This is a genomic window from Haloarcula pelagica, from assembly GCF_030127105.1.
GTDB lineage: Archaea > Halobacteriota > Halobacteria > Halobacteriales > Haloarculaceae > Haloarcula > Haloarcula pelagica.
In genome coordinates this window covers 57,672-112,490 of the sequence record NZ_CP126162.1, presented here as the reverse complement: position 1 = coordinate 112,490, position 54,819 = coordinate 57,672, and the positions used below count along the sequence as shown (strand labels likewise).

Genomic DNA, 54,819 nt, shown 5'->3' with positions numbered 1-54,819 from the left:
ATCGCCCCGTTCGGCGAGTGTCTCGCGGTCGACCTCGCCGAACGTGGTGACGGTGCCGTCGGCGAGGACCACCTCACAGGCCTCGATGTAGGCGTCGGTCTTGCCGTACTGCAGTGAGTGTGCGCCAGTCGAGTTGTTGCCGATGGCGCCCCCTAGGACGCTCTTGTCTCCCCAGGCGGGATCGGGCGCGAACTTCAGGCCGTGGGGTGCTAGCTCGGCGTTCAGGTCGCCCAACGCGATGCCCGGCTGGGCGCGGGCCTCGCGGCCCTCGGGGTCGACGCCGACGAGGCCGTCCATGTGCCGTGTGGTGTCGAGGACGACGGCCTCGTTGACCGCCTGACCGGCCAGGCTCGTCCCGCCGCCCCGCGGGAGGACCGGCACGCCCCGGTCGGCGCAGTACTCCATCACCGCGGCCACGTCGGCGGTCGACCGCGGGAACACCACGCCGACCGGCGTCACCTCGTAGATGCTCGCGTCCGTCGCGTACAGTTGCCTGGTGTACTCGTCGAAGCGAACGTCGCCCTCGACGAGCGATTCGAGGTCGGCGACCAGCCCGGGCCGCTCGACGGTGTCGCCGCGGTAGTCGTAGTTCGATGCGTCGTCGGCCGATGGATCGCGTCCGTCTCCGGGTCCAGTTGCCATCGTGTGTGTTCTCCGTGTGCCCGGTGGGACCGCGGCCCGCTGGCCGGGGTACCGGCACCGTTCGTGGTTCCGTGTAATTAGACGAGAATCAAAACTGTTGCGCCGAATCCACGTTGATTCGGTTCGGATAGACACGAGATACTATGAAACCAACTCTCGGGTCCTAAAAAAGTCATTTCCGATGGCGCTGCCAGTGAATCCACACCACCGATACATTTACTGGTGTACACTCGTGTGTACCTAGCGTATGAGAACCACACACGTGGACGAGGTCACGGCGGCGGCGCGCGTTCGACGCCGCGGTGACACGGTCCACCGTCGCGGTGCTCGAAGCCCGCCGACCCACCCCGTTGAGGTGGTCGCGACGGCCTGAGGGATTGGCTGTGGCTCGCAGGCTGAGCGTGGTCGCCGGTTTCGAGACGCATCCGTCCCGAGCGTCTCCTGCCGCGAGCCAGCGTCGGTTCGGCTCGTACCGACTGCCTCCCAGTGGACTGCACAGCGGGTGACGGAAGCGGATCTCGTGGTGCTCTTACGGGAGCCAACTGGATCGTAGCGGTGCACAAAATATTCAATACTACGCGCTGTGATCGCTCGGCTACCAGCCAACGAGCTGAGGGAAACCGTCAAACTTCTCGTCAGTTTGGAACGGTCTCCGACGAGCGTCTAGTCGATCCCACTCATCGAGAGATCGGCCGAGAACGGGTGGAAACGCCGATTGTCTGGGATTATCGGACAGCGGCGGCGTCAGAGCGCTTGCGTTTCACAGCCGACTCACGCCGGAACACCGCCGTCGGAACGGTTCGACGCCCACTGCAAAACTGTCCGCAGCGACAAACTTCCGTGCCGTTTTTATTGTGCAAGTTAAACAATACTACTGGAACGCCAGCGGTGGTTCGGCTCCGCTGTCGGGACCGCTCAGAAGCGATCATCTCCCACCTTCCACAGGACGAGTTCGGCGCGGTCGTCCCTGCCAGCAATCACAACAGTTAGGTTCGGACGCGCCGGATACCTCGGTGATGCAGTTCGTCAGGTATACCACTGGTGGTACCCCGGAGTGGGGCGTCCGCCGTGACGAGGAGATCGTCCCGCTGTCGGGGCTCAGAGAGGACGTGACGTACCAACAGCTCACCGATCCTGGATTCCTCCGGGTCGTCGAGGACGCTGTCGACGCGATGGCCGACCACGCCGTCCCCGTCGCGGACGCGAAACTGCTCGCGCCGGTTCCCCGGCCGGGCAAGATCATCTGTGTCGGGCTGAACTACCACGACCACGCCGAAGAACAGGACGAAGAGATCCCAGAGCGGCCGCTATTGTTCGGCAAGTCCAGCACTGCGGTCACCAATCCCGGCGATCCGATCGTCCACCCCGAAGAACTCGACGAAGTGGACTTCGAGGTCGAACTCGGCGTGGTTATCGGTCGCACCGCGAAGGATGTCTCGACCGAGGAGGCGCGCGAGTACGTCGCGGGGTACACGGCGGTCAACGACGTGAGCGGGCGTGACGCGCAGTTCGACGACGGGCAGTTCTTCCGGGGCAAGAGCTACGACACGTTTGCGCCGATGGGACCGACGCTTGTCCCGGACGACCGACTCGACCCGGGGAATCTGGACGTGGCCTGCCGCGTCAACGGGGAGACGATGCAGGCTTCGAACACCGAGGAGTTCATCTTCGGCGTCGAAGAGGTCGTCTCCTACATCAGCGGTATCACGACGCTGCGGCCCGGGGATGTCATCTCGACGGGCACACCCGGTGGAGTCGGCATCTTCCGTGACCCCCCGGAACTGCTCGAACCCGGCGACACCGTCGACGTAGAGATCGACGGCATCGGGACGCTGACCAACCCCGTCGTCGCCAGAGACTGACCACTGCGTTCTGCAGGTCGTCCGTCAGACCGTCCCGTTCGGCGACGCCGGCCACCCGAGGGGAAGAGCCAAACAGCGCGGGACCGTGTCGTCCGTATGGCCCGAGACCGTGCCTGGGTTGCGCTGGCGGTCGCCATCTGCTGTCTGGCTCTCGGCGGGTGTCTCGGCGTGTTCGGTGCGAGCGGGCCACCGGGGGAACGGACCGTGACGCCAGCACCCGTCCCCGCGACGGCGACGCCGACACCTGTGCCCCCGACCGGGACTCCGACCCCGCAGCCGAACGGCCGCGCACTCGGCGGTGTGTGGCGGGGACAGTGGAGCGAGGTCGAGCCCGAGCGGTCGGCGGCCGCGTACCGGGACCTGGGGCCGACCTGTGAACGCCCGCCGGCGCTGGTCGTTCGACTGCAGATCGGGGCGCTTCTCACGGACACCGACCGCGGGATCGAGACGACGTGGCGGTTCCTCGCGCCCGCCGCTCATCGCCGGTTCGGCTCCGTCGAGACCTACGCCGAGACGTTCCGTACGCGGTACCGACCGCTGGTCGCCGCGGAGTCGGTGACACGCAAGCCCGTACAGCGAAACGGGAGCGTCGCCGTCCAGTCGATCCGGGCCCACGGCGACGGATCGACGACGACGTACCGCTGGCGTCTCGAACGCCGACTGACGCCGTCCGAGGGGCGGTGCTGGCTGACGACGGGGATCACCGAACTACCGGCCGTGGACGAGTGACTTCCGGGGCTGGAACGCTGTCGGTTCCGGCGGCTCGGATACCGTTAAGTCGCTGGCTGTAAACTGCTAGCTATGCTCGCAGAGCGACACACGGACCGGACGGTCCTCGTCACCGGCGCGGCGAGTGGTATCGGACGCGGCATCGCACGGCGGTTCGGTACCGAAGGCGCGAACGTGGTGGTGGCGGATGTCCAGCGGGAGCCAAAACAGGGCGCCCGGTACGACAGCGACGTGACAACGCCGACGGACACCGCCATCGCCGAGGAGACCCCCGGCAGTGCCACATACGTCGAGACGGATGTCGGCGACCCCGACAGCGTCGCCGCGATGGTCGAGACGGCGGTCGAGACGTACGGCGGGATCGATGTCCTCGTCAACAACGCCGGCATCCAGATCGTCGGTGATTCTCAGTCGACGACGATCGAGGAGTGGCAGCGCTCTATCGACATCGACCTGAGCGGAGCCTTCTACTGCGCTAAGTTCGCGGTGCCACACCTCGTCGAGCGTCAGGGCCAGATCATCAACATCGGCTCCGTGCGGGGCTTCGAAGGCGGCGGCGGCCCGCCGTACGCGGCGGCGAAAGGCGGCGTCGTCAACATGACGCGTGACCTCGCGATCGAACTGGGTGAGGACGGCGTCCGGGTCAACTGCATCAACCCCGGATACATCGAGACGCCGCTCCAGGACATCAACACCGACGAGGATGTCGCCAAGGCCGAGGAACACACCCTCCTACCCCGGTTCGGGACCCCCGAGGACATCGGCGACGCGGCCGTGTTCCTCGCCAGCGACGAGGCGTCGTTCATCACCGGCGCGAACCTCGCGGTCGACGGCGGCTGGCTCGCACACAGCGGCCTGTAGCCCCAAACAGTTATTCTCCGTCCGACGCCAGTAGGTCTATGCAGTTCGACTGGATGGTCCAGTGCTACGCGGGCGCTGGGGTTCACCGTGACACACCGATGCTCGATAGCCTCGACCGAGAGACGGTCCTCCGGGGCGCGGACGCGGCCGTCGACACCGGCCTGGAGGGACTGTGGGTGCCCGACCACTTCATGCTCGGCCCGAAGGCCGAGGAGTTCGAGGTCTGGACGCTCCTGAGTGCGCTCGCCGAGCGGACCGAGGCTGTCGACCTCGGGCCGCTGGTGGGGTCGATCACGTACCGGAACCCGGCTCTGCTGGCGAAGATGGCGACGACGGTCGACGTGCTCTCGGCGGGGCGGCTCCGACTCGGGCTCGGGGCCGGCTGGCACGAAGAGGAACACCGCGCCTACGGCTTCGACTTCCCCGATGTCGGGACCCGCATCGAGATGCTCGACGAGGGACTCCAGGTCGTGAAGGCGATGTTCACCGAGGCGGAGCCGACGTTCAAGGGGGACCACTACACCATCGACGGCGCGCTGAACGAGCCGAAACCGGTAAGCCAGCCCCACCCCCCGATCGTCGTCGGCGGCGCGGGGCCGAAGATGCTCCGGCTCGCCGCCCGCCACGCCGACGAGTGGAACGTCGAGATCAGCGGCCGGGCCCGCGGCCGCTCGATCGAGTTCAAGGCCCGGAAGTTCGACGAGTACCTCGAAGACGAGGGACGGGACCCCGACGATGTCGAGCGGTCGTGGCTGGCCCACGTGCTCGTTCGCGAGGACGAGGCCGCTGTCGAGGAAGCCGTCGAGGACATCTTCCCGCTCCCGTGGGGCGAGGAGTCGGACATGGACGACCAGCTCACCACCGCCGCGGAGGCCCGCGAGAAAGGCGACATGCTCATCGGGACGCCCGCACAGGTCGCCGAGCAGATCGAGGGGATCCGCGAGCTCGGCTTCGAGAAGCTCCAACTGCTGTTTCTGGACTTCCCCGACCACCGCGGGATGGAGCTGTTCGGCGACGAGGTCGCGCCGGAGTTCCGGTGAGGGGCCGGACGAACGAGTCGCCGGGAGGGAAAACAGTTTGACGCTGCCGTTCGAAGCACGGGTGCAATGAACTATCGACGGCTCGGCAGTACGGGAACCCGTGTCTCGGACCTCTGTCTCGGGACGTGGCGCTTCGGCAAGGAGACAAACGGCGTGGTCGAGACGGGCCGCGAGGAGGCCCACGAACTGCTGGACGCGGCCTGGGATCGCGGGATCAACTTCATCGACACCGCGAACGTCTACGGCTCGCCACACGGCACCAGCGAGGAGTACATCGGGGAGTGGCTCGACGACCACGACCGGACGGACTTCGTCATCGCCTCGAAAGTGTACTTCCCGTTCGACGGCTGGGGCGAGCCGGGTCCGAACGACTCCGGGCTGGGTCGCAAGCACATCCGCGCACAGGTCGAAGGGACCCTGGACCGCCTCGGGACCGACTACCTGGATCTGTACTACATCCACCGCTGGGACGAGGAGAGCGACATCGAGGAGACGCTGCGGACGCTGAACGACCTCGTGCGCGAGGGGAAAGTCAACTACCTCGGAGCCTCGACGATGGCCGCCTGGCAGCTCACGAAGGCCCTCTGGAAGTCAGATGTCGAAGGGCTCGAACGGTTCGACGTGACACAGCCGCTCCACCACGCCGGCTACTACGAGGACGTGCGCGAGTACCTCGACGTGTGCGCCGACCAGGACATCGCTGTCTGTCCGTACTCGCCGCTGGCCGGCGGGTTCCTCACCGGGAAGTACGAGCGGGCCGACCCCGACGATCCCGAAGCCGTCGAGGCACCCGACGGCGCCCGCGGGAGCTTCGACGACTTCTTCGACGACTACTACCTCTCCGAGCGGGGCTGGCACGTCCTCGACGAGATTCGGACCGTCGCCGACGAGGTCGACGCGACACCCGCACAGGTGTCGCTGCGCTGGCTGATGGAGTGGGACGAGTTCACCTGTGTCCCCATCGTCGGCGCCCGCACGGTCGACCAGCTCGACGAGAACGTCGCCGCGACCGAGGTCTCCATCTCGGACGCACAGTGGGACCGCATCATGGACGCCCGCTACGACCCCGACGGGAACCTCTGGGGGCACTGAGGCCGAGGTCGCAACCGCCGGAGCTCACTCGCCCTCGGGGTCGAACCGCCAGACCCGCTCCATGAACGGGATGCCCGCCTCCGGATCGGCGTCGGCGTCGACGCCGGACTCCTTGAACTGCCCCGTGTAGCGCTCCCACTCGGCGACGGTCTCGTCGCCGTCGACGGCGTCGAGGTAGGCGTCCAGGTCATCACACTCCAGGATGCAGACCGCCACGTCGTCGCGGACGTACAACTCGAACTCCTCGACGCCGCCCCGCTCCATCGCGTCGGTCACGCCCTCGGGCACGTCGTCGTGGGCCGCGACGTACTCCTCGCGCTGGTCGGGGTCGAGTCGCTGGACGTAGACGGCACGCTCTGTGTCTGCCATACCAGTACTCACTCGGGGCGAGCAAATCAGCGTTGGGGCTGGTGGCGGTGGGTATTAGTGGTCCCCTCCCGACTCGACTGGTATGGTTTCGCCCGCACTGGTACTGCCGCACGAACCGGACGACCGCTGGCACCTCGCTCGACAGATGGGCGTCGACGACGCCGTGATCCACCCGCTTGAGATCGGCGACGGTCGCACGCAGTGGAGCTACGACGACCTGCAGGGGCTCTCGAACTGGCTGGCCGAGGTCGGCCTGAACTTCTCGGTCCTGGAGGGTGCAGTCCCCATCTCGGACCGGATCCGCCTCGGTCGTGAGGGCCGTGACGAGGACATCGAGGTGTTCAAGGAGTTCCTCCGGAATTGTGGGGAGGTCGGTATCCCCGTCGTCTGTTACGACTGGATGGCGGGCGTCCGCTGGGCACGAACCGCCGCCCACGTGGAGGCCCGCGGTGGCTCCTACGTCACCGAGTTCGATATCGAGAAGACCCGAGGCGGGCCCGAGACGCTCCCGGACGCGACCCACGAGGACCTCTGGGACGGCATCGAGTACTTCCTGCAGGAGGTCACACCTGTCGCGGAGGAAGCCGGCGTGAAACTCGGTCTCCACCCCGACGATCCGCCCCGCGAGTCACTTCGTGATATCCCCCGCATCGCGACCAGCGTGGAGAACTACGACCGCGTGCTGGCGGCGTACGACAGCGAGTACAACGGCGTGACGTTCTGCCAGGGGAACTTCGCCGCGATGGGCGCGGACATCCCCGCGGCCATCGAACAGTTCGGCGAGAAGATCAACTTCGTCCACTTCCGCGACATCGAGGGGGACGAAGACGCGTTCGTCGAAACCTGGCACGACGACGGCCCGACCGACATGCTCGCCGCGATGCGGGCCTACGAGCGCCACGTCGACGACGATGTCCCGATGCGACCCGACCACGTCCCCACGATGGCCGGCGAGGACAACTCCAACCCCGGCTACCACACGAAGGGGCGCCTGTTCGCCATCGGCTACATGCGCGGCCTGCGCGAGCAGGTCCAGGCCGACGACTGACCGTCCTCAGCGTCCGATCGCCGACCGGAACTCCGGCCGACCGGTCACGCCGAGACCGACCCGGTAGAGGCTGCCCGCGTCCGCGCCTTCGGTTTCGCGGGTCTCGACGCAGGCCGTCGTCACGTATGCCGTGTCGTACTCGTCGCCGGCGAACGTCACTGACGACACTTTTCGCGGATCGAATTCGACACTGCGCTCGTGGCTCCCGTCGGGCCCGAACCGGTGGAGCGCGCCCCCGTCCCAGAACGCCGACCAGACGTGGCCCTCGCTGTCGACGGTCAGCCCGTCGGGGTAGCCATCGATGTCGCTCGCGTCGACGAACACTTCGGGGTCGGTGAGCTCCCCGCTCGCGCGGTCGTAGTCGTAGCGGTAGATGTAGCCCGGTTCGGCCGGGTCGACCTCGCAGGTGTCGGTGAAGTACAGCCGATCGAGATCGGGAGTGAACCCCATCCCGTTCGGCAGCACACAGGACTCCCGGACGAGCGTAAACGTCCCGTCGGTGTCGAGCCGGTAGAGCTGTCCCGGTAGGTTCCGGTCGGTGTCGGGCATCACGCCAGCGAACACCCGTCCCTCCGGGTCGGCGATCACGTCGTTGAACCGCTCGTGGAAGCGGTCGGGGTCCGGCGCGACGACGGTCTCGGTGGTCCAGTCCGCACGCGAGAGCCGCCGGACGGCCCCGGCCTCCTGGAACAGCAAGAGTGAGCCGTCCTGCTGGATCGTGAACCCGCCGATACGCTCGTCGTCGTCGCTGTAGACGCGTTCGTAGTCGTCGGCCACCGGGTCGTACCGATAGAGGTGACCCCTCGGGATGTCACACCAGTAGAGCTGTTCGTCCGCCGGGTGCCACAGCGGCCCCTCGCCGGTCTCACATTCGATGTCGACGACTCGTTTGGGCGTGTCCATACCGCTCTATCGATCCCCGAGAGTGAAAAACCGGGGGGTCAGCGCGATGGGGTTCGGGGGTCGCGCTCGGCGCGGTCTCTCCCACCGAACTAACGGCTGTCCCGCCCCGTTCGCAACAACGAGGAGCCTCCCTGCGGTCGGCTCCTCGCTAGTCGTCCAGCCGCCCGCTCGCCAACGTCCCGGTCGTCATCAGTTCGTTCAGCTCCTCCAAGTCCGTCTCGGCGGGCTGTTTGATGTCGACGAGCTGTCCCTGGAAGAGGACGCCGATGCGGTCGGCGTGTTTCAACACCGACTCGATGTTGTGGCTGACGATCACGATAGTGATTCCCTGATCGGCCAGCGTGTCGATGGTGTCCTGAACGAGCCGGGTCGCGTCGACCGACAGCGCGCTCGTGGGCTCGTCGAGGATGATGACATCCGGGTCGAACGCGAGCGCGCGGCCGATAGCGACCAGTTGCCGCTGGCCGCCCGAGAGGAACTCCACCTCCGTCCTGATGTCCACGTCCCGGCCCAGTTGGTCCATCATGATCTCTTCGGCCCGTTCGTAGGTCTCGTCCCAGTCGATGATCCGGAAAGGGCCAAAGCCGTTGCGCGGGAACTGGCCGATGAAGATGTTCGTCGCGATGTCGAGGTCGTCCATCAGCGCGAGGTCCTGATACACCGTCTCGATGCCGGTGGCCCGCGCGTCGGATGGGTTGTCGAAGTTCACCGGCTGGCCGTCCTTGTAGATCTGCCCTTTCGTGGGCTCGTGGACGCCGCTGAGCATGTTCATCAGTGTCGACTTGCCGGCGCCGTTGTCGCCGACGAGTGCGAACACCTCCGACGGCTGGATCTCCAGCGAGACATCCTCGACGGCGACGATCCGACCGAACTGCTTGGTGAGGTTCTCCGCGTGGAGCTTCGGGGTTCCGGCCGACTCAGTGTCGCCGCTTTCGGCGTGGCGCTGTTCGGTCGCGGTCCCGTCGTCGACGCTCATACCGCACCACTCGCGAGGATGCGAGCGCGGAGTTTGGTCTGAGTACTGTACAGCAGGATCGCCGCCAACAGGACGATACCGTTTATCATCTGAATCTGTGTCGCACCGACGACCGGACTGTTGTTCAGTGCCGACTGGATGACCTGGATGAGGATGACGCCACCGAGCGCGCCGGTGATCTTCCCCCGGCCGCCAAAGAGGCTGATGCCGCCGATAACCGCACCGGCGAACGCCTGGAACACGAGTCCCTCACCGATCAGCGGCGGGACGACACCGACGAATCCGGTGAGCATCAGTCCCGCGATGGCCGACAGCACGCCGCTGATGGTGTAAATGAGGATGATGAGTCGTTCGGTGTCGATCCCCACTTCGCGGGCGGAGTGTTCCGAACTCCCGAGCGCGTACACCGCCTGTCCGAAGGAGGTGTACCGCAACACCAGTCCGGCGATCAGGAACGCGACCAGCATCAAGCCGATAGCGAACCGGGGCGTCGCGCCGACCCGCGTGTACAGCGCCGGAAGGCCAGTCACGGGCTGAGTCTGCATGGCCGTCTTGGCGCCCTCGAAGATGATGAGGAACGCCAGCGTCTGCAGGAACGGATTCAGCCCGACCTTCGCGATCATCACACCGTTGACCAGGCCGATGAGCGACCCGACCAGCAGGATCACGGCGAAGCCGATCCACGGGCTGGTCGTCACCGACCAGCAACTCGGGCAGGTCCCGAGGAGCATCCCCGTGAACATCGCCGAGAACCCGGCGATAGAACCGATCGAGAGGTCGAAGTGTCCCGACAGGAGACAGAGGCTCTCCGCCAGGACGAGCAGTCCGATCGGGACTGCTCCCCACAGGATCAGCTGGGCCGACCTGAACGTCTGGGGGACGAACACCAGGACCCCCAGTAGGACGATGGCCAGGATCGGCCAGATCATGTTGTCTAACAGTGTCAGCAGCACGTCGTCCCGGTCCCCGAAGGTCCGGCCGATGAATCCTTGTTCCGTTGCCATCGGTAGCGTTAGCCCCAGACGTTACCCCAGAGGAACGGCTGGTCGTAGTTCTCTTGGGTGATGACGACGCTGTTTGTCCGGAACCACGGGTGACCGTTCTGTTCACGCATGACCCCGGGTTCCCAGATCGGTTCCGACCACATCTCCACACCTTTGTGCTGGCCGGGTTCGATGTTCAACTGGTCGGAGCTGACTTCCGACCCAACCTCCGGGATGACGCTCTCGTCCATCCCGCTCTCGACGTACTCGCGCATGTAGTACATCGCGATGGGGTTGTAGAAGTAGTTGGGCTGGTCGACCGCCGCGTCGATCATCCCTTCGCCGACCAGTGGGTTCACCTCGGGGCTGCCGTCCATCTGGGTCAGGCAGACGTGGCCGTCCTCACCCTGCGGGACCAGCATGTCGAGGTTGCGAAGCGCCCCAACAACACCTAGTCCCATCGAGAGGTTCCCGGAGTAGATCCCGTCGACCCGGCCGTTGGCCTGGATGAACTCCTGGACGGTCGACTGGGCAACGTCGCGGGCGAACTCGCCGTTGAGCGTCTGTGCGACTTCGACGTTGTCCTGTTCGTTCATCACGTCGATGAAGCCCTGTGAGCGCTGGTTGGCCGACTGGTTCCCCTGTGGACCCCGGACGTTCAGGACGCGGTAGGTGTCCTTGTCGGGGTACTGTTCTTCCAGTGCCGAGACCATCTCCTCGCCCGAACTCGCGCCGCCGTCGTAGTTGCTGAACCCGACGTACAGCGGAATCTCCGAACTGGAGGTGTCGGCGTTCGTCGCGAACACCGGCGTCCCGCCCTGGATTGCCTGGTTGATCGCCCCCTCGGCCGCGCCGGTCTGCCAGACACCGACGAGGATCGCGTCGTGGTCGCTGTTGGCGAACTCGCGGATATCCGAAACCTGCTTCTGGGCGCTTTGCTGGTTCGGCCGAACATCGAGTTCGATCCCCTGGTCCTCCGCGTAGAACCGGGCCGCCTCGATGTAGGCTGTGATCCAGGAGCCGCCACGGACGTACGCGGTCATCCCGACCTTGTCGAGCGAGTTTCCGCTACCACCGCCGCCGTCACCGGTGGACCCGCCATCGCCACCGCTTCCGCCGTCACCGCTGCCACCGTCGCCGCCGTCACCGCCTCCACCGCTGCCGCCGTCTCCGCCGTTGCCCCCACACCCCGCGAGTGAGATGGTTGTGATTGCTGCCCCGGTCGCTTTCAGGAACTTTCGCCTGTCACTACCTCGCATAGAACACTAATATTGCCCGTTGGTATATAAAGGTTGTCGATAATAAAAGGTGCAATACAGGTGTCACAGCCGGGCGTTCGGCGCTATCTGTCCGATATCGGGTTTGTTGTGAACGGCCCTGATCGAAAATCAATGCGCGGCATCGAGGCTATCTCGGCCGCTGCCGCCGCGATACCGCCGCGATAGGATGCAGCGACGGACGTTCGGTGTGGCGCCTCGGACCACGGTTGTCACGCCCTGTGTGTATTCTCGCCGGACTCGTGAACGGATCGGCAACCGGACAGACGAGGGCCAGACGGGCGTCCAGGCAGTAGTTTCATCGGCTTCGGGGGCGAACACTGTCGCGTGAATCTCTACATCGACACGGCGTCGCCGGAGCAGATCCGGGCCGCCGACCGACTCTGCGGGATAGACGGCGTGACGACGAACCCCTCTCTCGTCGCCGGAACGGACCGCCAGTACAGGGAAGTCGTCGAAACCGCCGCCGGGATCACCGACGGACCGGTGTTCGCGCAGGTGCTCGCCGAGGACGCCGACGGGATGGTCCGCGAGGCGCGGGGCTACCAGGAGTGGGCGGACCACGTCGTCGCGAAGATCCCGGCCACACGTTCGGGGTTCGAGGCGCTGGGACGACTTCGTGCGGACGGAGTACCAGCCGGGACGACGGTGGTGTTCACCGTCGAACAGGCAGTGCTGGCCGCGAAGAACGACGCGACCTTCGTCGCGCCGTACGTCGGCCGGATCGACGACTCGGGCGCCGACGGACTCGCGACGACCCGTCGCATCCAGTCGGCCTTCGACGCGCAGGGGTTCGAAACCGAGGTACTGGCGGCGAGTATCCGAAACACCACCCAGGCGACCGCGCTGTACGAGGCCGGGGTCGACGCGATCACGATGTCGCCGTCAGTCCTCGATGCACACGTCGACTGTCCGGAGACCGACGAGAGCGTCGCCGGGTTCGCGGCCGCCTGGGGCGACCGGGACCCCCCGCTGTCGGAGTGACCCCCGCGGGCCGGACGAATCTCTAAATACCGGTGGGTGCTATCGAGCCGTATGCCGACGGATCCGACAGTCCTTGTCGCCGGCGACGCGCTCGTGGATTTCGTCCCGCGCAACCCCGGGCCACCGGGCGACGCCGGCGGGTACGAACCGACCTTCGGGGGGTCCGGTGCGAACGCCGCGATGGCGCTCGCCCGATTCGGCGTCCCGCCGCTGTTCTGGACGCGGCTGGCGACCGACGACCTCGGTGTGTTCCTCCAGGCGCACTTGGAGGACTCCGACATCCCAGCCGATCTGCTCGTGACGGACGAGGGTGCGCGAACGACGATCGCGCTGGTCACGCACGACGCCGAACGGGGGCCGGCGTTCGCCTTCTATCGGGAGCGCGGTGCGGACACCAGACTGCAACAGGGGACGGTTCCCGACGAGACGCTGGAGGCGGTGTCCTGGGTTCACACCACCGGGGTGACGATGAGCGTCGAACCGAGCCGCTCCGCGACGCTCGACCTCCAGTCCCGGGCCAGCGACCACTGTACGGTGTCGCTCGACCCCAACTGGCGCCCCGAGATGTGGCACAGCCACCACGAGTTCCGTGCCGTCGTCCGCGGCGCCCTTTCAGATGTCGATGTCGTCACGGCGACGCCGGAGGAACTCTCGGTCGCGGGGTTCGAGGCGGACGAGCCGGCGGAGCTGGCCCGTGCCGTGGCCGACGAGGGACCACACACTGTGGTCCTGACCCTCGGAGGCGCGGGCGCGTTCTGTTACGGGACCGACGAGAGCCCGGTGACCGGAGAGGCCCGGCACACAGGGTACGACGTGGACCCCGTCGACACGACGGGAGCCGGTGACGCCTTCCTCGCGGCGCTCATCGCCTCGCTGACACACGGCGTCCGGGACCCGAACCGTGCGCTGGCGCTCGCGAACGCTGCCGGCGCCGTCGCGACGACACAGGCCGGAGCTGTGACGGCACTGACCGGCTCCGACGCGCTCCAGCGGTTCCACGACGACATCCCCTGGTCGGCGTAGCGCCTGCCCGGACAGCTGTTCCGCTCTAGTGAACAGAGCTATGTGGCTGGCGGCCACTCTCCACAGTATGGCACCGGAAGAAAACACCATCACCGCGACCCGGACCTCGTTGCGGATCGTCGAGGCCCTGAAGCGGTTGGACGGGGCGGGGCTGACGACGGTGGCCAACGACCTCGGCATCGCGAAGAGCACGGTCCACAACCACCTACAGACGCTCGTGGACGAGGGGTACATCACGAACGAGGGGGGCGTCTACCGCGTCGGGCTGCGGTTCCTCGAACTGGGGGAGTACAAGCGCAACCGGATGGACATCTACGAGACGGCCCGGCCCGAAGTCGCCTCGCTGGCCGAGAAGACGGGCGAGATGGCCAACGCGGCCGTCGAGGAACACGGTCAGGGTGTCTACATCACTCGCGCCGAAGGGACCGAAGCCGTCACGGTCGACACGTACGCGGGCAAGCGGGTGAAACTCCACTGCACCGCGCTCGGGAAGACGATCCTCGCAGAACTGCCCGAGGAACGCGTCGACGAGATCCTCGACACGCACGGCCTGCCGGCCCGGACGGAAAACACCATCACGGACCGGGCGGAGCTGAAAGCGGAACTCGACGATGTCCGGGAGCGCGGCTACGCCTACGACCGTGAGGAGCGGCTCCCGGGTCTGCGCTGCGTGGCTGCGCCAGTCGTCCCCGAGGGCGGGGACATCGTCGCGGCGCTCAGCGTCTCCGGGCCGACGACTCGTATCGAGGGGGACCTCTTCCACGAGGAGATCCCCGAGTTGCTCCGGTCGGCTGCCAACGTCGTCGAGATCAATCTGGTGTATTCCTGACCACTCGGAAGTGTGTTCGCTCTGAGTGTAACTACGGTCAGTTCTACTGAACAGCCCTGGTAACACCTCTCACGACCCGAATACACGGGAGACATAACAAGAGTACACCAGTTACGATACCGCCGTCCGGCGTTCTCTCTGACCGGTAGGGTGTTCAGCTATGCTGGACACGAGTTCGCTTGCCAGTCTCACGCGATGCTCGCGGCCGTAGACGCCCCGTCGGGACCGTCCGCCCAGCAGCGGCGACAATCCTTTTGTCACCCGCGGTGAACAACCGGTATGGAACTCGATGCACTCACGACCGACTTCACTCGTCGGGACTGGCAGACAGTCACCGAGACGGACGATCCGGTCCGGATCGCGATGGTCGGTGTCGGGTGGTGGACACGGGAACAGGCGATGCCAGCCGTAGCGGCCGCCGAACTCTGTGAGACGACGGTCCTCGTGAGCGGCGACGCCGAGAAAGCAAGGGCGGTCGGCGCGGACTCGGCGACCGTCGAACGCGGGATCACCTACGATGAGTTCCACGACGGGGTCGCGAGCGACGCCTACGACGCTGTCTACGTCGTCACGCCCAACGCCGAACACCTCCCCTTCGTCGAGACGGCCGCGGAACTCGGAAAGGCGGTCCTCTGTGAGAAGCCGATGGAGGCGACCGTCGACCGAGCCCGGCGGCTGGTCGAGACCTGCGATACCCACGACGTTCCGCTGATGATCGCCTATCGAATGCACACCGAACCGGCTGTCCGCCGGGCGAGAGACCTCGTCCGAGAAGGGTACGTCGGCGAGCCGGTGTTCGTCCACGGGAACATGACCGAACCGATCCTCGAACTCGTCCCGGACCCCGACCAGTGGCGACTGGACTGGGAGCTCTCCGGTGGCTGTGCGGCCATGGACATCGGGATCTACCCGCTGAACACCGCACGATTCCTGCTCGACGCGGACCCGACAGCGGTGTACGGCACCGCCCACTCGGTCGCGCCGGAGTTTTCGGACGTTCCGGACGAACACGCCGCCTTCCAGGTCGCCTTCCCGGACCACGTCACCGGGATGTGTACCGCGAGCCAGAACGCACACCTGGCGAGTCACATCCGTGTCACGGGTACGGCCGGCGAGATCAGAGTCGAACCGGCCTTTTACCCGTGGGACGAGCGTCGCCTCCACGTCTCGCACGGTGACAGCGACCTGACGATCGACTTCGAGGGGATCGACCAGATGGAAGAGGAGTTCGAGTACTTCGCGCACTGCCTGCTGACCGACACCGAACCGAACGCGAACGGCGAACACGGGCTGGTCGACATCGAGACGCTGAAGGCCGTCTACGAGGCCAGCGAAGCCGGCCGGGCGATCGAACTCTGAGTCGGCACGGTCGACAACCACACGGCCCGCGGCTCCCGGAACCTTCGGGGCTGTCGACAGTACGTCGGTGCCGACCATGGCCCGTCGGGTCGCGACTCAGCCGAAGTACTGATCGAGGTAGTCGCTGGCGTTGTCCTGCGTTACCTCCAGTCCCTCGATGACGATGGTGTCCTCGACGGTTTCGCCGGCGAGGTGCGCCGTGGCCCGGTCGATGGCCGTGGTGACCATCTCCTCCGGCAGTTGGGCGAGCGTGCCGTACGTGTCGTTGTCGGCGAACAGTTCGACCCACGCCTCCGTCCCGTCGATCCCGGTGACCGGGACAGACATATCGGCGTTCTGGAGCGCCTGGTGGACGCCGAGGGCCATCAGGTCGTTCTGACAGAACACGCCGTCGATGTCGTCGCCGTACTGCGTGATGAAGTCCTCCATCACGCCCAGCGCGGTCTGGGTCGAGAACTCTCCCGTCTGGCTGGCGAGCCGGCTGAGACTGTCGTTGTTCTCGACGGCGTTGCTGAACCCCTGTCCGCGGTCGTTGGTCACGCTGGCACCTGGGGTCCCCTCCAACTGGAGGATGTTGTAGGTCTCCTGGTCGCCGGTGCTCTCCATGAACCCGAGGCACAGTTCCGTCGAGCGGCGGCCGAGCTGGACGTTGTCGGACGCGACGTAGGTGACCGTGTCGCCCTCGGCGACGTTCCGGTCGATAGCGACGACCGGGATGCCGGCCTCGTTGGCCTGTCGGATCGCGTTGATGACGCCCTCGGCTGTGATCGCCGAGATCATGAGGAAGTCGACTTCGTTCGAGATCGCCGTCTCAACGTCGGAGACCTGCTGGCCCTGGTTGTTGCCGGCGTCGTAGAACGAGGAGTCGCTCGCGATCAGGCCCTCACTCCGCGCCTGGGTGAACGCGTTCTGCATCCGGGCGAAGAACGTGAACTCAAGCGACGGGACCGAAAGCGCTGCCGACGGCGGGCCACTGCTCGTCGTCTCCATCTCGGTCGTCTCTCCGTCGCCGCCGTCTCCGCCGTTGCCGCCGTCGCCACTACCGCCATCGCCACCGTCGCCACTGCCACCGTCTCCGCCGTCCCCGCCGTTGCCGCCACAGCCAGCGAGGAGCGCTGTTCCAGCGAGTGCACTGCTTCTGATGAACCGGCGTCTGCGGATCGGTCGTGTCATACGTTCACTAGTGACTATTGCCCGAGTGAAAGAACTATCGGTGAGTGAGAACGTCGTATCGGCCAACCAGTGTGGGGCCCCGGTGTCTATCAGTCCCGGCCCAGGACGTTCGCGAGGACCGCGAGCATCAGGACGATACCCTGTGCGACGAGTTGTCCGGCCGGATCGACGCCGAGAAGGTTCAACCCGTTTCCGAGAACCCCGAGGATGAGCACGCCGATGAGGGTCCCGACCATGTTCCCGGAGCCACCGAAGAGGTCCGCGCCGCCGAGGATGACCGCGGCGATGGGGGGCAAGAGCAGTCCGGCTCCCATCGTCGGCACCGCGCTCCCGAGTCGTCCGAGAGTCACCAGACCGGCGATGGCCGCGAAGGCGGCCGAGATCACGAGCGTCCCCATCCGGACGGCCGTGACGTTGATCCCCATCCGCTCGGCGGCCGTCCGGTCACCGCCGATAGCGTAGATGTAGAGGCCAAACCGGGTGTACGAGAGCAACAGCTGTGAGAGGACCAACAACAGCAGGAACACGAGGACGATGCTCGGGAAGCCGAACACACGCGCGCCACCGATGGCGGTCAACGAGGCCGGAAGGCCGATTATCGGACGGTTACCGGAGACGATGAGCCCGAGTCCGTCAGCGAGGAACAGGACGGCCAGTGTGGTCATAAACGACGGGACTCCGAACCGGGCAGTGACGTACCCCGAGAGCCCACCGAACGCCGACGCGAGGGCGATCCCGGCGAGGATCGCGACGACGACCGGGACGGCGAACCCCTCGAAGAGCCGCGCACCGACGGCGAGTGTCGCCATCGTCAGCCCCGCGATCTCCATCACCTGTGCGATGCTCAGATCGATCTCCGCACAGAGGATCGGGAAGGTCACCCCGATAGCCATGATGCCGATGATAGACACCTGCTGGAGGACGTTGACCTGGTTCTGTACCGTGAGGAACCGTTCGTTCAGGAGCGAGAACGCGACGTACAGCCCGACGAGGCCGAGCATCGGGCCGTACCGACTCAGATCCCGGAGTGTCACCCGGCTCCCGACGCCGCTCTCCCCGACGACCGATTGCAGCATACGCGGAACATATCCGCCGAGTGATGTTATACTTTTGGTAACGGCACACACAGTTGTGACAGTGTCACGTGCGAACGCTTATGTCGAAAGATGACAACAGACCACGCATGAGCGAGTCCGGAGACGACTACATCGTCGAGATGGAAGGTATCACGAAGCGGTTCGGCGAGGTAGTTGCCCTCGACGGGGTGACACTCCGGTTGCGGCGGGGCGAAGTGCTGGCGCTCGCGGGCGACAACGGAGCGGGCAAGTCGACGCTCATCAAGTGTCTGGCGGGAGCACACCGGCCGGACAGCGGCACCATCCGTATCGACGGCGAGACCGTCGATATCGACTCGCCACGGCGAGCGAAGGACCTCGGGATCGAGACGACGTTTCAGGACCTGGCAATCGCCGACAACCTCACCGTCACGCAGAACATCTTCCTCGGCCGGGAGGAGGTCGGTGGGTCCGGTGGCCTCCTCGGCGTCCTCAGCAAGGGCAAGATGCGCAAGCGCGCCCAGGAGCTACTCGACGAACTGGAGATCGGGGTCGATGTCGACGAGACGGTGTCGAACCTCTCGGGCGGCGAGCGCCAACTGGTCAGTATCTCCCGGACGATGCTCTCGGACCCCGAGATCATCATCATGGACGAACCGACCAGCGCCCTCTCGGTCGAGGGTGCAGAACGGGTGCTCGAACTCATCGACCGGATGCAGCGTCAGGGGATCTCCATTCTCCTCATCTCGCACAACCTCGACTACGTCCGGCGGGCCGCCGACCGCATCCACATTCTCCATCAGGGGACCGACGCCGGGGTCCTCGACGGCGAGACGGCGACACAGGACGACATCGTCAAGCGGATGGTCGCCGGGATGCCCGACAGCGAGCGAAGCGAGCAAGCGGCGGACGGATAGCTACTCCCGCTTGACGTACAACACCGGCACGGGCGAGTTCAGGAGGACCCGCTGCGCGTGGTCGCCGAACATCGCCTTCCCGGCCGGCGACCGCTTCGTACCGCCGACGATCGCTACGTCGGCGCCGACCTGTTCGACCGTCCGCACGATCTGGTCGGCCGGGTTCCCGCCGGAGACGCCCCGGATCTCGTAGTCGATGTCCAGCGAGGCCAGGCGGTCGGCCGGTTCGCGGACGCTCTCGTGACGCTGTGCGACCTCGTCGGGCGTGAGACCGCTGGTCGCCGTGTCGATGTCCATCTGTTCCATCACCGTCTCGTAGTCGTCCCGCGGGAAGACGTACAGCAGGTAGACGGTCGCGCCCGCGGGTTCCGCCATGTCGATAGCGGCCTCCACGAGGGTGTCCAGGCTGTCCCGATCCTCCGGACCGATTGCGAGCAACACGCGATCGTGTGCCATACACGGGAGATAGTCGGACTGTTAATTAGCTGTTTGGGATCCTACTCGTAGGTCCGTCGGCCGACGGCGTTGTCCTCGATGTACGCCCAGTCGTAGTCGACACCCAGGCCAGGGCCGCCGGGCACCGTGACCATGCCGTCGGCGTCGATGGCGTCCAGATCGTCGGAGTAGTCGCCCTCGTACACAGGCGGGGTCGTGTTCGGTGCGTCCGGGTGAACGAGTGCCAGTTCGTAGAACGGGGTGTTCCGGGTCGCGGCGATACAGTGGCGCTGTGCCGGCCCCGGCGCGTGGAACTCCACGTCCAGCCCCAGTCCCTCCGCCGCGGCGACGATCTTCATCGCGCCGGTGATCCCGCCGTCGTATTCGGGGTCCGCACGGAGGAGATCCGTCGCCTCCGAGGCCGCGAAGTTGGTGTGTGGTTCCAGCCCCCGGACGTGTTCGGTCTGGAGTAGCGGCGTCGAGAGCGTCTGCCGGAGTTTGCGGTGACCGTGCTGTGAGATACCGCCGTCCCGGTACGGGTCCTCGTACCAGCGGTAGCCGTACTCGTCACAGGCACGACCCACCTGCACCGCCTCGGCGAAGGTGTCGAGGTCACAGGCCGGGTCGACCATCAGCTCCATCCGGTCGCCGACACGCTCGCCGACCGCGCGGACCGCCTGTTCCAGCAAATCGGGATCGCGCCAGTCGCCGTCCCAGCCGTGGAGCTTGAACCCCGGATAGCCGCGGTCGAGACAGGTCTCGGCGAAGTCGGCGTACGCCGCCGGCGAATCGAGGCCACCGCTACGGTCGCCCTGGTAGGTGGAGGCGTACGCGGGGAATCGTTCCCGATACGTTCCGAGCAGTTCGTGGATGGGGGCGCCGTACTTCTTGCCGGCGTAGTCCCAGAGGGCGATGTCGATGGGGCCGATGCCCATGCGATCGTACTTCCGGAGCGCCCGCTTCACCTCGCCCCAGTGGTGTTCGCGCCGGGTCGGATCTCGGCCGACGAGGTAGTCGGCGAAGGTGTTGATCTGGGCGGCGCCCGGCGAGTTCCCGCCGACGTACTCGCCGACGAGGCCGTCTGAACACGATACCCGAACGGCGAACAGCCGTCGCTCCATCGTCGACCCGGGATCGTACACGATGTCGAACCCGCCCGGTGGGGTGCCCACGTCCGGGAGCGGGTAGGCGAACTCCACCGTCTCGATACGTTCGATGGTGGCCACGGTCACTCCCCGTGGACTCGTTCGAACGTCCGGTGGGCCAGATCGGAGTGGTCCCGGGCCGAGAGGAACGGGGTTTCCTCGACCCACGAGAGACACGCCTCGTAGTCGGCCCAGTCGTCCATCCACGGGTAGTCCGAGCCGAGCATGAGGCGGTCGGTGCCGAACCAGTCCGCGAGGTTGCGGACGTAGCCCCACAGGTCCTCGTAGGGCCAGGACTGCTCGCTCGAACGGGGGAGGGAACTCACCTTGACCGCGACGTTGTCGTGGTCGGCCAGTGCCTCGAACTCCGTCCAGGGGGCCTCGTCGGGGTCGGTCGTCTCGTCGGGGAACGCCATGTGATCGACGACCAACTGCACGTCAGGGTGCCGTTCGGCGAGGGTCGCGACCATCGGGAGCTGTTGGGCCTTCGGGAAGACGAACACGGCCGTCCCCTGCTCGGCGGCTTCCTCCCAGACCGGCGCCAGTTCGTCGTCGAGGACCCAGTCGGCAGTCCGGTTCAGTTCCGTCGAGTGCCACTCGTAGTCGAGACAGGCGTGCATGCGGACCCCGAGCATCCGGTCGTGGCCGACGACCCGGCGCAGCGACGACCGCACGTCGTCGGGGTCGCCGTAGAAGTCCATCAGGCCGACGCCCCACAGGCGGTCCGGGTAAGCCTCGATGGCCCGCATCGTGTACTCGTTGGCCCGGATACCGCGGCCGTACATCGGCGTCGTCACCATCACGGACTCCTCGACACCGGCGGCGTCCATGTCCGCGATCAGATCGTGGGCGGTGTACGGTCCGTCCCACCCCGGCGGCAGGACCGTCTCGGGCCAGGGCAGTTCCGCGGTGTTCGGTCCCCAGGTGTGGGTGTGGGTGTCGACGAGCCGCATGCTCACTCCAGGTTACCGCCGCCGCTGACCCGGACGGTGTCGCCGACCACGTAGTCCGCGCGGTCGCTGGCGAGCCACAGCACCGCGTCGGCGAGGTCCTCGGGCTGTCCAAGCCGGCCCAGCGGCCGCTGCTCGCCCCGGGCGCGCAGGACCTCCTCGGGAGTCCGATCGGGGTCGTTCGCCGCCGTCTGTTCGGCCTCGTGGCGGAGCTGGGCCGTCTCGGTCACGTCCGTCGAGACGGCGTTCATCCGGATCCCGTGTTCGGCCAGTTCCTGTGCCATCCGCCAGGTCAGCCCGTTGATCGATGTCTTCGAGATGCCGTACAGCCCGAACGGCCCCGTCCGGCGGTCGCCGGCCTGGCTCGTGTGGTTGACGATACAGCCCTCGATGCCCTCGTCGATCATGTGCCGAGCGACCCGCTTTGCGGCGTAATACTGTGCGCGGACGTTGACATTCATCGTGTGGTCCCACTGCTCGACATCGGAGTCGACCAGCGAGTCTTCCTCGGGCCAGACAGCCGCGTTGTTGACAAGCAGGTCGATCCGGCCGAACTCGTCGATCGCTCCGTCGACGAGCGCGTCGATGTCGTCGATAGAGCCGACATCCGCCGAGATGCCCACGGCTCGGCCCGCGCCCCGCTGGTCCAGTTGTGCGGCGACGGATTCGACATCCGACGCCGATCGGGCGTTGACGACGACGTTCGCGTCGGCGTCTGCCAGTCCCGCAGCGATCCCCCGACCGATCCCCTTCGTGGAACCGGTGACGATGGCGGTCTCGCCGCTGAAGTCGTACTGCGTGTGTCCGACCATACCACGCTCGTCTACTCGCCACAGTGAAATGAAACCACCGATGGAAGGCCCTACGTTTATCTCCCGGGGTGTCACATAGTAGGCTATGGCGCCAGAGATTACCAGCGTCGAGTCCGTCGAGTTCGCCTATCCGATCGAGGATGTCGGGACAGATCACCACGGGTTCAACCTCGTGTACGAACCGGGCTCGGTGACCGAGCGGAAACTGTTCGGCCTCAAGATCCACACTGACGAGGGCATCACCGGTGAGTACGTCGGCGGGAACTCACCGGGTGCCGCACAGATCAACACCTTCGCCGACTACCTCGTCGGCAAGAACCCCCTCGAACGGGAACACCACTGGAGCGAGATGAAGCGGGCGCTCCGGAAGTACGATCGCATGGGCATCGGCCCCATCGACATCGCCCTCTGGGACTACGCCGGCAAGAAGTACGGCGCCCCCATCCACGAGATGCTGGGCACCTACCGGACGCGGTTCCCCGCGTACGCCTCCACCTACCACGGGGACGAGAACGGCGGGCTGGACACGCCCGAGGCCTTCGCCGACTTCGCCGAGGAGTGTCGCTCGATGGGGTACAGCGGCTTCAAGATCCACGGCTGGGGCGGCAGCGAGGGCTCTCGCGACCTCCGCCGGGAGATCGACGCGGTCCACGCCGTCGGCCAGCGTGTCGGCGACGAGATGGACCTGATGCACGACCCGGCCTGCGAACTGGAGACCTACGCGGACGCGCTGAAACTCGGCCGCGCGCTCGACGAGGAGGGCTTCTTCTGGTACGAGGACCCGTACCGGGACGGCGGCATCTCACAGCACGCCCACCGCAAACTCCGGCAGGCCCTCGACACCCCGATCCTCCAGACCGAGCACGTTCGCGGGCTGGAGCCGGCGACGGACTTCGCGGCCAACGAGTCGACGGACTTCCTGCGCGCCGACCCCGAGTACGACGGCGGGATCACCGGCGCGATGAAACGGGCGAAGGTGGCCGAAGGGTTCGGTATGGACGTGGAGTTCCACGCCCCGGGACCCGCCCAGCGTCACTGTATCGCCGCGATCCGGAACACGAACTACTACGAACTCGCGCTCGTCCACCCCGACTGTCCGAACACCCAGCCGCCGGTGTACGAGGGCGACTACTCGGACATGCTCGACACCGTCGACGACGAGGGGATGGTCACGGTGCCCGACGGCCCTGGCCTGGGCGTCGACTACGACTGGGAGTACATCGAGGACAACGCCACCGGGAGCCTCCACATCTACGACTGACATGACCTACAGAGCCGGTATCATCGGAACTGGAGGCATCGCCGGAATGGGTATCCTCGGGATGCACGACGAGGAGGACATCGGCGAGAAGAAGGTCAGGGCCAGCCACGCCGGAGGCTACAAGGCCACCGAGGGCGTCGAGCTGGTGGCCGTCGCCGATGTCGACGAGACGAAACTCGAACAGTTCGGCGAGGCCTGGGAGATCCCGCCCGACCGGCGGTACGTCGGCCACGAGTCGATGCTGGCGGCAGAGGACCTCGACCTCGTCTCGGTCTGTACGCCCTCGTATCTCCACGCCGATCACGTCGTCGACGCCGCCGAGTCGGCCGCCGATCCCGCGCTGATCTGGTGTGAGAAGCCGATCGCCTCGTCGGTCAGCGACGCCGAGGAGATGGTCACCGTCTGTGACGAGACCGACACGGAACTGCTGATCAATCACTCGTTCCGGTTCACGACGAAACTCCAGCGGATCAGGGACCTCATCCAGGAGGAGGGCCTGCTGGGCGATGTCCACGCCGTCGCCACGCAGTTCCGGATGGAACTGCTGCGCAACTCCACGCACCTGCTGGATACGCTCGTGTACCTGCTCGACGCCCGGGCGGAGCAGGTGTCGGGCTACATCACCGGCGAGAACGAGGCCGTCGACTCGCTGGAAGCGGCCGAGCGTGTCGACGACGCCGGCGGCGGCGGGTTCGTCGTGATGGACGACGGGAGCTTCGTCACCATCGACTGCACCATTCCCCGGGAGGCCTCGTCGATGACGCTCCAGTTCGTCGGCAGTGAGGGGAAACTCTACCTCAACAACGACGACGGCGAGTGGCGATACTGGGGACTCGACGACGGGAGTCACGTCGAGGCCGACCTGCCGGGGATCGACGGCGCCTGGACGTGGGACGAGGACTACCGGGACGCCTTCGCCAACGCCGCCGCCGACGCCGTTGCAGTCGTCGACGGGACGATGGAGAACCCCTCGACGGGTGACGAGGCGACTCGCTCGCTGGAGATCATCGTCGGCTTCTACATCTCTCACTACACCGGCGGTCAGGTGTCGGTCCCGCTGGACCGCCCGCTCCGGGACGTGACGATCACCTCCTGGTGAGGCGACGGCCACACGGACCGGCGAAAAGGACTTTTCCGTGCGGCCCGCAGCACCGATATGGCCGTTGCCGATCGCGTCGTGCTCGCTCACACCGGCGACGGTACCGTCGCCGACGAACTGCGGAAACGGAGCTACGTGCGTTACCTCCGCCGGTCGAAGGCCGGCCCGGTCGCGGTCGGCGACGAGTGGACAGAGGTCGTGTCGGACGGCTGTGGCGAGACGACGCGGGTCACGCTCCGGGTCCGGGCGATAGACGGTCCCCGGCGGATCGGCCCGGAGACGGCGCTGGACTACGAGGCGGCCGGCGACCGGGAGTGATCAGACGGTCGTCACGTCGTTGGCGAGGCGTCCGATGTTCTCGATGTCGATGTGGACCTCGTCAGACGGTGCCAACGAGAACCCCTCTTCGGGGACCAGTGAGGTCCCGGTCAGGAGAACCGCCGACTCCGGGACGGTGTTGTGTCGCCGGAGGAACGAGACCAGTTCCTCACACGTCCGGACCATCTCGCTCGTCGATGTCTCCCCTTCGTAGACCGTCTCGCCGTCGCGCTCGACCGTCATCGTCATCGCGAGGTCGTGCGGGTCGCCGACGGTATCCGGTGTCGCGATGCAGGGACCCAACGAACAGCAGCGATCGTACACCTTCGCCTGCGGGAGGTACAGCGGGTTCTGGCCCTCGATGGAGCGACTGCTCACGTCGTTGCCGACGGTGTAGCCGACGATCTCGCCCTCGTAGAGGACGATCCCCAGTTCGGGTTCGGGGACGTTCCACTCGGAGTCGCCGCGGACGCCCACCGCGTCGCCGGGGCCGACCACGCGGTCCCAGGTCGCCTTGAAGAACACCTCCGGGCGCTCGGCCTCGTAGACATCGAGGTACATCTCGGGCATCCCGCTCTCGGCCTCGCGGGCCTGCTCGCTGATCTCGTAGGTCACCCCGGCGGCCCACACCTCGTCGACCAGCGTGGGAACGCCGACCGCCCTCCCCGCGGGGACCGAGACCGGGTCGGCCCCGTCGAGGAGGTCGTCGGCGACCTCGTCGATGGTCCGGTCGGTCACGTCCGCGACGTAGGCGAGGTCCTCGAACGCCGTCACGTTCGGCCGGGCTGCCGTCAGATCGTAGGCGTCCGAACCCGTCCGGGCGAGGAGGCGGGGACCGTCGGCTCCGGCTGTGCGATAGTATCTCATATCGTACACTGCGACTGGCAGGGACTTGTCGGTTCTGGTAACTGTATCGACACGTCCGGGTGTCGGTCGTGGCGATACGACTGCCGAGGTGGCCCGCCGATGCCTGACTCGACTGCCACACTATCTCGGAGATGGTGTATCTGGACTACCGAGTCGGTCTGTGGCACCCGCCGTTCGGAGAGTGCGCTCTTTTCGGGAGATATATTTCTATATACCCATATACACTTCCAAATTAGAAGATTTCAAGATTAAAATGGCCATAATACACATATTTCGGTCGACTTGCAATCTTCTAAATGGATTTCTATATCTATCATCGAAAAGCGTAGCATAGAACGCACGTGATGGTAATATCTTCGTGTTACCACCGCTCGATACTGCTCTTCTCGTCGCGACGGGTGAAGACACCGATCTTCGACGGGAGAAGAACTCCAAACGGCTGTGGGTCGGCTCCGACTGTGTCCAGGAACGACTGGCCGGCCCCGAACATCAAAGTTTCAACCGTGAGGTTCTCCTGTTGTCCGAGACGTGGACGAAGATTCCCCTCTATCCTCAGTTCACGGCTAGCAGGCCATCGACCACACGGACATCCGCCCGGTCAAGCACTTCTCGAAGGTCCTGTTCGACTGTTACGTCAGTGATGAACACGTCGATGTCTTCCAGTGTGGCGAACTCCCTGAAACTCTGTCCGTCTAGTTTCCCGCCGTCAGCGACGAGGATGACTTGCCGACCGCCCTCGCAGAGTAACGACTTGATGCGAGCCTCGTCCTCGTTGGAGACTGAAAGGCTCCCGTCGGCTTGTACCGCGTCCGACTCCAGAAACACGACATCGAAGTTCGTCTTCCGGAGGTACGATTCGGCACCCCGCCCGACAAGCGCGTCCGAAGTCTGTCGAAGCGAGTCACCGACGACTTTCACCTCGCCGCAGGCTTCCCGCAGTTCGAAGGCTGTCTCGGGAGAGTTGGTAGCGACGAGCAGTGACAGCGCCTCGGGGATTGCACGGGCAACCGCCATGGCCGTGGTCCCGGTGTCGAAGAAGACGGCGTCGCCCTCGTCTAACTCTTGGATGGCTTGTTCCGCGATAGCGCGTTTCCCACTGGGGTTCTGTACCTCGCCGTGTGAGTCGCTCGACGAGTCCGAACCCGTAGAGCTGGGGAGTGCACCACCATGGAACCGTTCGATGTGGCCCTCTTCAGCGAGCGACGCCAGATCACGGCGGATGGTCGCTCCAGAGACGCCAAATTCCTCTATCAGTTCGTCAACAGTCACTCGGTCGGAGCGGTTGACCTTCTCCACGATCGCCTCTCTCCGTTCCTCAGGTAGCATAGTCACCCATCATCGTGGTACCCATGGGGTGGGGACCTCGCTCGTCCTACGGTTATCGGTTAGATATACTTGTTCGTCGTCGTGTCCTGGGGGCCGCTCCCGCAGTGGGTGACGACCGTCTCGGCCGGTACCCGTGTTCGGTCGGTTCCACTCAATAGCTATCTGCATCTGTCTTCTACAGTTTGTTAAATTGTCTCCGAACTCAGTCGACGAGCACGCCGAACAGCGACGCGACGATAGCACCGAGACCGCTCACGATCGCCCCGCCGTGGACACCGGTCACGTAATTATATATCGCTAGCAGTGCCAGGACCGACGCGATACAGAACGCTACAACGGGGGCCTGTGACAGCCTGTACGTAGTGCTCGCGTGCATGGTCAGATGGTTGCTCTCTGTTCGGCCTTAGAGTTATAGGTGAGTGACTCACCGGTCTGGGGGTCGAAGTAGTGCAGTGAGTCTCGGTCGAACCGGAGGTTCACATCGTCTCCGATCGTGACTTCCGTATCCGGATTCACGGCAGCCTTGATACTCTCGCCCGAGTCGAGTTCGAGTTCGAGGACGGTCTTCTCGCCCTGTGGCTCGACGACCTGGACCGTCGCCGGGTGGACGTTCGCCGGTACGCCGTCCTGATTGAGGGCGATGTTCTCGGGCCTGATACCGAGTGTCACTCGTTCCCCCAGGTAGTCCGCGAGCGCGGCATCGTCGTACTCGTCGGGGACGCTGTGTGTGTCGCTTCCGAGGTCGAGCTGGAGCTTTCCGGACCCAGTCCGTTCTAGGACGCCTTCGAGGAAGTTCATACTCGGAGAACCCAGGAAGCCGGCCACGAACGTGTTCAGCGGGTTCGAGTAGACGTGTGTCGGCTCTCCGACCTGCTGTATCTGTCCGTCGTCCATGACCGCGATCTGGTCGGCCAGCGTCATCGCCTCGACCTGATCGTGCGTGACGTACACCGTCGTGGTCGACAGTTCCTCGTGGAGTTTGTTGAGTTCCGCGCGCATCTGGACCCTGAGTTTGGCGTCGAGGTTCGACAAGGGCTCGTCCATGAGGAAGACCGCGGGGTCACGGACGATCGCCCGCCCCAGCGCGACCCGCTGTTGTTGCCCGCCAGAGAGTTCAGCGGGCTTTCGGTCCCGCAAGTCGCCGATCTGTAGGAGGGTCGCGGCTTCGTTGACGCGTTCGGTGATTGTCTCGTCCTCGACACCGTGCTGTTCGAGGCCGAAGCGCATGTTCTCCTCGACGGTCTTGTGGGGGTACAGCGCGTAGTTCTGGAACACCATCGCGATGTCCCGCTCGTAGGCGCGCCTGTCGTTGACGACTTCGTCGCCGATACGGATCTCGCCGTCGGAGGCCCGTTCGAGGCCAGCGATGAGCCGGAGTGTGGTCGTCTTGCCACACCCGGACGGCCCCACGAGAACGGTGAAGCTCTCGTCGGGGATGTCCAGTGAGATACCGTCGACTGCCGTAACGTCGTCGAATTCCTTGACCAGATTTTCGAGTTCTACGTGTGCCATGTGTGATTACTCCTTGACTGCTCCTTGGGTGAGTCCGCTGACGATGTACTGCTGGAAGAACAATCCGAACAGGATACCGGGTAAGGCGGCGATCATGCCACCAGCCGCGAGGTGAGCCCAGTCCACGAAGTCGTCTGCGACGAACAGCGAGACGGCGATCGGAAGCGTCTGGGCCTGCTCCGAGGACGTGAGGACGAGCGCGAAGACGAACTCGTTCCACGAGAAGATGAACGCCAGGATGGCCGTCGCCGCGATGCCCGGTTTCGCCATCGGCAGGATGATCTTCACGAACCCCTCCCAGCGTGAACAGCCGTCGATGCGGGCCTGTTCGTCGAGCGATTCCGGGACCCCGTCGAAGTAGTTTTTCATGATCCAGACTGCAAACGGGAGATTGAAGAACGTGTACGTCAGGATCAGCGCGATCCTCGTATCGTAGAGGCTGCCCGTGAGACCGCCGATCAGTGGCGGGTTCGACATGATGCTGAAGAACGGGACGATAAGCGCGATCGGTGGGATCATCCGCGCACCCACGATCGACAGCAGCAGCGTCTTGTTGCCGACGAACTCGTAGCGGGAGAACGAGTAGCCCGTCACGGTCCCCAGCGTCACACAGATGATGGTCGTCGTACTGGCGACGATGAGGCTGTTCAGCGTGTACAGTTCGAACGGTCGGTTCTGGAAAATCTCGATGTAGTTGCTGACCGTCGGCTGTGTCGGAACGAACGAGATAGGGATGTCCAACACCGCCGAGGTCGGTTTGATACTGGTAACGAAGATGAAGTAGATCGGGAACCAGATGACGAAGACGTATAGTCCCAGCAGCGAGTACGCGACGACCCGCTCGCGAACGATGTGAGACCACTCGTCCTCGGTATCGAGTCCGAGTCCCCCGATCAATCGGTCGAAGATCGATTGTTGCGTGCTCATGGTCAGTACGGTGAGTCACCGAAGATTCGGTACAGTGTCGCCACGATGACGAACGTCACTGCGAGGAGGACGACACCGAGTGCTGCTCCTTCTCCCGGTCGGTTGAATACCTGTGCCGTGCGGTAGAGCCACGAGGCCCAGACCTCTGTGGACTTCCCCGGGCCGCCCCGCGTCATGACCCAGACGAGGTCGAGTGCCCGAATGTCGAAGATGATGCGGATGGTGAGTGCGACCAGGATCGACGGTTTCAGGAACGGGTAGGTGACGTTGACGAACCGCGAGATCCGTCCGGCACCGTCCACCTCCGCTGCGTCGTACAGTTGTTCGGGCACGTTCTGGAGTCCCGCGAGCAGGATGATGATGATAAACGGTGTGAACACCCAGATGTCGGCGATGATCAGCGCCATCATCGCGAGCGTCCCGTCCGAGAGGAACGCGATCTTGCTCGACAACAGACCGGTTTGGGTGAGAAGACCGTTGATGGCTCCGTATTCGGAGTTGAACATCCAGCGCCACATCAACCCGCTCATGACGTACGGGAGGATCCACGGGACGATGACGGCGGTCCGGAACCACCCACGGCCCTTCAGGTCTTTATCGAGCAGGAGTGCGATCCCGAGCCCGAGTGCGAACGAGATGCTGACACTCAGTCCGACGTAGACGGCGGTGTTCGTCGTGATCGCCACGAAATCGGGAGCCAGGCCCAGAAACGCCCCCTGTCCGTTCTCCGCGAAGACGAGCCGCCGGAAGTTTCGGAGTGCAACGAACTCCCGTTGCCCGTTGATCGGGTTGGTCCAGAAGACGCTACTCCAGAGCAATTTCAGGGTCGGATAGACGATGATCGCCGCGATCCAGAGCATCGTCGGGCCGACCGTCAGCGGCACGAACAGCCGATCGAGTTTTCGTCGCAGTGATTGTTTTTCAGTCGACATTTATAGAGCGTCCGCGGTGGTTGAGTGCCGATGCCGTCTCGGTGTCATCAGAGTAGGCCGATGTCCTGGTACAGGCTCGTGATGTTACTCTGCGCGGCTTCGAGGGCCTTCTGTGGATCCTTGTCGCCGAGCAGCGCAGGTGTGATCTGTTCGGACAGGTAATCGTCAACCTGTGGCTGGGCGAGGTACGTCTCGCTCTTGGCGTTGTTGAGGTTGTATTTCATGTCCTCTAGGAGCCAGGACGGATACTGCTCTTGGATAGCGTCGGAGTCGTACACGGAGGGGACGACCGCCGGATTCCCCTCAACCCGCATGTTGGTCTTCGAAGACTCGGTGGTCGTCATGAACCGAGCGAACTCCTTTGCCGCCTGTTTGCGGTCCGAGAACGCCGAGACACTGATACCGTTGGTGTCCTGGAACGTCGCCCGTGAACTGGGGCCTTTCGGTGGCTTCGCGCTACCGAGCCGTTCGGCACCCCAGCCGTCCGCGTCCAGTGCCCGGGCGCCGAGGGGTGTCCACGACTCGACGGTGGCCAGTTGCCCGGCGATGAACGAGTCCCCGACACCTCCTTCTCCCATGCTGGAGATCCCATCGGGGATCAGGTCGTTCTCCCGGAGCCTGGTCAGGAAGTCCATGACATCCATGCCAGCATCGACGAACGCTGGTTCGTTGCTGTCGTTGAACAGCTGTCCGCCGGCCTGGTAGAGCAATTGCTTGAACGTGAACACGTCCTTGTTGGCCCAGGTGACGGCAAACGCCGACGTGTCCCCGGAGTTGAGCTGCTTTCCTTTCGAAACGACTTCGTCCCACGTGCTCGGCGGCCCGTCGACGCCCGCCTCGCTGAAGGACTGCTGATCGTAGAGGAAGGTCCCCCACTTGCCGAACTCGGGTGCCATGTACACTTTACCGTCGAGCGTGACGAGGTCACTGAGGTTCGACGGGAACTTGGACATGTGGCTGTTGCCCAGTTCGAGTGGTTCCAGCCACCCCGACGCGACGAAGTCCGCGAGCCACCACGTCGGCCCGTTGAACGCGTCGACGGTCGCGTCCTCGTTGCGCCAGATCGTCGTCAAACTCGTCTTGAGGTTGTTCCACGGGGTCTCGTTGACTTCGACCGTGATGCCGCTCTCCTCTTCGAACCGCTCGATGTTGCGCTTCGTGCCGGGATCGTACTGCAGACTACCGGCGTTGTAGAACACGATCCTGTCCGCCATCGACTCGGACCCACTCCCGGTGTCGCCGCCGGAAGACCCGTCTGAGGACTCCGCGGTGGAACCGTCACTATCGTCCGATCCGTCGCCAGAACCGCCGTCTGAGCCGCCGTTGCCGCCACAGCCCGCGAGCGCGATAGTTCCGACTGCCCCTGCTCCTTTGATGAACCGCCTTCGGGTTCGATGGTTGCTGTCTTGCATGCAAATGCTCATGGATAGCCCTAGTATATAAATTATGTCCATTATTGTTCAACTACGTTCACGAGGCGATCATTCATCATTTATTAAGCTATTATTCAAAACGTCTTTTGAGGGGCTAATAGGCGGAAAAACTGTGACATCCTCTTTCCGAGGTTTTCTATCTGAGCAAAATGTGAACAAATTTGTTCACTACTTGCGCCTTGTACTCATACCGCAGACAGTCACTCGCGGCTCGCCACGGGCCACGAGGCGGGCTGATCCCTCGGTCGAACCGAGGGGGAGGGATGCTCGCCGAACGCGTCGGTCTCGCGTGGTCTATCCGTCTGTCAGCGGGCGCTACGCTGACGGTCGGAGCCTTCCCATCTCGAATCGCTCCGTCAACTTCTACGTGTTGGCTGCCGCCTGCCCAGGTCGCGCGCAAGGTGTGTGGTGCTCGCGGGCGTCCCGTAACTCCGCCTGATCCCGGACCGAAACGAAATCCTCCACTGGAGCCAATCGGGGCGATCTGACCGTTCGTGCCCGGCGTCGCGTAACCGACGCTACCACGTCCACAGACGGGACGTTGCTGTGTCCGGAGAAGCGGTGTCCGGGTTCCAATGATCAGCGTTCGTCACGTCGCAGCTCGCGGAGGACTGCTCTCAGTGACGTAGACAGTTCCTCGAACCGATCGATCGAGATGCTGTCAGTCGTCACCCACACGCCGGCGTGGTCCGTCACGACGCGAGTGAGGTAACCGTTCTCGAACATGCGGATCGTCGCCTGGTACTCTCCGAGCTGTGTCCCCTGATATTTCTCGTCCGCCCGGAACCCGGTCCGCTCGATCTCCGCAAAGCCGACGAGGTCGGCCGTGCGGTCCAGATCCGAACGGAGGTACACCTGCTGGACATCCTCGTCGGTGAAGTAGGTGATACTTCGGAGTTCGTCTCCGACGATGGTTCGACAGACGCTGATCAGTTTCTCCGTGAACGAGGCGATGTCGTCTCGGTCGCTCATAGTCGTTCTAACTACCTCTTCGGAGTTGATTCTGTCGGCGGCCCAACTTTTCCCGCACGATCTCGGCACCGAAGCCTCGCGTAGCAGACAGCGCAACCGCTTATTTTCCGCCCTTAGGAACCGAACACGACGATCTTCCGGTACCGGTGGTGCCGGCCGCGAACAATTATGAGACCAGCCGACCTATGTGGGTCTATGCCACACGTGGTTATCATCGGCGGCGGACCAGCGGGATTGAGTGCGGCGCTGTTCACCGCGAAGAACGGGCTCGACACCACGCTGTTCGACACGGACGCGACGTGGCTGCACAAGGCGCACCTGTTCAACTATCTCGGAATCGAGTCGATCGGCGGTGAGTCCTTCCTGGATGTCGCTCGTGACCAGGTAGACGAGTTCGGCGTCGAACTGAACCAGGGCCACGAAGTCACCGACGTAATCAAGGACGGCTCGGAGTTCCACGTCGTCGCCGACGACATGGGCTGTGCTGCCGATTACATCGTCCTCGCAACCGGTGCAAATCGTGACCTCGCCGGGGAACTGGGCTGTGCGGTTACCGAGGACGGCGTCGTCGATGTCGACGTGACGATGGAGACGAGCGTCGAGAACGCCTACGCGACCGGCGCGATGGTCCGTTCCGAGGAGTGGCAGGCGATCATCTCCGCCGGTGACGGGGCTGCTGCTGCCCTCAATATCCTCTCGAAGGAGAAAGGTGAGCACTTCCACGACTTCGATACGCCGGCAGACGCCGACTGAGAAGTCGCGACGCGAATCAGGAGTTCTCGTCCCGTGGCCACCGCGGTCCTGTCGCGCAACGAGCGCCGCTTCCCGCCACCGCTCACCCCCTCGCGTAGTCCCTTATAGTTGGAAATCGTAGGTTATCTATGGCAATCCCTTTCCAGCGGGAATCCGAGGAGACCGATCGCCTACTCGCACTCTCCGACGGGGTCATCGCCATCGCCATCACGCTGCTCGTCCTGGAGATCACCGTCCCGGAGGTGCCGGCAGGCACGCCGCCCTCTGTCGTCGCGGACCTCGTGTTCGAGCAGAGCCAGGAGTACGTCGGCTACGTACTGAGCTTTCTGGTCATCGGGCTCTACTGGACGCTCCACCGACGCATCTTCATCCATATCGAGGCCCACGACCGGGGAATCGTCTGGCTGAATCTCCTCTTTTTACTCCTCGTGGCGTTCGTCCCCTACGGAACGAGCGTCTTCAGCGCGTATCCGAACCGCCTCGGCGTCTCCGTCATCGCCGCCGTCCTCGCGCTCACCGGCTTTTCTCTCGCCGCTCTCTGGATACACGCGTTGCGAAAGCAACTCCTCGAAGCCGGACTCGCCTCTCGCACCGTCGGGATCCAGGCCGCACGCTTTCTGGCTTCTCCGCTCGTGTTCGCCGGTTCGATCGCCGTGGCGAGCGTCGATCCCCGATGGGCGATGCTATCCTGGGTGCTCCTGATTCCGATCAACGGCGCCCTGAACTCGCGGCTCGTCAAGAGCGTCGCCGAGTAGCGGTCCGGCACAGCGCGTCGTCGACAGCGATGGTCGGCGGCGACCCCGTTCCGGTTCGTTCCCGACCCTCGTGTGGGTGGTCTCGCTGTCGTCTCTCGGGTTCAGTAGCTGAGCGTCCGCTCGACCAGCGTATACGCCTCGCCGGAGTCCGGGTTCGTCCAGACGACACGGACGACCTGTCCGTCACGGAACACCGGCTCTGTGGCACTGGCATCGGCATCGTCTTCCAGGATCAACCGCTCGCCGGCCGTGATCTGATCGCTCGACCACCGAAGGTCGTTGCTGGCAGCGCCGTCGTAATTGGCGGGCTGATAGTAGGCAGCGCTCCCGGTTTTCGAGGGATCGAAGAGGATCTCCCCGTCCAGGTAGACGGCCACGTGCTCGGCGTCGAGCGTCTCCCCGTTGGTGAACGTGACGTTCAGGAAGTTCGTCGTCCCGCTTCGACTCGGATCGTCGGCCAGTGCCAGACTCTGACAGTTCGAGCAAGTGCCGATCTCGAACTCCGCTGTCGGCGCCGACCGCGTGACCGAATCGCCGATCTGGAGCGCCAACACCGAGAGCAACCCCGCCACGACGACGGTTACACCGACCAGTAACAGTACCCCGATTACTGACGACGCACCACGCCCCCGATCACTCATCACGCTCGTCTTAGTCAGTCGAATATATAATTCTTTGACCAATCTCACCGACTGGTTTTGGCACTGATCCCGCCACGACGACTGGATGGAGTCGGAACGAGACCCGTGATCGTCTCTCGACCGCTGCCGACGCCGTGAGTGCACGCTTCGTGTAGATGGTCCGGGGGCAGGAAGGTTCAGTGTCGACCCGGGGAGCGTCTTTCGGACAAGATACATTACCGAACGCTCGTTATACCTCTGGTATGCTCTACCACTTGTGCTGGGTAGAGAAGGCGGGTACCGGTTACGCCAACCGACGAGCAATCTCGTGGTGCTGGCCACAGAAACGGTGATGCTTACTCAGACGAACAGGAATTCGGTGATGGTCGGGCCAGGCCGACATCCACTTCACCCGTTCGTCGCGACCAGGCTCCGGCCAGACCGACCACGCCGACGCGCTGTGCTGACCGACTGCCCGGCCCGTGCCCACGATAACGCCTGCCACAAAGCGTATTCCGGAACTCCCCAGTGATACGAACTGGGCGGCAGTCCCAGGGCGCCAGTGCGATGGGGTACCGCCCTTCCGGGATTCGCCCCCATCGGCTAGCAGTGAGAGACACTGCACGCTTACCCGACGCTGGGAGACTCCACACCAGGCTTCGTGGGACAGAGTATCACTTCCAGCGTCCAGTCCGGGACGCCGTATCAGACGTGTGCTCGATCGAAGGTAACCGACCCCGACGGGTCCGTCTACATCGGGATCAGGTTCGTGGAAAATGTCGGTGAACAAGTCGGATCGCTCTACGTCGGCCACCGTGGGGAACCCTGTCTCGCGGAGGTCTCGGAGTGCGTCTAGCCCGCTACTCGTTGGTCGCTGCGATGATCTTCGTGACATCGGCAGCCGAGAGTTCCCCGTGGCCAGAGAGGTTCTCCCCGCGATAGATCGTGCGAAGTTTTTCCGTCGTCCCCGTCATCGAATCCCCCGACGGGTATCGTCAGTCCAAGCCCTAAACGGCGCAAGGTTCCAAGAGCGGTATCCCCAACGAACGGGTCCGCCCCTGAAAAGCCCGTGATCACCACCGACCATCCATTCTAACATTTACGGTCAACAATTTATCATAGCCTGGTTTAAAATGCGGGCCGGCAGACGTGCGATATTGGTTATTCTCGGCAAGGAGGCCGAGGTAGATGTCGCCCGTCCCACATCCGAGTTCCAGAACCGCCCCTCGACGGGGGACGGCTCACCACTCGACAGCGAGCCACTCGATCCCGTCGGAACATTGATTCGAGAGGCCGGTGTCAGTTTTGTTGGTCCCAATGAACTACGACATCGACAGCGGGAAACTGCTCTATGCGCTCGGCGTGGTGTTTGCCACGGCGGCATTTCTCTACTTCATCCGGGACGTGGTGTTCGGTCTCTCGATCACGGTCAAAGCCGCCCTGTTGTTCGCCGCGTTCGTCGTCTTCTTCGTCGCCGGCGTCGCGCTACAGCGGGACATCCTCGACGTGGTCGGGTTCGCACTGGCTGGCATCGCCTACATCGTCTTCGTCGGCTACGTGGTGCTCCGATACGAACCGAGCGAGACCGGGACCTTCCTGTTACTGGCGGTCTCTGCCGGCCTGTTCGTCACGCTGGGCTACGCACTTCGCGAGTGGAACCTAACGCTCTCACGGCGGACGGCGACCGGGATCGTCCTGGGACTCGTCCTCGTGAGTACGGTGTTGATCGGCGTCGACGCGGCCGGTGGCGGCGTGACCTACGACCTAGAGACGAACGAATCGGTCACCGTCGACCCGCCGCGTACCGGGCAAGATCGTGGTGTCGTCTCGATGACGGAGCGAGTCGGGACGATGAGCGCCACGAACGAGTTCGTGTTCACACGAGCGCTGGCTCTCCCACCGCTTCGGGGCTGTCTCCTCGGAACCGACTTCCGCACGCGCGAGGAGGTCTGGGTCGGGTACGATCCGGCCCGCTTCGAGCAACCCAACGTCGTTCGCGGGGACTCGACGCTGCAGTTCGGGGTGACAGCCGATCTGCTGGTCGATGTCAACCAGACCGAGCCGATCACCTACGCCATCGAGCGAGACGCCAACTGCGACGGAGAGCGAGACCGGCCGACGCTCGTCATCAATACCATCGAAACAGCTACCTGACCAACGCTGTGCTCACCGTTGCGACGGTCGGCTTCTCGCCGGCCTGGATGTCACGATGAGTCTCGACCGAGCCGGCCCAGCACATCCAGCTATCGGGACCCCCAAGGAGAGTGCCCACAGCCGTGGCTGTGTGTCAGTACGTCGTCTTCTCAACCGGGGCTGTCGGTTTCGAGAGGACCGTGATCACGGGCCCCGACTGTGAGACCGGTGTCGGGCCAGTTGAGATCGCTGAGGTCACGACGCATTCAGTAGTCCTATCCAACCCTCTGAAGCGCCCCACCGCTCGTCAGCGGTGTCGAACACCCTCCTACGTGGTGAACCAGGGTGGTGCGTTCGCGACTCGCAGCAGAGTTCCGCTGGCACATCGTAGTTTCACTCAGGTCACTAACTTCGGCTGTTCGAAGAGAGTGCAATACTTCGGACTTGACAGTATAATAACTTCGAAAATAAATGTGATGTCGTATGTCGGACCAAGACTGCGATTGCACTGCTCTAACGGTCGATAAGAAGGAGCGTCAACTCACGGAGACGGACAGTTGGATCGAAGAGCGGCCAGTGAGGACCGCAGCGCTCCCGGCGGCCGTGGGAGACAACGTGAGTCGGTTCTTCAGCCACTCGATCGACACGCTCGAGGATATGATCACAGCAATTCGCACTGTGGTCGAGGGCGACGGCATCGCTCTCGAGGAACTCTGCCACGTCGACGGTGAGACTCCACACTACGCGAAGACACCGAAGGAAACCTACTATTTCCGGTGTTTCTACGACGGTATCGCGCTCGCACGTCTCGTCGACGAGCCAGTCCGGATCCGGACTGAAACTCCCTCGGCAGAGCCCGTTGCGATCGAGATGTCACCCAAGAACGGTGCCGAAGTCACGCCACCAGATGCGGTCATGTCGTTCGGTGTGACTCCTGAAAGTGACCTACCTACCGACGAGACGCCCTCGGCGTCGGACGTGTACGGAGCCGTTTGTCCGTACGTGAAGGCGTTCCACACCCGCGAGGACTACGAACGCTGGACGACGGACGTGGCGGCCACCACAGTCGGCATCCCGCTCGACGACGGTGTACCAATCGCCGCCGCGTTGACCGCGACCGCTCCGGCAGAGAGTGCCGAATGAGCCTGGAGAGCATTGCTCTCTCCGGTTCTCGGGCCGTGCTCGGGGTTCGCTACGTGTCGGTACCCGTGTAGCGCACCGCTCTACTTCTGGTCCACTTGGAGTTCCGGCGCGTCGGCTTTTTCGGCCCACTCGAGCAGTGGTTCGAGGCGCTCCCCCAGTTCTTCGCCGGTCTCGGTGAGTTCGTACTCCACGCGTGGTGGGATTTCGGCGTACTGCTCGCGGGAAAGAATCCCGGCCTCTACGAGCTCGTCGAGTCTCGTCGAGAGTGTCGAACTACTCACCTGCTCGAATGTCTCCTCGATATCACCGTACCGGGCCGGGCCGATCGCATCGACCACGCAAACGAGTTGCATCGCGTATCGTCGGCTGAGGAGGTCCATCACGCCGCCGACCGGGCAGAGACACTCGTGGTCGGGACGCGACGAATCAGCCGTTTCAGTCGCTGAATCGGGAGTGTCTGGCATCGCTTTTGCTCACCACACCGTGTTCGATACTTCGGAGTTGACAGTATAAATAGTTCAGTATCCAAAGTAGCGTGTGCGATGAGTCAGCATGACTCCGAGAGCGAGGTCACGTGTACACTCACCGAGGAACAGGAAGCAAAAGGGCGAGAAGAGATCCGAGCCCGTCTCGTCGAGCACTACCTCGGGTCCGAGGACCACGAGAGCGGTGTCGTCGTCCGCTTCGATGGCACGGATACGTCGCTCGAAGCACTGGCTGAGTTCACGGCGAGTGAATTGCAGTGCTGTTCGTTCGCCGCGTACGAAATCACGGTTTCACCCCCCTTCGAGGAAACTCGCTTGACCGTCTCTGGCCCCGACGGGACGACAGAGCTGTTCCGGAACGGGTTAGTTGACCGCCTGGAGGTCGCCTCAGCGTAGCTCACCCCGCCCGGTCGAACCACTTCGCCAGTCCAGCACTCGTTGTCATCTCCACGACACCGAAGACGACTGCAGGAAGCGACGCGATCGTCGGCAGGCCGGCCGCAATCACGAGTGCGGCCGCAACTGCGAAATCGCGCATCCCTACCGAGAGCACTGACGCGATGCGGGTGGCTCTCTCCGCACGGTAACTCACCAGATAGCCGGTGCCGTAGCCGAGGCCGTTCAGTGCCACGACGCCGGCCACGACACCCGGCAACAGACCGATGTTAGAACGGATGGCGGCGGCGTTCGCGGCAGTCACACCGCCGATAATCAGGACCACCATCGTGGCAGAGACAGCCGGGTAATGAGCGTCGTACGCGCCGACGCGCTCGGGCCACCGTGCTCGCAGGCCGACCGCGAGCAACATGGGCACAACCATGGCCACGACGAGTTGCTCGACTATCGGCCGCGTTGGAACGGTAACACCCCCGGCAAGCACGGTGACAACCGCGGGAACGAACCCGAGACTACCGACACCGACGACCACCAAGGCCGTCGTCGACAGCGCCGTGTCGCCACCTGCGAGTTCAGTCATCACCGGCGTGACGAGTTCCGGCGTCACGGCCCCCAGTACGACGAACCCGACAACCAACTCCGGGGACAGTCCGAGGCGACGCGCAATGCCAAATGCGAGCACAGGCATTGTCGCGTGACCGAGTAGCACGAGCCCGACCGAGCGACCATCGATTTGCCTGAATTGCCTGGTCGAGAGCGTCAGCGAGATACTCCCGATCATCACCGCAAGAATACCCGTCGAGAAGTCAGTAATGGCGGCTATGTCAGTGACGGTGAGACCGAGACCGACTGAAAGGAGAACCCACACGAGGAGGTAGTCCTCGACGACGGCTGATAGGGACTGGAGTCGTTCGGCCCCCTCGACCCCTTCACAGTCGAGTTGTAAGTCACTCACTAGCTGGGTCGCCTCCGTCACGTGCGTACCGTTTGATCTCCGCATCGTCGACAGCGTCGAGCACCCGGTCGGTCCCGATCGTGTCGACGAGACGCCGGAGTCCTCGCTCGGCCTCCTTGTCGATTTCCTCGTCGGTGCGGCGTGTCTCGAACGCGCGGTCGATGTAACGTTCCCGGAGGTCTTCGAGCCGTTCGGAGGAGAGTCCGCTGGCATCGATCTCGTTGTGGAACCACTCGCGCCAGCGGCCCCTGTCGGCCCATTCACCTGAGAACTCGGCGTCGGACCGGAGCCAATCGTAATGTGGGGCGACGCCGCCCGAGTACCCGCGTTGGCGACGCCGGTCTTCGAGCAGGCATCGAGCGACGTGTGCGCCGTGTCCGGCCACGACGATGGCCTGTGCGCTCCGGCCGCCAGCAGGCGACGCGACGTACAGCCCCTTGATCGGGGTTCGTCCGTCCGCGTCAGCGTACTCCGGGTCGAATCGTTCTTCCACTTCACCGTGGTGTTCGTCTTCGGCAACCATCTCGTCCTCGTCGAGCGAGCGGAGATAGGAGCCGTCGTACCACGCCGCAGCGACGACGTTCGAAGCTGTACACCTGCGTCCCGCCTGCGTCTCCACCACGAAGGGGTCGTCCGCGTCCTCACGTTCGACCGAGACGACCGTCTCCGGGACGATCTCACCGCCCACTTTCTGGACGTGCGCGTGCATCAGGTCGTGGAAGACGCCGACCTCGATGCCGCCGGGGAACCCGAGATAGTTTTCCAGATAGGCACAGCGTCGGAGGGCGGCACTCCCCTTGTCGAAGACGATCGTGTCGAGTCCGTACCGGGCGGTAAACAGCGCGGCAGCGCAGCCTGCTGGCCCTCCGCCGACCATGACCACGTCGTGGTCGACATCACGTTCCTGCTGGCCCGAATGGCGCATCTCAGATGTTCCCGTTCACGATGTCCGCAACGCGCTCGCGGTCGAACAGCTGTTCCTCGCCAAACTCCTCGGGGTAGAGCCCCTGAGCTACTCCTTCGAGCTGGAAGAGATGAATGATCGGTCCCTGGTAGGTCATGCCGCCGTAGACGACGCGGTCGTTCTGGACGGCCGAGAGTTCACTCGCCACGTCGTGACTCTCCATGTGCGGGACGATGTTCTCGTCGACCCACTGTTGGGTGATCTCGCCGGAGAGCCTGATGGCGATGACATCGGGGTCGATCTCCAGCAGCGTCTCGTAGTCGACCCTCCCGCCACCCGCCTGGGCGTCCGTCACGTCGTTTTTCGCCAGTGCGTCACCGACGCGCAGGTCGTTCCAGTGTTTGGACTGCGTCCCGGAGCCGATACGGTACGGCCAGAACGCCTCGGGGGGAACGTCCGCGGGAACGAGTGTCGCAACGTCCGGCGTCTCCTCGGGAAGGCGCTCTCCGACGTTCGCGACAATCTCGTCGTGGAGGCGCTTGAACGCCTCGTAGCGGTCGCGCTCCTGGAACAGCGCTGCGAGCTTCTCGAAGGCCTCGTACATCGAGTAGTAGCTGTAGTCGTGCCAGTCGTAGACCTTCGTAAACGTCGTGTTGCCGAAGAAGGGCGCGGCGTTCTCGCTGATCTCGTCGACATCCCGCTGTTTCAACTGGAGTCGGTTGCTCATGAAGTTGGGGTCGATGACGTGAACGTCGGCGTCGATCTCGTAGAAGATTTCCTTGTCGGTCCCGTCCTGCCAGAGTTGGGTGAGTTCGCTCTTGTCCACGGAGACTCCGGGGAGTTCCTCGTAGTGGTGCGCCCCGAACCGTCGTCGGACGCCGATCGCCGCGAGCCCGTCACCGTGACCGAGGGCGACACCCATATCCGCATAGTCACCCGTATACGGGAACCACGTCTCCGGTACGTCGTCGAAATCGACCGTTCCGACGGGCTCCATCGAAACTGAATACGAGGAATCCGTTTCTGTCGGAGACTCCTTTGTGGCCGGTGTGGCCGTTTCGGTGTCTGTCGGTTCCCCCTGGTCTCCCGAACCGGACTGCCCTACACACCCAGCGAGCAGTCCACCGCCGATGACTGCGCCGCCGTACGTCAGATAGTCGCGTCGCGTCGGTGCTTCGTGACCGCTGGAATCGTCCGTCATACGATTTAGGCCCACCTAAATACTAAAAAGCGTTCCGAACTTTAGGCAAGCCGAAAGTATCAGCGAGGCGCACCGCAGCGTGGACACATCGGCGGGCCGCCCTCGGGCAGATCGAGCCCGCAGTGCGGACACTCGCTGCCGTCTGGTGTGGTCATCTCCTCGACCACCTCCTCCGTGGCCTCTCGGATCGACTCGATCGTCCCGACCCCGTCCGGGGGTTCGCCGGACTGTTCGGCGGCTATCTTTCGTCGGCAGAACGCCAGCCGGTCGGTCAGGAACGTCGGTAGCTCCTCGCACTCGCCCGCAACATCACCGAGGGCAGGCGCTCCCTCGATTCCGGTTTCGCACGCTGCGAGGAGTCCAAGCGCCTCGGCCGCTCGCCCCTGCACGTACGGGTTCTCATCAGTCAGGCACCCCTGAAGCGGACCTGTTACCTCGGCCAGCTTCCCTGGATACGCACACCCAACGACTACCAGTGCCGTACCGAGGTGATACCGGACGAGCTCGTTCTCGTCGTCGAGGTGTTCGGCCAACGACGACACTTGGTGACGAAGTCGACCTGGATCGCCGAGGGCGACATGCGCTAGCGCCTTCGCGAGTTTCTCCTTGACCTCGGGTTCGTCGAACGCCAGTCCGATTCGGAGGTCGGCCAGCGTCTCCGGATCGGTAACCCGCTCCGGCGCTTCGACGGCGACGTACCCGAGCGCTTCGGCGCATCGCGCCCGGACGTAGTAGAACTCATCGTCGTCCGCCAGTCGGCCAGCAAGGGCCTCGACGGCGGGACGGGCGACAGTGGAGTCTGACTGCGCCAGCGTGACGAACAGTTTGGCAGTCGTCAGCCTGACAGCCCGATCCTCGTCGGTCAGGAACGTCGAAAGCGGATGGATGAGCTCCTCGACGGAGCCCGGCTGCTCTGCAGCGATGTCCCGAACGCCCCGAATCGCACGCTTGCACGTCTCGGCATCGGCCCCGCCGAGCTGGTCGAGACACGCCATGGTCTCCTCGTGTGTGCCTTCCCGGAGGAGTTCGGGTAGATCGTCTGCCGGTGGCGGCTGGTCTGAGTCACTCATCGGACCGGTTGGATTGTGACTGATTTTCACAACCAGTTGCTTCAATCCGGTGATTTGGCGCCGGCCTGCAAACCTCTGCAGACTGTCGCAATCGTCGAACAGTGTTGGGACGGGTAGAGGTCGCGGTCACCTCGGTTCTGCCGGCGGTACAGTCACCGTGGACAGATCGAGAACGAATACAAAACGTCAAGAGAGATTTCTCGCGAAGCCTTCCTCGGAGGATTACAGCACTCCCTGTTTGAGATTACCCTGCTCACTGGAGACGGACTGAACTCACCGACACGGACTGCTAATTCGATGCGATACCCAGAATATGTATGCAGCACTTCCGCTGAAACGGCTTTGTTGAACTACTCAAATATATACATATTCGCTCCGCTATTCCACGAGACGAAAGCCCTCCTGAAGTCGCAGATCCTTCGCTTTACCGAGAAGGCGATACATCTGGCACGCCGACCTGTCTCTCGATACCCTTTGAAGTTCTCTACACACCGCTATCCACTCCCGCGTCAGGTTGTTCTGCTGTGTCTCGAGACTCGCAAGAACACGCCTATCGTGTTTCGCTCGCCGCGGGACGAGCGAGTCGCCAGCCCACGAGCCCGCAGACGGCGAATCCGAAAGCGTTGAGCGAGCCATGAACCGCAACCATCTGCCCGATTGGCAGTCCGAGCGGGCTGGACCCGGTGTAGGCGGCCAGCCCGTAGCCGAGGGCCAACACCATCGACCCCGGGAGCCCGAGCGCCGACACCGCGAGCATCGCCGCCTGCCGGCGTGGCCGCGTGTGCACCACTCGGACGAGCAGATAACCCGCGAGCAGCGTCACACCGAGGGTGAACAGCCCGACCGCGAGCACCTCCACCAGCGGCGAAAACGAGATGCCGATTCCGATGAGTGCGGGCCCACCGAACACGACGAACGCGAGCGGGCGATACCAGCCGCCGGGCGCGACCCGGCCGGACAGCCCCGTCACGACAGCCAGCGCAAAGCCCGCGAAGTTGAAGTGAACGAACGTGAGCAGGATGATGACCGGCGCGAACCAGAGCGTACGATCGAGATGGAACATGACGAGTGCGACAGCCGCGACGCTCAGATACGCGAGCCCGGCATCGACGACCCGCTCGGCGAGCGGCGCGAAGCCGCGAGTGCGCGCATCGATCGTCCGAGTCGCGCCCGCAACCCCGAGTGAGAGTGTCACCGGAAGCCAACAGGCCGCCGCGACCGCCGCCGCCGGCCCGTCGAGGAGGGTGACCGACGCAAGCACCGCGAGTGCGCCGATCGGCTGGAGGGTGATACCCACCCGACGAAACCGCTCGCCACGCCCGTCGAAGCCCCCAACTACGGAGAGTCCGAGCGGGACGATGACGAGCGGTGCGAGCGCGACCGCACGCTCAATTGGGCCGAGCAGGCCGGCCGCGAGCGCGGCACCCCAGACGACCGCGCCGGCGACCGCACTCGCGTCGGTATTCATGGCGGGAGCGTCGTCGGTGTCGCACCCGGACGAAGCGACTCCGTATCCCGAGATTCGGTCTTCTGGGTGAACGTCCCGCTGTAGCCGAGGATCTCACCGACGAGCGGGTTCGTCACCTCCGCCCGTACGCGAAAGCGATCTTCGCCGTCGAGAAAGTTGTCCCGCACCTCGACGGTGGCGGCCATCGGCCCGGCGAGGGGGAGATACCGGCCGGCGACCCGTGCCCACTGTTTGCCGCCCTCGATGACGAGTTCGCCGGACTCGACACGTGGGTGGAGTTCGCTCACGATGTGGCCGCCGCGCCCGAGGAAATCGAACAGTCGATCCCGGTCGTCGTCATAGACGGTCAGCGAGTCGAATCGTCGGGTCGTCGATTCGAAGGTGAACGCGCGCTGGGTGATGAGCGCCTCGCGGCCAGCCACCTCGACGCCGGCCGTCGTCACCGTGAACGGGACCGCCTCGCCCCGTTCGGGAAACAGCAGATTCCAGTGGGGCATCGCGTATAGTCCGGGGAGAAGGAGCGTGCTACGAGTAATATCCATCTCGCCGCGACCGACACAGACGTGATCGTCGGTCGACGCGAGCGCGTACCGATCGCGCACGCGCTGATGGAGGTGATTGGTCTCGTCACCGAGTTTCGCTGCGTACACACCGGTCATTATCTCTATAATTCCGTTCGGGCGGGCTATGAAACCTCGGGGAACCGCAGGGCCGTGTGTAGTTTATCCGGCGAGCAGTCGATCTGCTGGTGCAGGTTGAGTTGATCGATGAGTATGCTCATTCGCCGCTGATCACAGCGGACAACACGCTGCTGAAGGAGGAAACCGGAATCGAATTGTGAGATGCTCTTTGGGTTAGCGCGCCGTCTGAGCGGCTACACTGCTGGAAGCCTTAAAAACCCGCCCTGATTGTTAGTGTAACAAGTATAGGCGTTCGGAGTGCGATCTGGAGCGATCCACGCTGACTGCATCAGTCAAATTCACGCATTAGAGGTCCGGTAAACCCACTGTAGTCTCAACTTCACAACTTCGGAGGGTGGTATTGATGCGTGTCTTCTGTTTTCTTCGCTCCAGCTGAATACGCAGGGAGAAATCGGCCTACTAGAAAATCCGTCTATCGGCAGGCGATCTACTGTCTGTGCCCCGTCGTGGGTTTCTGGAGGTGCCGGACACTCACAGGTGTATCGGCGGCTTACCCGTAATCGCTGTATTCACTGCGCAGAAAGTAATAACCTTTAATATTTTAGTCGCCTTATGTTGCTATATGAGCGTTGTCAGCGTCTCGATGCCGGAAGAGCTTCTCGAACGAATCGACCAGTTCTCGGAGGATCACGGCTATACTGGTCGCAGTGAAGTGCTTCGTGAGGCGAGCCGGAACCTTCTCGGTGAGTTCGAGGATAAGAAACTCGAAGACCGTGACTTGATGGGCGTCGTCACGGTGGTCTTCGATTACGAAACGACGAGTGTCGAAGAGAAGATGATGCACCTCCGCCACGAACACGAAGACATCGTCGCATCGAACTTCCATAGCCACGTCGGCGGTCATCATTGTATGGAACTGTTCGTGCTGGAAGGGTCGCTCGAAGAGATCTCGACGTTCGTCGGGAAGATCCGAGCGACGAAAGACACACTCACTATCGACTACTCCGTGTTGCCGGTCGACGACTTTGGTCCACTCTCTGACCTGAACTGATTCTGGTTTCCCTTCTCGCTGCATTCTCACCACCTCTAGCAATATCTGCGCCCTGAATCTCCCTTCGTATTAATCCACAGGTCAGAAATCACAGGAATTATTAGAAACGTTCTTCAAGTTAGTAACAGTGATGGCTCAAATCTCGCGCCGAAGACTGCTCCAGACGGGGACAACCACGATTGCGACGGCGGGAATCGCTGGCTGCCTCGGCCAAGGAGGCGGCTCACTCGATTCCGTCACGGTCGCGTACGTCCCGATCTATCCGAACATGCAACATTACGTGATGGAACAGGAGGGCTACTACGAGGATGTCTCAGCGGACGTCACAATTGAGCGGTTCAGCTCCGGCCCTAGCGTTGTTAAGGCGTTTGCCAGCGGGGATGTCGACGTTGCGCTCTTCGGGATTACCCCCGCGATGGTTCTCGTCGACAAAGGGACCGACGCCGGTATCCTCGCGGCAAACTCGAGAAATGGCTTCAAGGTCATGGGGACAACCGAACTCGCCGATCTCTACGAACAGGAAGGGCCAGCCATGTTTGAGCGCTTCGAGGAAGAGCGCGGCCGCAAGGTTCGGTTCGGTGCCCCACCGGACGGGAGCGTCCCAGATATCGTCCTCCGATACTGGATCCAGGAGGATCTCGACGTCGGTGAGATGGAGTCCGTAATCAACAAGTCGAAGGTCCCGCCAGCGAAGGCGGTCCAGACGATCCAGTCGGGCGATATCGACGCGACGATCATCCAGGAACCGTTCGCAACGATCATCGGCCAGGACGACGGCTTCGGCGAACTCGCCTGGTCCGGGAATATACTGAACAACCACGCCGTCACGGTGCTGTTCGCGAACCAGCGAGTACTCGACGATAGCGAAGTCGCCCGATCACTGGTCGAACAGCACATGGCAGCGACCGAGTTCACCGCAGACTCGCCGGATGTAGCCGCCGCCCACGCCGCGTCAGTGATCGGCTCCGGCGTGAGCGAAGACCTTGCTACGGCAGCCATGGATTCGAAGGCGTCAGAGTTCATCTCGGACCCGCACGCGATCACCGATCAGGCCGCGACGATGGGAGAGTTCGTCGCCAACGTCGGCAACATCGAGGATCCGGTCGCGACTGAAGATCTGTTCGCGTTCGGACCCTACAACGCAATCCAGTCATGAGCACGCGTACCGACACCAGTTCCAACGCGGTGGTCGCCGACATTTTCGAGGGGAACCTACGGCGGTATCTGCGCGGCCTCGGTGGGCTTCTCGTGTTCCTCCTCGTCTGGTGGGTTGGCGCCCTGACGACCCAGCCGTCGTATCTGGTGCCGGGGCCGCTCGATTCGGCGCGCGCGTTTATCGACCTGTTCGCGACCTCGACTGCGATCGTGGTCCCTGTCCTGGGGTCGAGTCTCGTACTACCGACTGGGCTCGCACACCTCGCCCAGACGTTGTTCCATTACGTGCCTGGTCTCCTTCTCGGTGCGACCTGTGGAATCAGTCTCGGGCTGGCGATGGGCTGGAACGGTGCACTCGACGACTGGTTGCGGCCACTCGTCCGGGTGCTCCGACCGATCCCACCGCTGGCGTGGGTCGTCTTCGCCATCGTCTGGTTCGGCATCCACCACACCGGTGCGGCGTTCATCGTCTTCGTCGGGGCGTTCTGGATCAACTTCTACGGGGCCTACGGCGGCGTCGAAGGCGTTTCCAGTGACCTGACAGATGCGGCGTCGACGCTCGGCGTGGAGCGCGATCTCTCGATGCTGAAACTCGTCGCGCTTCCGAGTGCGGCTCCCCAGGTGCTGACTGGGTTCCGGACGAGTATCGGTCGCTGCTGGATGATCGTCGTCGGTGCCGAACTGTTCGGTGCGCCCGGCGTCGGCTACGAGATTATCAACGCCTCGAACAACCTCGCGATGGCGACCAGCGTCGCCTACATGTTCCTGATTAGCCTGGCGTTCCTCTGTATGGACGTCGGGTTCCGCCTACTCGAACAGAGGGTTCTCGCGTGGCGCTGAGCTCAAACTCGTCGACCGGGCGAGAGTCGAACGAGAAGATCACGATCCAGAACGTCAGCAGGTCCTACGAGTCGACACAAGCGCTCGCGGACGTCTCGTTCTCGGTGTCGGCGGGCGAGTTCTGCTGTGTCGTCGGTCCCTCGGGGTGTGGGAAGACGACGCTGTTGCGGGCGATCGCGGGACTCGACGACCCGGACAGTGGTTCGGTTCTGATCGACCGGGAGCCGGTTAGTGGCCCGGGGCTGGACCGTGGAATGGTCTTTCAGGAGTATGCACTGTTCCCCTGGCGAACCGTCCGCGGGAACATCCGGTTCGGCCTCGACCGGCCCGCGTGTGACTGCCCCGACTGCGAGGCACGGGTCCGGGAGTTGATCAACCTTGTCGGGCTCGACGGCTTCGAGGACGCGTACCCGAAGGAGCTGTCCGGCGGCATGAAACAGCGCGTCGGGATCGCTCGCGCACTCGCCCCCGATCCGGAGATCCTCCTGATGGACGAACCGTTCGGGAGTGTCGACGCTCGGACGCGCGACCGCTTGCACGCCGAGTTGCTCGACATCTGGACGCAGACCGGACAGACCGTCGTGTTTGTCACGCACGACATTGACGAGGCGGTGACGCTCGCTGATCGCGTAATCGTCATGGACGCCGACCCCGGAACCGTACAGTCGACGTTCTCCATCGACTTAGAGCGCCCCCGTGAACGGACCTCTCGTGACTTCGTGGACCACGTCGCGCGAATCAGGGACGAACTCGGGAGTCCTGTTGACACTAGTATCTGACACCCCCTTCGATTGTTTTTATTAATATAATCTTTTCAAAACACTATCTCTACTATCATCGAGATAGTTTTTAATATATGCCCATCGTGAGCTCTTCGATGACGGAGCGACTCCGGGACGATCTCGATACGTTTGCGGAAGAACACGGCTACAGCGGACGGAGTGAAGTCATCCGGGAAGCGTGCCAGTCACTACTCGAAGAGTACCAGGGGACAGAGGACGAGGATCGGCGGGTACTGGCGACAGTAACTGCGGTTTTCGGATACGACGAACCGGAGATCGAACGCCGGATGATGGACATCCGCCACGAATTCGAAGCGTCGATCCGGTCGAACTCCCACAACTGTCTCGAAGGCAACGCCGGCTGTGTCGAGACGTTCGTCATCGAAGCCACGTATGACGACGCTCTACGATTTATCGGGACTGTTCGTGGAGCAGACGAGTCAGTTTCGGTCGAATACACGGTCGTCCCTGTCGAGATCATGAGCGCGGAGATCAGCGAGCAATAGGTTCGAAATTACTTGCATCGACGGGAGTTGACTCCATCCCTGCTATCAAGACATGCCCCAATCCTACACTATAGTTGTTATCTACTTCGATCTAGTACAGTAACATTATTATAACTGCCGAAGAAATTGGTAAAACAGAGATGGCACACATTCACCTCGGCGAAGGCTCGTTCCCACTATGGGCACTGGTGCTCTGGACGCTACTTGGTACCGGACTGATCAGTGCCGTGGTCTACAGAATCCGGAAAGGCGGTATCGAGACACACCAGATAGCGCTCGCAGGTATCGGCGCAGCCGCGAGCTTCGCGATCTTCCAGTTGAACATCCCCGTGTGGGGCGGTATCCATATGAACCTCACCGGCCTCGTGGGGATTCTCGCAGGGCCGCTGCTCGGGGCGCTCATCGCACTGGTCGTCAACATCTTCTCGGCCGCACTCGGTCACGGTGCCGTCGGCCTGCTCGGTGCGAACACGCTCGTCAACGCGAGCGAAGCCATCGTCGCCTACTACGCGTTCAAGACCCTGATGGGGATGGACTGGGATGTCTTCCCCGCCGGTGCGAGCGCGGCGACGCTCGGCCTCTCGGCAGGCGCGTTCCTGATGGGCGTGATCATCGTCATCAGCGGTGTGAACGGAAGCGCGCTGCCGCGTGGTGACCTGACGATCGCCGTCGCCGGACTCGTCGGACTCAACCTCGGCGTCGCCGTCATCGAGGGCCTCCTGACGGGCTTTATCGTGCAGTTCCTCGCCTCCGTGCGCCCCGACCTCGTCGGCCTCGTCGACCGTGACACGCAAGAGGAGCCGACCGGGGTGACGGCCTGATGCAGCGCTGGAAGCAGTACGGCGGCCTTGCTGGCCTCTTCGCTGCCTTTCTCGCTGCTGGGTACTGGGGCTTCACCACGACCGGCGGTGCACTGCCGTGGGCCAAACGCTCTGCGAAAGCCCTCCAGCGCGGTGTGCAGGAGGGCGGCGGTGCGCTCGTCGACTTCGGTCGCGGCATCGTCGTCGCCGGCCCCATCCGGAAGGGCGGGATGATGCTCGAATTTGGCGCGCTCGTCCTCCTGCTCGCCGTTATCGGGATCGGCATGTACGTCTACGTCGACCGCTACGGCGGCTTCGAGGACGGAGAACGCCCGGCCCGGTAACCGTGACGACACTCTCGAACCACGTTCCCGACCCGCGGCTCATCACGGCGTTCTCCGAACGGCGAGACGGACCGTTGCACCGCGTCAATCCCTGGACGAAGGTCGGCGTCGTCGGCGCACTCGTCCTCGCCGTGACGGTGTTCGACCGGCTCGCACTCCTCGCCGGCCTCTACGGGACCGTCCTCGTCGTCTATGGACTCGCGGGGCTGCCCTTCCGACGGCTCGCTGGCTGGTACACGCTCCCGATGCTGTTCATCGTCTCGGTCGCCGGCCCGCTGGCGTTTCTCGAACCGGGAACGCCAGTCGGTGGCGCGCTCTCGACACCGCTCGGTGAACTTTCTGTCACGTGGGCCGGACTCGTCCTCTTCGGGGAGCTCAGCTGTCGATCACTCACAGTCGTCACGTTCACGCTGACGGCCTCGATGACGACCAAATACACCGATGTCGCGTACATGCTCGGGCGGTTGCTCCCACGGCCGATCGACCAGATCGCGCTGCTCACCTACCGGTTCACGTTCGTCATGATCGAGACGCTCGAGGACCTCGTGAAAGCCGCACTCTCCCGCGGCGCGAACTTCTCGGAGTTCTGGTCGAACAAACGGCTGTACGCCAGAATCCTTGGCATGACGATGTTATCCGCGATCGAGCAGTCAGAACGGCTCGTCAAGTCCATGGAAGCCCGTGGCTACAACGGCGATATCACACTGTACGGCGACGTTTCGCGGCCACCGATCCACGAGCTATGCATCGTAGTCGGTTCGTACGTCGCGGTCGTCGGCTATGCGGCGGTCGCGGTCTACGGGGTGGGCCTATGAGTCGAGACGACTCGCCGCTGGTCGACCTCCAGTGTGAGGCCCACACCTACCCCGACGGGACGGTCGGCATGCACGATGTCGACTTCTCGGTGTACCCCGAGGAAGTCGTCGCGCTTGTCGGTGGCAACGGCGCCGGGAAGTCGACGTTACTGGAGCACCTCAATGCCACGCTCGTCCCCGACGACGGCGGTCTCGTCGTCGACGGCACGCCGATCACCGAAGACAACAAAGCACACGCACGGAAGGAAGTCGGCTTCGTCTTCCAGGACGCCGATACGCAACTCGTCGCACCCACGGTCCTCGACGACGTGATGTTCGGCCTCCAGAACTACGGCGTCCCCGGTGACGAAGCGAGAGAGCGGGCTCGCGAGGCGCTTGCGACAGTGGACGCGAGCCACCTCGAAGACCGAATCCCCCACTACCTGAGCGGCGGCGAGAAACGCCTCGTCGGCCTCGCCGGCGTGCTCGTCCTCGAACCGAGCGTCGTCGTGCTGGACGAACCACTCGCCGGGCTCGACCCCGAACGGTCCCAACTGGTCGCCGACCGGATCGAGCAGATTCACGAGGACGGTATCAGCGTCGTCCTGTCGACGCACGACCTCGAATTCGCCGCCGAAGTTGCAGACCGAGTCTGTGTGATGGCCGACGGCAACGTCGTCGGGAACGGGACGCCCCGAGAGGTGTTCTACGACGACGCGCTGTTGGCGGACGCGAACCTTCACCCACCGAGCCCAGTTCGTGTGGCTCGCGACGCCGGACTGGGGACGACTACACAACCAGTGACTGAAGCGGACCTCGTGTCGCTCCTCAGGGAAGCCAACGATCCGGAAACCGTACAGACAGCGTCACCTGATGGCAGCGGAAACGACTGACTACCTTCCTCGGTACCTCGCGCCGCTTCCCCGGCAGCTTGAGACCGTCGCGGTTGCGATACGCGTGGGTGATCGTCGCGACGGGACCTTGCTGACTTGCGGATCGTCACAACAGGCGGTATCACCCACCCGGAGCCGCCGTTCGGCCGCGGCCTGTGCCTCGATGACTCCGGCTGCTGAAAGCCGGATTCCCTCTGCCCAGAGTCGGGAGTGTTCGCTGTCGATACCGTGCAGTCTGTCGTCGGTCTGCGTCGTGTCGTCAGACAGGGTGGTTCTGAGATCCTGAAAGACCTCATCTTCGGACAGGAGCAACAATCGAAGCGGGACAAACCACCGGTGAGCCGACGGCCGTCGGCGTCTGTGTTGTCTCCACCCGTCGCAGTCTATCCATTCGGCCTTGTCCAGCGCTGGTGTTCTTTCCATCCCTTGCGGTCCATCTAGCCGACACCGTCCGGCGTCTGCCTCGTTTCCACCGTTGATCCGGCCGGCTGCCCAGGCCACGTCCTGTTGGACAGAAAGGGCGAGTCCGCTCGTGTGCTGTCGGCCGTCGCCTCGGCGACCCCTCCCGAACGGAGTGAGGGATGTCGGCGAGCGACCGCGAGCGGACGGGGGATTTCGAAGACTGCTGGGCCGACTCGACGTTCATCTCCCTCCCATCCCTCCTCCTACGGAGTCGGCCATGCCTGGCGTCCTCGAACGACGCCAGCGGATCGTCTTCCGCGTGGACGACGATTGTGGGGACGGCGAGCGTTTCGAGCGGGTACTCGTCGTAGCGGTCGATCATCGATCTGTTCGTCACGGACTCGTCGGCGAGAAGCCCAGGGACACGAGGTTCGACGGGGAGGAGCGTCTCGAGTAGTTCCGTGACGCGCCGCCGTGCCACAGGTGGGGCTGTGTCGTATTCGGTACGGTCGATCCCGAACAGTCTGTACAGAACCCACGGCGCATGGTTTATCAGGGCCCAGAATACGGGGTCTCGCAGAATCGCGTGCGGTGGTCCCGACGGACCCTCGACAGGATGTTCGCTCGGTACGGCGGAGCCGATCAGTACCAGGCCGTGAGTCCTGTCGGGATAGTCCAGCCCGAACCTGATTGCCGGCGGACCGCAGGACGACGTTCCAACGACGGCCCGCTAGCTCGTACATGCTCGACAGTGCCAGAGGCGGGCGTCTTCCTCGCCGAACACCTAATGTTAATCTAATGATATTCGATACCCCATATCAACTCACTTATCAACCGCAACGGCGGCGGGATGATCACGCTCCCAAAGGACAAAATCGAACTGTGTAGCCTCGTCGACGAGAACGGCGACCCAGACACCGACATCCAGTTCCTGATTACGATGGAGGCACCCGGTACCTGGACCGTACAGGTCATTGATCAGAATCGCGTCAGGACCGCCTTCCAGGCGAACCTCGACGATGCGCCGGTTCGGGGTCGGCTCTGGCGCCCAGAGCCGGCGCTGAGTAGCCGGTCCACGAACTGTTCGTCAGTCCTGCTGCAAACCTCTTCGCACGAGTTCCTCACTTCATCGAGAGAGCCCACTCAGAACGGTGACCGAGACAGCGTAGTGCTTGATCAAAGCACCCGGGTCAGTTCGTGAACCCCGTCTGCGACCGCAGTCATGGTTGCGTCATCCACCTGCGCTACGCGCTTGGTGATTTCTTGCTGTGGAAAGACGTGCAACGACCACGGACTCACGTAACTCGGGTACGTTTTCAGCTCACCGTCAATGAGTGATTCGACAGTCAGTTCGACCGCCTGCGCCCGCTTTGTCGACGTGATGACCGCAACTGTATACCGGTCGCCGAAGAACGGTCGGTTTCGGTTCGAGACGACGAGATACGGTCGGACTCCGCTTTTGAACGTCGCTGGCGCGAGGACGACACTGCCCTGTGCGTAGGCCATCCTACGCGTTCTCTCCCAGATCCGGCGCGTCGTCGACCCACTCCTCATCGTCACCGTAGGCGTCATCGCCGTATTCGGCCTCGATCTGCTGGAGGCTCACCACGTTTGCTA

Annotated in this window: 60 protein-coding genes and 1 pseudogene (2 of these 61 running past the window's edge); 31 read left to right on the top strand and 30 right to left on the bottom strand. The window is 63.7% G+C overall.

Annotated features, from left to right (window positions below; translation table 11 throughout):
* Window positions 1–642: the beginning of an FAD-binding and (Fe-S)-binding domain-containing protein gene (locus tag P1L40_RS19300; RefSeq protein WP_284011437.1), read on the bottom strand. The gene continues 2,382 nt to the left of window position 1, outside the view; only the first 642 of its 3,024 coding nucleotides appear in the window; the start codon lies at window positions 640–642; the stop codon falls past the left edge of the window.
* Window positions 643–1,658: 1,016 nt separating this feature from the next.
* Here P1L40_RS19300 and rhcF point away from each other — a divergent pair.
* The 5 genes from rhcF to P1L40_RS19275 all read left to right on the top strand — a co-directional run bounded on the left by rhcF (window position 1,659) and on the right by P1L40_RS19275 (window position 6,226).
* Complete coding sequence (rhcF, locus tag P1L40_RS19295) at window positions 1,659–2,504, top strand: 2,4-diketo-3-deoxy-L-rhamnonate hydrolase (protein WP_284011436.1); 846 nt, start codon at window positions 1,659–1,661, stop codon at window positions 2,502–2,504.
* Window positions 2,505–2,600: 96 nt separating this feature from the next.
* Entirely contained in the window at window positions 2,601–3,233 is a 633-nt protein-coding gene (locus P1L40_RS19290; protein ID WP_284011435.1) for a DUF4864 domain-containing protein, read from the top strand.
* Between the two features lie 72 nt (window positions 3,234–3,305).
* Entirely contained in the window at window positions 3,306–4,094 is a 789-nt protein-coding gene (locus P1L40_RS19285) for an SDR family NAD(P)-dependent oxidoreductase (RefSeq protein WP_284011434.1), read from the top strand.
* A gap of 38 nt (window positions 4,095–4,132) precedes the next feature.
* A complete protein-coding gene (locus tag P1L40_RS19280; protein WP_284011433.1) occupies window positions 4,133–5,134 on the top strand; it encodes a TIGR03560 family F420-dependent LLM class oxidoreductase in 1,002 nt (333 codons plus the stop codon).
* A 66-nt stretch (window positions 5,135–5,200) separates the two neighbouring features.
* Window positions 5,201–6,226, top strand: a complete 1,026-nt coding sequence (locus P1L40_RS19275; RefSeq protein WP_284011432.1) for an aldo/keto reductase — start codon at window positions 5,201–5,203, stop codon at window positions 6,224–6,226.
* A 24-nt stretch (window positions 6,227–6,250) separates the two neighbouring features.
* On the opposite strand, the gene P1L40_RS19270 is transcribed toward P1L40_RS19275, so the two are convergent.
* The gene (locus tag P1L40_RS19270; protein ID WP_284011431.1) at window positions 6,251–6,595 is read right to left on the bottom strand and encodes an L-rhamnose mutarotase; all 345 of its coding nucleotides are present in this window, start codon (window positions 6,593–6,595) and stop codon (window positions 6,251–6,253) included.
* A gap of 82 nt (window positions 6,596–6,677) precedes the next feature.
* Between P1L40_RS19270 and P1L40_RS19265 the strand changes: the two genes are divergently transcribed.
* A complete protein-coding gene (locus P1L40_RS19265) occupies window positions 6,678–7,643 on the top strand; it encodes a mannonate dehydratase (RefSeq protein ID WP_284011430.1) in 966 nt (321 codons plus the stop codon).
* Window positions 7,644–7,649: 6 nt separating this feature from the next.
* On the opposite strand, the gene P1L40_RS19260 is transcribed toward P1L40_RS19265, so the two are convergent.
* The 4 genes from P1L40_RS19260 to P1L40_RS19245 all read right to left on the bottom strand — a co-directional run bounded on the left by P1L40_RS19260 (window position 7,650) and on the right by P1L40_RS19245 (window position 11,764).
* The gene (locus tag P1L40_RS19260; protein WP_284011429.1) at window positions 7,650–8,546 is read right to left on the bottom strand and encodes an SMP-30/gluconolactonase/LRE family protein; all 897 of its coding nucleotides are present in this window, start codon (window positions 8,544–8,546) and stop codon (window positions 7,650–7,652) included.
* Window positions 8,547–8,694: 148 nt separating this feature from the next.
* The gene (locus tag P1L40_RS19255; protein WP_284011428.1) at window positions 8,695–9,522 is read right to left on the bottom strand and encodes an ATP-binding cassette domain-containing protein; all 828 of its coding nucleotides are present in this window, start codon (window positions 9,520–9,522) and stop codon (window positions 8,695–8,697) included.
* Entirely contained in the window at window positions 9,519–10,526 is a 1,008-nt protein-coding gene (locus P1L40_RS19250; RefSeq protein WP_284011427.1) for an ABC transporter permease, read from the bottom strand. The genes P1L40_RS19255 and P1L40_RS19250 overlap by 4 nt, the downstream gene beginning before the upstream one ends.
* A gap of 8 nt (window positions 10,527–10,534) precedes the next feature.
* Window positions 10,535–11,764: a sugar ABC transporter substrate-binding protein gene (locus P1L40_RS19245; protein WP_284011426.1), complete on the bottom strand. Its 1,230-nt coding sequence runs from the start codon at window positions 11,762–11,764 to the stop codon at window positions 10,535–10,537.
* Window positions 11,765–12,109: 345 nt separating this feature from the next.
* Here P1L40_RS19245 and P1L40_RS19240 point away from each other — a divergent pair, with 345 nt between their 5' ends.
* From P1L40_RS19240 to gfo6, 4 genes are all read left to right on the top strand, one after another.
* On the top strand, window positions 12,110–12,766 hold the full coding sequence (locus P1L40_RS19240; RefSeq protein WP_284011425.1) for a transaldolase family protein: 657 nt from the start codon (window positions 12,110–12,112) through the stop codon (window positions 12,764–12,766).
* 51 nt (window positions 12,767–12,817) lie between these two features.
* Window positions 12,818–13,789 carry a carbohydrate kinase family protein gene (locus tag P1L40_RS19235; RefSeq protein WP_284011424.1) on the top strand — a complete coding sequence of 324 codons (972 nt, stop codon included), beginning with the start codon at window positions 12,818–12,820 and terminating at the stop codon, window positions 13,787–13,789.
* Between the two features lie 67 nt (window positions 13,790–13,856).
* On the top strand, window positions 13,857–14,618 hold the full coding sequence (locus tag P1L40_RS19230; protein WP_284011423.1) for an IclR family transcriptional regulator: 762 nt from the start codon (window positions 13,857–13,859) through the stop codon (window positions 14,616–14,618).
* A gap of 279 nt (window positions 14,619–14,897) precedes the next feature.
* Window positions 14,898–15,977, top strand: a complete 1,080-nt coding sequence (gene gfo6 / locus P1L40_RS19225; protein ID WP_284011422.1) for a D-xylose 1-dehydrogenase Gfo6 — start codon at window positions 14,898–14,900, stop codon at window positions 15,975–15,977.
* A gap of 96 nt (window positions 15,978–16,073) precedes the next feature.
* Here gfo6 and P1L40_RS19220 read toward each other — a convergent pair whose 3' ends face one another.
* Complete coding sequence (locus P1L40_RS19220; protein WP_284011421.1) at window positions 16,074–17,150, bottom strand: substrate-binding domain-containing protein; 1,077 nt, start codon at window positions 17,148–17,150, stop codon at window positions 16,074–16,076.
* Window positions 17,151–17,239: 89 nt separating this feature from the next.
* The gene (locus P1L40_RS19215) at window positions 17,240–18,226 is read right to left on the bottom strand and encodes an ABC transporter permease (RefSeq protein WP_284011420.1); all 987 of its coding nucleotides are present in this window, start codon (window positions 18,224–18,226) and stop codon (window positions 17,240–17,242) included.
* Between the two features lie 107 nt (window positions 18,227–18,333).
* On the opposite strand from P1L40_RS19215, the gene P1L40_RS19210 reads away from it, so the two are divergent.
* Window positions 18,334–19,122, top strand: a complete 789-nt coding sequence (locus P1L40_RS19210; protein WP_284011419.1) for an ATP-binding cassette domain-containing protein — start codon at window positions 18,334–18,336, stop codon at window positions 19,120–19,122.
* On the opposite strand, the gene P1L40_RS19205 is transcribed toward P1L40_RS19210, so the two are convergent.
* Genes P1L40_RS19205 through P1L40_RS19190 form a run of 4 tightly spaced genes read right to left on the bottom strand, consistent with a single transcriptional unit; the run spans window position 19,123 to window position 22,464 of the window.
* On the bottom strand, window positions 19,123–19,578 hold the full coding sequence (locus P1L40_RS19205) for a universal stress protein (RefSeq protein ID WP_284011418.1): 456 nt from the start codon (window positions 19,576–19,578) through the stop codon (window positions 19,123–19,125).
* 41 nt (window positions 19,579–19,619) lie between these two features.
* Window positions 19,620–20,783 (bottom strand): enolase C-terminal domain-like protein, encoded by a 1,164-nt coding sequence (locus tag P1L40_RS19200; protein ID WP_284011417.1) that lies wholly within the window; start codon window positions 20,781–20,783, stop codon window positions 19,620–19,622.
* A 2-nt stretch (window positions 20,784–20,785) separates the two neighbouring features.
* Window positions 20,786–21,655 carry an amidohydrolase family protein gene (locus P1L40_RS19195; RefSeq protein WP_284011416.1) on the bottom strand — a complete coding sequence of 290 codons (870 nt, stop codon included), beginning with the start codon at window positions 21,653–21,655 and terminating at the stop codon, window positions 20,786–20,788.
* 2 nt (window positions 21,656–21,657) lie between these two features.
* The gene (locus P1L40_RS19190) at window positions 21,658–22,464 is read right to left on the bottom strand and encodes an SDR family NAD(P)-dependent oxidoreductase (protein WP_284011415.1); all 807 of its coding nucleotides are present in this window, start codon (window positions 22,462–22,464) and stop codon (window positions 21,658–21,660) included.
* Between the two features lie 85 nt (window positions 22,465–22,549).
* On the opposite strand from P1L40_RS19190, the gene P1L40_RS19185 reads away from it, so the two are divergent.
* Genes P1L40_RS19185 through P1L40_RS19175 form a run of 3 tightly spaced genes read left to right on the top strand, consistent with a single transcriptional unit; the run spans window position 22,550 to window position 25,142 of the window.
* Entirely contained in the window at window positions 22,550–23,725 is a 1,176-nt protein-coding gene (locus tag P1L40_RS19185) for a mandelate racemase family protein (RefSeq protein WP_284011414.1), read from the top strand.
* Between the two features lies 1 nt (window position 23,726).
* Window positions 23,727–24,824, top strand: coding sequence for a Gfo/Idh/MocA family protein (locus tag P1L40_RS19180; protein ID WP_284011413.1), 1,098 nt, complete (start codon window positions 23,727–23,729; stop codon window positions 24,822–24,824).
* A gap of 57 nt (window positions 24,825–24,881) precedes the next feature.
* Complete coding sequence (locus P1L40_RS19175; RefSeq protein WP_284011412.1) at window positions 24,882–25,142, top strand: DUF7968 family protein; 261 nt, start codon at window positions 24,882–24,884, stop codon at window positions 25,140–25,142.
* Here P1L40_RS19175 and P1L40_RS19170 read toward each other — a convergent pair whose 3' ends face one another.
* From P1L40_RS19170 to P1L40_RS19135, 8 genes are all read right to left on the bottom strand, one after another.
* The gene (locus P1L40_RS19170) at window positions 25,143–26,009 is read right to left on the bottom strand and encodes a fumarylacetoacetate hydrolase family protein (protein WP_284011411.1); all 867 of its coding nucleotides are present in this window, start codon (window positions 26,007–26,009) and stop codon (window positions 25,143–25,145) included.
* A 552-nt stretch (window positions 26,010–26,561) separates the two neighbouring features.
* A complete protein-coding gene (glpR, locus tag P1L40_RS19165) occupies window positions 26,562–27,335 on the bottom strand; it encodes an HTH-type transcriptional regulator GlpR (protein ID WP_284011410.1) in 774 nt (257 codons plus the stop codon).
* A gap of 202 nt (window positions 27,336–27,537) precedes the next feature.
* Complete coding sequence (locus P1L40_RS19160) at window positions 27,538–27,711, bottom strand: hypothetical protein (RefSeq protein ID WP_284011409.1); 174 nt, start codon at window positions 27,709–27,711, stop codon at window positions 27,538–27,540.
* A 2-nt stretch (window positions 27,712–27,713) separates the two neighbouring features.
* The gene (locus P1L40_RS19155) at window positions 27,714–28,847 is read right to left on the bottom strand and encodes an ABC transporter ATP-binding protein (RefSeq protein ID WP_284011408.1); all 1,134 of its coding nucleotides are present in this window, start codon (window positions 28,845–28,847) and stop codon (window positions 27,714–27,716) included.
* Between the two features lie 6 nt (window positions 28,848–28,853).
* A complete protein-coding gene (locus P1L40_RS19150; RefSeq protein WP_284011407.1) occupies window positions 28,854–29,774 on the bottom strand; it encodes a carbohydrate ABC transporter permease in 921 nt (306 codons plus the stop codon).
* Between the two features lie 2 nt (window positions 29,775–29,776).
* Window positions 29,777–30,706, bottom strand: a complete 930-nt coding sequence (locus tag P1L40_RS19145) for a carbohydrate ABC transporter permease (protein ID WP_284011406.1) — start codon at window positions 30,704–30,706, stop codon at window positions 29,777–29,779.
* 47 nt (window positions 30,707–30,753) lie between these two features.
* Window positions 30,754–32,118, bottom strand: coding sequence for an extracellular solute-binding protein (locus P1L40_RS19140; RefSeq protein WP_284011405.1), 1,365 nt, complete (start codon window positions 32,116–32,118; stop codon window positions 30,754–30,756).
* A 600-nt stretch (window positions 32,119–32,718) separates the two neighbouring features.
* Window positions 32,719–33,111 carry a DUF7522 family protein gene (locus P1L40_RS19135; protein ID WP_284011404.1) on the bottom strand — a complete coding sequence of 131 codons (393 nt, stop codon included), beginning with the start codon at window positions 33,109–33,111 and terminating at the stop codon, window positions 32,719–32,721.
* 195 nt (window positions 33,112–33,306) lie between these two features.
* Here P1L40_RS19135 and P1L40_RS19130 point away from each other — a divergent pair, with 195 nt between their 5' ends.
* Window positions 33,307–33,864 (top strand): FAD-dependent oxidoreductase, encoded by a 558-nt coding sequence (locus P1L40_RS19130; RefSeq protein ID WP_284011403.1) that lies wholly within the window; start codon window positions 33,307–33,309, stop codon window positions 33,862–33,864.
* Between the two features lie 128 nt (window positions 33,865–33,992).
* On the top strand, window positions 33,993–34,619 hold the full coding sequence (locus tag P1L40_RS19125; RefSeq protein WP_284011402.1) for a TMEM175 family protein: 627 nt from the start codon (window positions 33,993–33,995) through the stop codon (window positions 34,617–34,619).
* A gap of 101 nt (window positions 34,620–34,720) precedes the next feature.
* Here the strand turns inward: P1L40_RS19125 and P1L40_RS19120 are convergent, their stop codons facing one another.
* Window positions 34,721–35,260 carry a type IV pilin domain-containing protein gene (locus P1L40_RS19120; protein WP_284011401.1) on the bottom strand — a complete coding sequence of 180 codons (540 nt, stop codon included), beginning with the start codon at window positions 35,258–35,260 and terminating at the stop codon, window positions 34,721–34,723.
* 1,296 nt (window positions 35,261–36,556) lie between these two features.
* Here P1L40_RS19120 and P1L40_RS19115 point away from each other — a divergent pair.
* Both P1L40_RS19115 and merB read left to right on the top strand, forming a co-directional pair.
* Window positions 36,557–37,393 (top strand): DUF1109 domain-containing protein, encoded by an 837-nt coding sequence (locus P1L40_RS19115; protein ID WP_284011400.1) that lies wholly within the window; start codon window positions 36,557–36,559, stop codon window positions 37,391–37,393.
* A 462-nt stretch (window positions 37,394–37,855) separates the two neighbouring features.
* Window positions 37,856–38,515 carry an organomercurial lyase gene (merB, locus tag P1L40_RS19110; RefSeq protein ID WP_284011399.1) on the top strand — a complete coding sequence of 220 codons (660 nt, stop codon included), beginning with the start codon at window positions 37,856–37,858 and terminating at the stop codon, window positions 38,513–38,515.
* An 80-nt stretch (window positions 38,516–38,595) separates the two neighbouring features.
* On the opposite strand, the gene P1L40_RS19105 is transcribed toward merB, so the two are convergent.
* On the bottom strand, window positions 38,596–38,979 hold the full coding sequence (locus P1L40_RS19105; RefSeq protein WP_284011398.1) for a winged helix-turn-helix transcriptional regulator: 384 nt from the start codon (window positions 38,977–38,979) through the stop codon (window positions 38,596–38,598).
* A 78-nt stretch (window positions 38,980–39,057) separates the two neighbouring features.
* Between P1L40_RS19105 and P1L40_RS19100 the strand changes: the two genes are divergently transcribed.
* The gene (locus P1L40_RS19100) at window positions 39,058–39,396 is read left to right on the top strand and encodes a hypothetical protein (protein ID WP_284011397.1); all 339 of its coding nucleotides are present in this window, start codon (window positions 39,058–39,060) and stop codon (window positions 39,394–39,396) included.
* Window position 39,397: 1 nt separating this feature from the next.
* On the opposite strand, the gene P1L40_RS19095 is transcribed toward P1L40_RS19100, so the two are convergent.
* The 4 genes from P1L40_RS19095 to P1L40_RS19080 all read right to left on the bottom strand — a co-directional run bounded on the left by P1L40_RS19095 (window position 39,398) and on the right by P1L40_RS19080 (window position 43,526).
* Window positions 39,398–40,177 carry a bile acid:sodium symporter family protein gene (locus tag P1L40_RS19095; protein WP_284011546.1) on the bottom strand — a complete coding sequence of 260 codons (780 nt, stop codon included), beginning with the start codon at window positions 40,175–40,177 and terminating at the stop codon, window positions 39,398–39,400.
* 166 nt (window positions 40,178–40,343) lie between these two features.
* A complete protein-coding gene (locus tag P1L40_RS19090; RefSeq protein WP_284011396.1) occupies window positions 40,344–41,276 on the bottom strand; it encodes an FAD-dependent oxidoreductase in 933 nt (310 codons plus the stop codon).
* A 1-nt stretch (window position 41,277) separates the two neighbouring features.
* Window positions 41,278–42,456 carry an ABC transporter substrate-binding protein gene (locus P1L40_RS19085; protein ID WP_284011395.1) on the bottom strand — a complete coding sequence of 393 codons (1,179 nt, stop codon included), beginning with the start codon at window positions 42,454–42,456 and terminating at the stop codon, window positions 41,278–41,280.
* 59 nt (window positions 42,457–42,515) lie between these two features.
* Window positions 42,516–43,526: a HEAT repeat domain-containing protein gene (locus P1L40_RS19080; protein WP_284011394.1), complete on the bottom strand. Its 1,011-nt coding sequence runs from the start codon at window positions 43,524–43,526 to the stop codon at window positions 42,516–42,518.
* A 366-nt stretch (window positions 43,527–43,892) separates the two neighbouring features.
* Here P1L40_RS19080 and P1L40_RS19075 point away from each other — a divergent pair.
* Window positions 43,893–44,132: pseudogene (locus tag P1L40_RS19075) on the top strand (hypothetical protein); the annotation flags it as partial.
* Here the strand turns inward: P1L40_RS19075 and P1L40_RS19070 are convergent.
* Together P1L40_RS19070 and P1L40_RS19065 are read right to left on the bottom strand one after the other, a co-directional pair.
* The gene (locus P1L40_RS19070) at window positions 44,077–44,994 is read right to left on the bottom strand and encodes a YndJ family protein (RefSeq protein ID WP_284011393.1); all 918 of its coding nucleotides are present in this window, start codon (window positions 44,992–44,994) and stop codon (window positions 44,077–44,079) included. The pseudogene P1L40_RS19075 and the gene P1L40_RS19070 overlap by 56 nt on opposite strands.
* A complete protein-coding gene (locus P1L40_RS19065; RefSeq protein WP_284011392.1) occupies window positions 44,991–45,653 on the bottom strand; it encodes a DUF4166 domain-containing protein in 663 nt (220 codons plus the stop codon). Before P1L40_RS19065 ends, P1L40_RS19070 begins: the two co-directional genes overlap by 4 nt.
* A 604-nt stretch (window positions 45,654–46,257) precedes the next feature.
* On the opposite strand from P1L40_RS19065, the gene nikR reads away from it, so the two are divergent.
* The 11 genes from nikR (at window position 46,258) to P1L40_RS23745 (ending at window position 54,403) form a co-directional block, all read left to right on the top strand.
* Window positions 46,258–46,686, top strand: a complete 429-nt coding sequence (gene nikR / locus P1L40_RS19060; RefSeq protein WP_284011391.1) for a nickel-responsive transcriptional regulator NikR — start codon at window positions 46,258–46,260, stop codon at window positions 46,684–46,686.
* A gap of 130 nt (window positions 46,687–46,816) precedes the next feature.
* The gene (locus P1L40_RS19055) at window positions 46,817–47,842 is read left to right on the top strand and encodes an ABC transporter substrate-binding protein (protein ID WP_284011390.1); all 1,026 of its coding nucleotides are present in this window, start codon (window positions 46,817–46,819) and stop codon (window positions 47,840–47,842) included.
* Window positions 47,839–48,681 carry an ABC transporter permease gene (locus P1L40_RS19050; protein ID WP_284011389.1) on the top strand — a complete coding sequence of 281 codons (843 nt, stop codon included), beginning with the start codon at window positions 47,839–47,841 and terminating at the stop codon, window positions 48,679–48,681. The genes P1L40_RS19055 and P1L40_RS19050 overlap by 4 nt, the downstream gene beginning before the upstream one ends.
* Window positions 48,672–49,460: an ABC transporter ATP-binding protein gene (locus P1L40_RS19045; RefSeq protein ID WP_284011388.1), complete on the top strand. Its 789-nt coding sequence runs from the start codon at window positions 48,672–48,674 to the stop codon at window positions 49,458–49,460. Before P1L40_RS19050 ends, P1L40_RS19045 begins: the two co-directional genes overlap by 10 nt.
* A 98-nt stretch (window positions 49,461–49,558) precedes the next feature.
* The gene (locus tag P1L40_RS19040) at window positions 49,559–49,969 is read left to right on the top strand and encodes a CopG family ribbon-helix-helix protein (RefSeq protein ID WP_284011387.1); all 411 of its coding nucleotides are present in this window, start codon (window positions 49,559–49,561) and stop codon (window positions 49,967–49,969) included.
* A 140-nt stretch (window positions 49,970–50,109) separates the two neighbouring features.
* On the top strand, window positions 50,110–50,790 hold the full coding sequence (locus P1L40_RS19035) for an energy-coupling factor ABC transporter permease (protein ID WP_284011386.1): 681 nt from the start codon (window positions 50,110–50,112) through the stop codon (window positions 50,788–50,790).
* Window positions 50,790–51,113 (top strand): cobalamin transport operon protein, encoded by a 324-nt coding sequence (locus P1L40_RS19030; protein WP_284011385.1) that lies wholly within the window; start codon window positions 50,790–50,792, stop codon window positions 51,111–51,113. The genes P1L40_RS19035 and P1L40_RS19030 overlap by 1 nt, the downstream gene beginning before the upstream one ends.
* A 2-nt stretch (window positions 51,114–51,115) precedes the next feature.
* On the top strand, window positions 51,116–51,928 hold the full coding sequence (locus P1L40_RS19025) for an energy-coupling factor transporter transmembrane component T family protein (protein ID WP_284011384.1): 813 nt from the start codon (window positions 51,116–51,118) through the stop codon (window positions 51,926–51,928).
* A complete protein-coding gene (locus P1L40_RS19020) occupies window positions 51,925–52,800 on the top strand; it encodes an energy-coupling factor ABC transporter ATP-binding protein (RefSeq protein ID WP_284011383.1) in 876 nt (291 codons plus the stop codon). Before P1L40_RS19025 ends, P1L40_RS19020 begins: the two co-directional genes overlap by 4 nt.
* A gap of 679 nt (window positions 52,801–53,479) precedes the next feature.
* Entirely contained in the window at window positions 53,480–53,659 is a 180-nt protein-coding gene (locus P1L40_RS19015; RefSeq protein ID WP_284011382.1) for a hypothetical protein, read from the top strand.
* 351 nt (window positions 53,660–54,010) lie between these two features.
* On the top strand, window positions 54,011–54,403 hold the full coding sequence (locus tag P1L40_RS23745) for a DUF8053 family protein (RefSeq protein WP_465260812.1): 393 nt from the start codon (window positions 54,011–54,013) through the stop codon (window positions 54,401–54,403).
* Here the strand turns inward: P1L40_RS23745 and P1L40_RS19010 are convergent.
* Window positions 54,379–54,708 carry a type II toxin-antitoxin system PemK/MazF family toxin gene (locus P1L40_RS19010; RefSeq protein WP_284011381.1) on the bottom strand — a complete coding sequence of 110 codons (330 nt, stop codon included), beginning with the start codon at window positions 54,706–54,708 and terminating at the stop codon, window positions 54,379–54,381. The genes P1L40_RS23745 and P1L40_RS19010 overlap by 25 nt on opposite strands.
* Before the next feature lies 1 nt (window position 54,709).
* A protein-coding gene (locus P1L40_RS19005) for a MarR family transcriptional regulator (RefSeq protein ID WP_284011380.1) crosses the window boundary here: on the bottom strand, window positions 54,710–54,819 show its 3' end. It continues 247 nt past the right edge of the window; the window shows 110 of its 357 coding nt (coding positions 248–357); the start codon falls outside the window, past its right edge — the gene reads right to left on this strand; it ends in the stop codon at window positions 54,710–54,712.

Excerpts from the sequence above, each read along its gene's own strand:
- P1L40_RS19185 (WP_284011414.1), top strand. The coding sequence starts at position 22,550 with ATGGCGCCAGAGATTACCAGCGTCGAGTCCGTCGAGTTCGCCTATCCG.
- P1L40_RS19245 (WP_284011426.1), bottom strand. The coding sequence starts at position 11,764 with ATGCGAGGTAGTGACAGGCGAAAGTTCCTGAAAGCGACCGGGGCAGCA.
- P1L40_RS19270 (WP_284011431.1), bottom strand. The coding sequence starts at position 6,595 with ATGGCAGACACAGAGCGTGCCGTCTACGTCCAGCGACTCGACCCCGAC.
- P1L40_RS19150 (WP_284011407.1), bottom strand. The coding sequence starts at position 29,774 with ATGAGCACGCAACAATCGATCTTCGACCGATTGATCGGGGGACTCGGA.
- P1L40_RS19145 (WP_284011406.1), bottom strand. The coding sequence starts at position 30,706 with ATGTCGACTGAAAAACAATCACTGCGACGAAAACTCGATCGGCTGTTC.
- P1L40_RS19115 (WP_284011400.1), top strand. The coding sequence starts at position 36,557 with ATGAACTACGACATCGACAGCGGGAAACTGCTCTATGCGCTCGGCGTG.
- P1L40_RS19095 (WP_284011546.1), bottom strand. The coding sequence starts at position 40,177 with ATGATCGGGAGTATCTCGCTGACGCTCTCGACCAGGCAATTCAGGCAA.
- P1L40_RS19035 (WP_284011386.1), top strand. The coding sequence starts at position 50,110 with ATGGCACACATTCACCTCGGCGAAGGCTCGTTCCCACTATGGGCACTG.
- P1L40_RS19040 (WP_284011387.1), top strand. The coding sequence starts at position 49,559 with ATGACGGAGCGACTCCGGGACGATCTCGATACGTTTGCGGAAGAACAC.
- P1L40_RS19055 (WP_284011390.1), top strand. The coding sequence starts at position 46,817 with ATGGCTCAAATCTCGCGCCGAAGACTGCTCCAGACGGGGACAACCACG.
- P1L40_RS19275 (WP_284011432.1), top strand. The coding sequence starts at position 5,201 with ATGAACTATCGACGGCTCGGCAGTACGGGAACCCGTGTCTCGGACCTC.
- P1L40_RS19140 (WP_284011405.1), bottom strand. The coding sequence starts at position 32,118 with ATGCAAGACAGCAACCATCGAACCCGAAGGCGGTTCATCAAAGGAGCA.
- P1L40_RS19020 (WP_284011383.1), top strand. The coding sequence starts at position 51,925 with ATGAGTCGAGACGACTCGCCGCTGGTCGACCTCCAGTGTGAGGCCCAC.
- P1L40_RS19210 (WP_284011419.1), top strand. The coding sequence starts at position 18,334 with ATGAGCGAGTCCGGAGACGACTACATCGTCGAGATGGAAGGTATCACG.
- nikR (WP_284011391.1), top strand. The coding sequence starts at position 46,258 with ATGAGCGTTGTCAGCGTCTCGATGCCGGAAGAGCTTCTCGAACGAATC.
- P1L40_RS19030 (WP_284011385.1), top strand. The coding sequence starts at position 50,790 with ATGCAGCGCTGGAAGCAGTACGGCGGCCTTGCTGGCCTCTTCGCTGCC.
- P1L40_RS19130 (WP_284011403.1), top strand. The coding sequence starts at position 33,307 with ATGCCACACGTGGTTATCATCGGCGGCGGACCAGCGGGATTGAGTGCG.
- gfo6 (WP_284011422.1), top strand. The coding sequence starts at position 14,898 with ATGGAACTCGATGCACTCACGACCGACTTCACTCGTCGGGACTGGCAG.
- P1L40_RS19080 (WP_284011394.1), bottom strand. The coding sequence starts at position 43,526 with ATGAGTGACTCAGACCAGCCGCCACCGGCAGACGATCTACCCGAACTC.
- P1L40_RS19205 (WP_284011418.1), bottom strand. The coding sequence starts at position 19,578 with ATGGCACACGATCGCGTGTTGCTCGCAATCGGTCCGGAGGATCGGGAC.
- P1L40_RS19250 (WP_284011427.1), bottom strand. The coding sequence starts at position 10,526 with ATGGCAACGGAACAAGGATTCATCGGCCGGACCTTCGGGGACCGGGAC.
- P1L40_RS19180 (WP_284011413.1), top strand. The coding sequence starts at position 23,727 with ATGACCTACAGAGCCGGTATCATCGGAACTGGAGGCATCGCCGGAATG.
- P1L40_RS19135 (WP_284011404.1), bottom strand. The coding sequence starts at position 33,111 with ATGAGCGACCGAGACGACATCGCCTCGTTCACGGAGAAACTGATCAGC.
- P1L40_RS19120 (WP_284011401.1), bottom strand. The coding sequence starts at position 35,260 with ATGAGTGATCGGGGGCGTGGTGCGTCGTCAGTAATCGGGGTACTGTTA.
- merB (WP_284011399.1), top strand. The coding sequence starts at position 37,856 with ATGTCGGACCAAGACTGCGATTGCACTGCTCTAACGGTCGATAAGAAG.
- P1L40_RS19175 (WP_284011412.1), top strand. The coding sequence starts at position 24,882 with ATGGCCGTTGCCGATCGCGTCGTGCTCGCTCACACCGGCGACGGTACC.
- P1L40_RS19215 (WP_284011420.1), bottom strand. The coding sequence starts at position 18,226 with ATGCTGCAATCGGTCGTCGGGGAGAGCGGCGTCGGGAGCCGGGTGACA.
- P1L40_RS19280 (WP_284011433.1), top strand. The coding sequence starts at position 4,133 with ATGCAGTTCGACTGGATGGTCCAGTGCTACGCGGGCGCTGGGGTTCAC.
- P1L40_RS19090 (WP_284011396.1), bottom strand. The coding sequence starts at position 41,276 with ATGCGCCATTCGGGCCAGCAGGAACGTGATGTCGACCACGACGTGGTC.
- P1L40_RS19260 (WP_284011429.1), bottom strand. The coding sequence starts at position 8,546 with ATGGACACGCCCAAACGAGTCGTCGACATCGAATGTGAGACCGGCGAG.
- rhcF (WP_284011436.1), top strand. The coding sequence starts at position 1,659 with ATGCAGTTCGTCAGGTATACCACTGGTGGTACCCCGGAGTGGGGCGTC.
- P1L40_RS19105 (WP_284011398.1), bottom strand. The coding sequence starts at position 38,979 with ATGCCAGACACTCCCGATTCAGCGACTGAAACGGCTGATTCGTCGCGT.
- P1L40_RS19255 (WP_284011428.1), bottom strand. The coding sequence starts at position 9,522 with ATGAGCGTCGACGACGGGACCGCGACCGAACAGCGCCACGCCGAAAGC.
- P1L40_RS19290 (WP_284011435.1), top strand. The coding sequence starts at position 2,601 with ATGGCCCGAGACCGTGCCTGGGTTGCGCTGGCGGTCGCCATCTGCTGT.
- P1L40_RS19160 (WP_284011409.1), bottom strand. The coding sequence starts at position 27,711 with ATGCACGCGAGCACTACGTACAGGCTGTCACAGGCCCCCGTTGTAGCG.
- P1L40_RS19230 (WP_284011423.1), top strand. The coding sequence starts at position 13,857 with ATGGCACCGGAAGAAAACACCATCACCGCGACCCGGACCTCGTTGCGG.
- P1L40_RS19065 (WP_284011392.1), bottom strand. The coding sequence starts at position 45,653 with ATGACCGGTGTGTACGCAGCGAAACTCGGTGACGAGACCAATCACCTC.
- P1L40_RS19100 (WP_284011397.1), top strand. The coding sequence starts at position 39,058 with ATGAGTCAGCATGACTCCGAGAGCGAGGTCACGTGTACACTCACCGAG.
- P1L40_RS19050 (WP_284011389.1), top strand. The coding sequence starts at position 47,839 with ATGAGCACGCGTACCGACACCAGTTCCAACGCGGTGGTCGCCGACATT.
- P1L40_RS19235 (WP_284011424.1), top strand. The coding sequence starts at position 12,818 with ATGCCGACGGATCCGACAGTCCTTGTCGCCGGCGACGCGCTCGTGGAT.
- P1L40_RS19195 (WP_284011416.1), bottom strand. The coding sequence starts at position 21,655 with ATGCGGCTCGTCGACACCCACACCCACACCTGGGGACCGAACACCGCG.
- P1L40_RS19085 (WP_284011395.1), bottom strand. The coding sequence starts at position 42,456 with ATGACGGACGATTCCAGCGGTCACGAAGCACCGACGCGACGCGACTAT.
- P1L40_RS19285 (WP_284011434.1), top strand. The coding sequence starts at position 3,306 with ATGCTCGCAGAGCGACACACGGACCGGACGGTCCTCGTCACCGGCGCG.
- glpR (WP_284011410.1), bottom strand. The coding sequence starts at position 27,335 with ATGCTACCTGAGGAACGGAGAGAGGCGATCGTGGAGAAGGTCAACCGC.
- P1L40_RS19125 (WP_284011402.1), top strand. The coding sequence starts at position 33,993 with ATGGCAATCCCTTTCCAGCGGGAATCCGAGGAGACCGATCGCCTACTC.
- P1L40_RS19015 (WP_284011382.1), top strand. The coding sequence starts at position 53,480 with ATGCCTGGCGTCCTCGAACGACGCCAGCGGATCGTCTTCCGCGTGGAC.
- P1L40_RS19070 (WP_284011393.1), bottom strand. The coding sequence starts at position 44,994 with ATGAATACCGACGCGAGTGCGGTCGCCGGCGCGGTCGTCTGGGGTGCC.
- P1L40_RS19265 (WP_284011430.1), top strand. The coding sequence starts at position 6,678 with ATGGTTTCGCCCGCACTGGTACTGCCGCACGAACCGGACGACCGCTGG.
- P1L40_RS19190 (WP_284011415.1), bottom strand. The coding sequence starts at position 22,464 with ATGGTCGGACACACGCAGTACGACTTCAGCGGCGAGACCGCCATCGTC.
- P1L40_RS19220 (WP_284011421.1), bottom strand. The coding sequence starts at position 17,150 with ATGACACGACCGATCCGCAGACGCCGGTTCATCAGAAGCAGTGCACTC.
- P1L40_RS19155 (WP_284011408.1), bottom strand. The coding sequence starts at position 28,847 with ATGGCACACGTAGAACTCGAAAATCTGGTCAAGGAATTCGACGACGTT.
- P1L40_RS19170 (WP_284011411.1), bottom strand. The coding sequence starts at position 26,009 with ATGAGATACTATCGCACAGCCGGAGCCGACGGTCCCCGCCTCCTCGCC.
- P1L40_RS19010 (WP_284011381.1), bottom strand. The coding sequence starts at position 54,708 with ATGGCCTACGCACAGGGCAGTGTCGTCCTCGCGCCAGCGACGTTCAAA.